This is a genomic window from Amaricoccus solimangrovi, from assembly GCF_006385685.1.
GTDB classification, from domain to species: domain Bacteria; phylum Pseudomonadota; class Alphaproteobacteria; order Rhodobacterales; family Rhodobacteraceae; genus Amaricoccus; species Amaricoccus solimangrovi.
Genome location: NZ_VFRP01000024.1, coordinates 1 through 56,387, shown reverse-complemented (window position 1 = coordinate 56,387; position 56,387 = coordinate 1). Strand labels below are relative to the sequence as shown.

50 protein-coding genes and 1 pseudogene (1 of these 51 running past the window's edge) are annotated in these 56,387 nt (G+C 70.4%); 34 read left to right on the top strand and 17 right to left on the bottom strand.

The window, feature by feature from the left end:
- From FJM51_RS18540 to FJM51_RS18525, 4 genes are all read right to left on the bottom strand, one after another.
- Positions 1-687, bottom strand: the 5' portion of a protein-coding gene (locus FJM51_RS18540; RefSeq protein ID WP_140455622.1) for an amidohydrolase family protein. It extends 186 nt beyond the left edge of the window; only the first 687 of its 873 coding nucleotides appear in the window; it begins with the start codon at positions 685-687; its stop codon lies off the left edge, out of view.
- Positions 688-738: 51 nt separating this feature from the next.
- A complete protein-coding gene (locus tag FJM51_RS18535) occupies positions 739-1,734 on the bottom strand; it encodes an MBL fold metallo-hydrolase (protein ID WP_210240339.1) in 996 nt (331 codons plus the stop codon).
- A gap of 62 nt (positions 1,735-1,796) precedes the next feature.
- Positions 1,797-3,002, bottom strand: a complete 1,206-nt coding sequence (gene mhpT / locus FJM51_RS18530; RefSeq protein WP_140455621.1) for a 3-(3-hydroxy-phenyl)propionate transporter MhpT — start codon at positions 3,000-3,002, stop codon at positions 1,797-1,799.
- A gap of 83 nt (positions 3,003-3,085) precedes the next feature.
- Entirely contained in the window at positions 3,086-3,559 is a 474-nt protein-coding gene (locus FJM51_RS18525) for a MarR family winged helix-turn-helix transcriptional regulator (protein ID WP_140455620.1), read from the bottom strand.
- Positions 3,560-3,702: 143 nt separating this feature from the next.
- On the opposite strand from FJM51_RS18525, the gene FJM51_RS18520 reads away from it, so the two are divergent.
- The 6 genes from FJM51_RS18520 (at position 3,703) to FJM51_RS18495 (ending at position 10,786) form a co-directional block, all read left to right on the top strand.
- Positions 3,703-5,115, top strand: a complete 1,413-nt coding sequence (locus FJM51_RS18520) for an aldehyde dehydrogenase (RefSeq protein ID WP_267901455.1) — start codon at positions 3,703-3,705, stop codon at positions 5,113-5,115.
- A gap of 86 nt (positions 5,116-5,201) precedes the next feature.
- Complete coding sequence (locus FJM51_RS18515) at positions 5,202-6,047, top strand: p-hydroxycinnamoyl CoA hydratase/lyase (RefSeq protein WP_140455619.1); 846 nt, start codon at positions 5,202-5,204, stop codon at positions 6,045-6,047.
- Between the two features lie 22 nt (positions 6,048-6,069).
- Complete coding sequence (locus FJM51_RS18510; protein WP_140455618.1) at positions 6,070-7,572, top strand: AMP-binding protein; 1,503 nt, start codon at positions 6,070-6,072, stop codon at positions 7,570-7,572.
- 37 nt (positions 7,573-7,609) lie between these two features.
- Complete coding sequence (gene pobA, locus FJM51_RS18505) at positions 7,610-8,782, top strand: 4-hydroxybenzoate 3-monooxygenase (RefSeq protein ID WP_140455617.1); 1,173 nt, start codon at positions 7,610-7,612, stop codon at positions 8,780-8,782.
- A 99-nt stretch (positions 8,783-8,881) separates the two neighbouring features.
- On the top strand, positions 8,882-9,307 hold the full coding sequence (locus FJM51_RS18500) for a VOC family protein (RefSeq protein ID WP_140455616.1): 426 nt from the start codon (positions 8,882-8,884) through the stop codon (positions 9,305-9,307).
- Positions 9,308-9,367: 60 nt separating this feature from the next.
- The gene (locus tag FJM51_RS18495; RefSeq protein WP_140455615.1) at positions 9,368-10,786 is read left to right on the top strand and encodes an FAD-binding oxidoreductase; all 1,419 of its coding nucleotides are present in this window, start codon (positions 9,368-9,370) and stop codon (positions 10,784-10,786) included.
- On the opposite strand, the gene FJM51_RS18490 is transcribed toward FJM51_RS18495, so the two are convergent.
- From FJM51_RS18490 to FJM51_RS18480, 3 genes are read right to left on the bottom strand one after another with little or no spacing between them, the layout of a single operon-like run.
- The gene (locus FJM51_RS18490) at positions 10,783-12,027 is read right to left on the bottom strand and encodes an MFS transporter (RefSeq protein ID WP_233713180.1); all 1,245 of its coding nucleotides are present in this window, start codon (positions 12,025-12,027) and stop codon (positions 10,783-10,785) included. The two genes, FJM51_RS18495 and FJM51_RS18490, sit on opposite strands and share 4 nt — an antisense overlap.
- Before the next feature lie 49 nt (positions 12,028-12,076).
- Positions 12,077-12,484, bottom strand: a complete 408-nt coding sequence (locus tag FJM51_RS18485; protein WP_140455614.1) for a type II toxin-antitoxin system VapC family toxin — start codon at positions 12,482-12,484, stop codon at positions 12,077-12,079.
- Positions 12,481-12,735: an antitoxin gene (locus FJM51_RS18480; protein WP_140455613.1), complete on the bottom strand. Its 255-nt coding sequence runs from the start codon at positions 12,733-12,735 to the stop codon at positions 12,481-12,483. The genes FJM51_RS18485 and FJM51_RS18480 overlap by 4 nt, the downstream gene beginning before the upstream one ends.
- Positions 12,736-12,900: 165 nt before the next feature.
- Between FJM51_RS18480 and FJM51_RS18475 the strand changes: the two genes are divergently transcribed.
- From FJM51_RS18475 to FJM51_RS18455, 5 genes are all read left to right on the top strand, one after another.
- A complete protein-coding gene (locus FJM51_RS18475; RefSeq protein WP_140455612.1) occupies positions 12,901-14,355 on the top strand; it encodes a DUF3300 domain-containing protein in 1,455 nt (484 codons plus the stop codon).
- A gap of 10 nt (positions 14,356-14,365) precedes the next feature.
- On the top strand, positions 14,366-15,292 hold the full coding sequence (locus FJM51_RS18470; protein ID WP_181164628.1) for a DUF2950 domain-containing protein: 927 nt from the start codon (positions 14,366-14,368) through the stop codon (positions 15,290-15,292).
- A 189-nt stretch (positions 15,293-15,481) separates the two neighbouring features.
- A complete protein-coding gene (locus FJM51_RS18465; RefSeq protein WP_210240337.1) occupies positions 15,482-16,036 on the top strand; it encodes a sigma-70 family RNA polymerase sigma factor in 555 nt (184 codons plus the stop codon).
- Positions 16,033-16,662: an NrsF family protein gene (locus FJM51_RS18460; RefSeq protein WP_140455610.1), complete on the top strand. Its 630-nt coding sequence runs from the start codon at positions 16,033-16,035 to the stop codon at positions 16,660-16,662. Before FJM51_RS18465 ends, FJM51_RS18460 begins: the two co-directional genes overlap by 4 nt.
- A 73-nt stretch (positions 16,663-16,735) precedes the next feature.
- The gene (locus FJM51_RS18455) at positions 16,736-17,365 is read left to right on the top strand and encodes an NrsF family protein (protein ID WP_140455609.1); all 630 of its coding nucleotides are present in this window, start codon (positions 16,736-16,738) and stop codon (positions 17,363-17,365) included.
- Here the strand turns inward: FJM51_RS18455 and FJM51_RS18450 are convergent.
- Positions 17,337-18,509 (bottom strand): OpgC family protein, encoded by a 1,173-nt coding sequence (locus FJM51_RS18450; protein ID WP_140455608.1) that lies wholly within the window; start codon positions 18,507-18,509, stop codon positions 17,337-17,339. The two genes, FJM51_RS18455 and FJM51_RS18450, sit on opposite strands and share 29 nt — an antisense overlap.
- Positions 18,487-20,181, bottom strand: a complete 1,695-nt coding sequence (locus FJM51_RS18445; protein WP_140455607.1) for a thiamine pyrophosphate-binding protein — start codon at positions 20,179-20,181, stop codon at positions 18,487-18,489. The genes FJM51_RS18450 and FJM51_RS18445 overlap by 23 nt, the downstream gene beginning before the upstream one ends.
- On the opposite strand from FJM51_RS18445, the gene FJM51_RS18440 reads away from it, so the two are divergent.
- Complete coding sequence (locus FJM51_RS18440) at positions 20,170-20,946, top strand: CE1 family esterase (protein WP_140455606.1); 777 nt, start codon at positions 20,170-20,172, stop codon at positions 20,944-20,946. The two genes, FJM51_RS18445 and FJM51_RS18440, sit on opposite strands and share 12 nt — an antisense overlap.
- A 5-nt stretch (positions 20,947-20,951) precedes the next feature.
- Here FJM51_RS18440 and FJM51_RS18435 read toward each other — a convergent pair whose 3' ends face one another.
- Positions 20,952-21,455, bottom strand: coding sequence for a hypothetical protein (locus FJM51_RS18435; protein WP_233713179.1), 504 nt, complete (start codon positions 21,453-21,455; stop codon positions 20,952-20,954).
- A gap of 69 nt (positions 21,456-21,524) precedes the next feature.
- A complete protein-coding gene (locus FJM51_RS18430) occupies positions 21,525-22,841 on the bottom strand; it encodes a tetratricopeptide repeat protein (RefSeq protein WP_140455605.1) in 1,317 nt (438 codons plus the stop codon).
- 399 nt (positions 22,842-23,240) lie between these two features.
- On the opposite strand from FJM51_RS18430, the gene FJM51_RS18425 reads away from it, so the two are divergent.
- The 11 genes from FJM51_RS18425 to FJM51_RS18380 all read left to right on the top strand — a co-directional run bounded on the left by FJM51_RS18425 (position 23,241) and on the right by FJM51_RS18380 (position 37,354).
- Positions 23,241-24,101, top strand: a complete 861-nt coding sequence (locus FJM51_RS18425; RefSeq protein ID WP_181164627.1) for a sulfotransferase domain-containing protein — start codon at positions 23,241-23,243, stop codon at positions 24,099-24,101.
- A 302-nt stretch (positions 24,102-24,403) separates the two neighbouring features.
- Positions 24,404-25,444: a glycosyltransferase family 47 protein gene (locus FJM51_RS18420; protein WP_140455603.1), complete on the top strand. Its 1,041-nt coding sequence runs from the start codon at positions 24,404-24,406 to the stop codon at positions 25,442-25,444.
- A gap of 333 nt (positions 25,445-25,777) precedes the next feature.
- A complete protein-coding gene (locus FJM51_RS18415) occupies positions 25,778-26,950 on the top strand; it encodes a DUF1972 domain-containing protein (protein ID WP_140455602.1) in 1,173 nt (390 codons plus the stop codon).
- 29 nt (positions 26,951-26,979) lie between these two features.
- Positions 26,980-28,290 (top strand): lipopolysaccharide biosynthesis protein, encoded by a 1,311-nt coding sequence (locus FJM51_RS23860; RefSeq protein ID WP_181164626.1) that lies wholly within the window; start codon positions 26,980-26,982, stop codon positions 28,288-28,290.
- The gene (locus FJM51_RS18410) at positions 28,287-29,513 is read left to right on the top strand and encodes a glycoside hydrolase family 5 protein (protein ID WP_181164625.1); all 1,227 of its coding nucleotides are present in this window, start codon (positions 28,287-28,289) and stop codon (positions 29,511-29,513) included. The genes FJM51_RS23860 and FJM51_RS18410 overlap by 4 nt, the downstream gene beginning before the upstream one ends.
- Positions 29,510-30,652 (top strand): glycosyltransferase family 4 protein, encoded by a 1,143-nt coding sequence (locus tag FJM51_RS18405; RefSeq protein WP_140455600.1) that lies wholly within the window; start codon positions 29,510-29,512, stop codon positions 30,650-30,652. Before FJM51_RS18410 ends, FJM51_RS18405 begins: the two co-directional genes overlap by 4 nt.
- Positions 30,652-32,952 carry a GumC family protein gene (locus FJM51_RS18400; protein ID WP_140455599.1) on the top strand — a complete coding sequence of 767 codons (2,301 nt, stop codon included), beginning with the start codon at positions 30,652-30,654 and terminating at the stop codon, positions 32,950-32,952. Before FJM51_RS18405 ends, FJM51_RS18400 begins: the two co-directional genes overlap by 1 nt.
- Before the next feature lie 10 nt (positions 32,953-32,962).
- Positions 32,963-34,120, top strand: a complete 1,158-nt coding sequence (locus tag FJM51_RS18395) for a glycosyltransferase family 4 protein (protein WP_140455598.1) — start codon at positions 32,963-32,965, stop codon at positions 34,118-34,120.
- Positions 34,117-35,205, top strand: a complete 1,089-nt coding sequence (locus FJM51_RS18390) for an acyltransferase family protein (RefSeq protein ID WP_140455597.1) — start codon at positions 34,117-34,119, stop codon at positions 35,203-35,205. Before FJM51_RS18395 ends, FJM51_RS18390 begins: the two co-directional genes overlap by 4 nt.
- Before the next feature lie 2 nt (positions 35,206-35,207).
- Positions 35,208-36,119 (top strand): glycosyltransferase family 2 protein, encoded by a 912-nt coding sequence (locus FJM51_RS18385; protein ID WP_181164624.1) that lies wholly within the window; start codon positions 35,208-35,210, stop codon positions 36,117-36,119.
- Between the two features lie 11 nt (positions 36,120-36,130).
- A complete protein-coding gene (locus FJM51_RS18380; RefSeq protein WP_140455595.1) occupies positions 36,131-37,354 on the top strand; it encodes a hypothetical protein in 1,224 nt (407 codons plus the stop codon).
- 21 nt (positions 37,355-37,375) lie between these two features.
- Here FJM51_RS18380 and glgB read toward each other — a convergent pair whose 3' ends face one another.
- From glgB to FJM51_RS18360, 4 genes are all read right to left on the bottom strand, one after another.
- Entirely contained in the window at positions 37,376-39,562 is a 2,187-nt protein-coding gene (glgB, locus tag FJM51_RS18375; RefSeq protein WP_140455628.1) for a 1,4-alpha-glucan branching protein GlgB, read from the bottom strand.
- 77 nt (positions 39,563-39,639) lie between these two features.
- Positions 39,640-42,936 carry a maltose alpha-D-glucosyltransferase gene (gene treS / locus FJM51_RS18370; RefSeq protein ID WP_140455594.1) on the bottom strand — a complete coding sequence of 1,099 codons (3,297 nt, stop codon included), beginning with the start codon at positions 42,934-42,936 and terminating at the stop codon, positions 39,640-39,642.
- Positions 42,933-44,903: an alpha-1,4-glucan--maltose-1-phosphate maltosyltransferase gene (locus FJM51_RS18365; RefSeq protein WP_140455593.1), complete on the bottom strand. Its 1,971-nt coding sequence runs from the start codon at positions 44,901-44,903 to the stop codon at positions 42,933-42,935. The genes treS and FJM51_RS18365 overlap by 4 nt, the downstream gene beginning before the upstream one ends.
- A 134-nt stretch (positions 44,904-45,037) precedes the next feature.
- A complete protein-coding gene (locus tag FJM51_RS18360) occupies positions 45,038-45,664 on the bottom strand; it encodes a TetR/AcrR family transcriptional regulator (RefSeq protein WP_181164623.1) in 627 nt (208 codons plus the stop codon).
- Positions 45,665-45,718: 54 nt separating this feature from the next.
- Between FJM51_RS18360 and FJM51_RS18355 the strand changes: the two genes are divergently transcribed.
- Positions 45,719-46,711, top strand: a complete 993-nt coding sequence (locus FJM51_RS18355; protein ID WP_140455591.1) for an alpha/beta hydrolase — start codon at positions 45,719-45,721, stop codon at positions 46,709-46,711.
- Positions 46,712-46,758: 47 nt separating this feature from the next.
- Here FJM51_RS18355 and FJM51_RS18350 read toward each other — a convergent pair whose 3' ends face one another.
- Positions 46,759-47,706, bottom strand: a complete 948-nt coding sequence (locus tag FJM51_RS18350; RefSeq protein ID WP_140455590.1) for a GlxA family transcriptional regulator — start codon at positions 47,704-47,706, stop codon at positions 46,759-46,761.
- 116 nt (positions 47,707-47,822) lie between these two features.
- On the opposite strand from FJM51_RS18350, the gene FJM51_RS18345 reads away from it, so the two are divergent.
- The 7 genes from FJM51_RS18345 to FJM51_RS18315 all read left to right on the top strand — a co-directional run bounded on the left by FJM51_RS18345 (position 47,823) and on the right by FJM51_RS18315 (position 52,966).
- Positions 47,823-48,971, top strand: coding sequence for a DJ-1/PfpI family protein (locus FJM51_RS18345; protein ID WP_140455589.1), 1,149 nt, complete (start codon positions 47,823-47,825; stop codon positions 48,969-48,971).
- A 282-nt stretch (positions 48,972-49,253) separates the two neighbouring features.
- On the top strand, positions 49,254-49,736 hold the full coding sequence (locus tag FJM51_RS18340) for a VOC family protein (RefSeq protein WP_140455588.1): 483 nt from the start codon (positions 49,254-49,256) through the stop codon (positions 49,734-49,736).
- Positions 49,737-49,772: 36 nt separating this feature from the next.
- Positions 49,773-50,432 carry a glutathione S-transferase family protein gene (locus FJM51_RS18335; protein ID WP_140455587.1) on the top strand — a complete coding sequence of 220 codons (660 nt, stop codon included), beginning with the start codon at positions 49,773-49,775 and terminating at the stop codon, positions 50,430-50,432.
- 46 nt (positions 50,433-50,478) lie between these two features.
- A complete protein-coding gene (locus FJM51_RS18330) occupies positions 50,479-51,192 on the top strand; it encodes a glutathione S-transferase family protein (RefSeq protein WP_140455586.1) in 714 nt (237 codons plus the stop codon).
- An 87-nt stretch (positions 51,193-51,279) separates the two neighbouring features.
- Positions 51,280-51,621, top strand: a complete 342-nt coding sequence (locus FJM51_RS18325) for an ArsR/SmtB family transcription factor (protein WP_140455585.1) — start codon at positions 51,280-51,282, stop codon at positions 51,619-51,621.
- Positions 51,622-51,623: 2 nt separating this feature from the next.
- Positions 51,624-52,094 (top strand): SRPBCC family protein, encoded by a 471-nt coding sequence (locus FJM51_RS18320; RefSeq protein ID WP_181164629.1) that lies wholly within the window; start codon positions 51,624-51,626, stop codon positions 52,092-52,094.
- The gene (locus tag FJM51_RS18315) at positions 52,091-52,966 is read left to right on the top strand and encodes an SRPBCC domain-containing protein (RefSeq protein WP_140455583.1); all 876 of its coding nucleotides are present in this window, start codon (positions 52,091-52,093) and stop codon (positions 52,964-52,966) included. The genes FJM51_RS18320 and FJM51_RS18315 overlap by 4 nt, the downstream gene beginning before the upstream one ends.
- 152 nt (positions 52,967-53,118) lie before the next feature.
- Here the strand turns inward: FJM51_RS18315 and FJM51_RS18310 are convergent, their stop codons facing one another.
- Positions 53,119-53,343, bottom strand: a complete 225-nt coding sequence (locus FJM51_RS18310; protein WP_140455582.1) for a hypothetical protein — start codon at positions 53,341-53,343, stop codon at positions 53,119-53,121.
- A 125-nt stretch (positions 53,344-53,468) separates the two neighbouring features.
- Between FJM51_RS18310 and FJM51_RS25345 the strand changes: the two are divergent.
- The 3 genes and pseudogenes from FJM51_RS25345 to FJM51_RS18295 form a co-directional block, all read left to right on the top strand.
- Positions 53,469-54,104, top strand: a pseudogene (locus tag FJM51_RS25345) (hypothetical protein); the annotation flags it as partial.
- Between the two features lie 110 nt (positions 54,105-54,214).
- Positions 54,215-54,505 carry an ATPase, T2SS/T4P/T4SS family gene (locus FJM51_RS24175; RefSeq protein ID WP_210240336.1) on the top strand — a complete coding sequence of 97 codons (291 nt, stop codon included), beginning with the start codon at positions 54,215-54,217 and terminating at the stop codon, positions 54,503-54,505.
- A 490-nt stretch (positions 54,506-54,995) separates the two neighbouring features.
- Positions 54,996-56,114, top strand: coding sequence for a calcium-binding protein (locus FJM51_RS18295; RefSeq protein ID WP_140455581.1), 1,119 nt, complete (start codon positions 54,996-54,998; stop codon positions 56,112-56,114).
- Positions 56,115-56,387 lie beyond the last annotated feature (273 nt).

Genomic DNA, 56,387 nt, shown 5'->3' with positions numbered 1-56,387 from the left:
CTTCGGCCGCCAGCCCGAGAGATCGATCCAGACGTTGGGCTTGTGCACGGCGACGGCGAGCGCTTCCTCCTGCCAGGGGAAGGAGGGATGCGCCGCGATGATCGGCATGTCGGGGAAATCCGCCGCCACGTCGTCGAGATGCATCGGGTTCGAGTATTTGAGCCGCATCCCCATCCCGCCGCGCATGCCCGAGCCGACGCCGGTCTGGCCGGTGTGGAAGAGCGCGGGCTTGCCGGTCTCCGCGATCGCCTCGTAGAGCGGATAGGCGGCGCGGTCGTTCGGGTAGAAGCCCTGCATCGTCGGGTGGAACTTGAACCCCTGGATCCCGTGCTCCGCCACGAGCCGCCGCGCCTCCCGCGCGCCCGCGCGGCCCCTCGCGGGGTCGATCGAGGCGAAGGGGATCAGGATGTCCGAATGCTCGGCGGCGAGATCGGCCATCTCGAAATTGTCGTAGCGCCGGAAACCCGTCTCGCGCTCGGCGTCCACCGGAAAGATCACGGCGGCGATCCCCTGCGTGCGGTAATGCGCCGCCGTTCGCGGAAGCGTCGGCGGATGGTCCCACGGCGCGTGGAAATACTCCGCCATCGCCGCCTGGAGATCGTCGTAGCCGTCGTCGGCGTGACAGCCGCAGGGCTCCTCTGCGTGGGTGTGGAAATCTATCGCGCGGATCTTCGCGAGGTCGATCATCGGCTCCTCCCTTCGCGGCGTCCGGCCGGAGGACCGGCCGGAGCGCCCGGCTCAGTTCGCGGCGGTGGCGGGAACCGTGAGCACGGTCTCGCCCTCGGGATCGGTCACGGTGATGGCGCCGTCGATGGTGAAGGACATCAGGTCCGCGCCCATCACGATCGGCCCGTCCCAGGTGCCATGCGCCTCGGCGAGGATCGCGTCGAGCACCTCGGGCTGGGTCATCCCCGGCGCGCCGCGCGAGACGATGTGCGAGAAGGCCGCGAGACGCGGCTCCGCCTCGGCGAAGGTCTCGCCCGCCTCCGAGGGCCTGGTGTGATGATCGAGAATTTCCTGATAGCTCGGAAATTTCTCCATCATCGAATGGTCGATATAGGCGACCTCGTGGATCAGCAGATCGGCGCCCTTCGCCGCCTCCGCGATCCGCTCGTCCTTCTTCGTGTCGCCGGAGATCACCACCGCCTTGCCGTCGTAGTCGACGCGGTAGCCATAGGCGGGCTTGATCAGCGGCCCGTGGTTCACCTCGAAGGCGGTGACGGTGACGCCGTTCCTCTCGTAGACCTTGCCCGGCGGCGCGTCATGCGCGTCGAAGGCGATGCCCGCGGGATCGAGATGCTCGTCCGCCTCGCGCACCCGCGCATCCTCGGAGAAGGCCTCCGTGAGATGTCCGGTCAGCGCCTCGGTGCCTTCCGGGCCGTAGACCACCATCGGGGTCTCGCGGCCTCCGAACGGGGTCGCGATCCAGCCGGTCATCCAGACATCGGGCAGGCCGCCGACGTGATCGGAATGGAAATGGGTGATGAAATGCGCGGTGAGCGATCCGATCGGCACGCCGAGCTGCGTCAGCCGGATCGGCGCGCCGCGTCCGAAGTCGAACAGCAGCTTCTCCTGGCCGGCCTCGACGAGCGTCGACTGGCTGAACCGTTCCGGGCTCGGAAGCGGACTGCCGGTGCCGAGCAGCGTCACCTTGAGCGCGTCGGCGGCGGCGGGCATCGCGCAGGCGAACGAGAGGGCGAGCGCGGCGAGCGAATGCGAGAACATGGGTCGCATGGGTGTTCCTCCGGTTCCTGGTTTGGTGGGTCCCGCCCCGACGGGGCGGGACCGGCGGCGTTCTACGCCAGCGCGGGCGCCGTCTGGCGGCGGCGCAGGATCAGCGCGACGGTGGTCAGGCCGCAGATCGCGGCGATCGGCAGGATCGAGTAGAGCACCTGCGTCGGACCCCAGCCGCTCGCGAGCAGCGCGCCGGCGAAGAGCGGGCCGACGATCGAGCCGAGCCGGCCGACCGCCACCGCGAGGCCGACGCCGGTGCCCCGCACCTCGGCCGGGTAGCACTGCGGCGCGATTCCGTAGAGCAGCGCCTGGGCGCTCAGGAGCGTCGCCCCGACCACCGCGCCGGTGAGGATCGCCATGCCGACATTGCCGCCCGGGACGGCGCTCATCGCGATCAGCGAGACGATCAGCGCGGCGAAGACCCCGGCGGAGGCGAGCGCCGGTCGCTCGCCGTCGAGCAGGCGTCCGCCGACGATGCTGCCCGCCGCGCCGCCGACGTTGAACAGGATCTGCACCATCGAGGCCTGGCTCCGCTCGAAGCCGAGCGAGACGAGCAGTTGCGGCAGCCAGTTCAGCAGCATGTAGACGACGACCAGCCCGAAGAAGAAGGCGGACCAGAGCAGCAGGGTGCCCGCGACCGTGCCGGGGGCGAAGAGCGCGCGCAGGCGGCTTTCCGGAACCGCCGCGTCGTGGCTGACGCGGAACGGCGCCATCAGCAGGAAGAGCGGCGCGACGAGCAGGAGGGGCAGGATACCGCCGATGAGGAAGATCGACTGCCAGTCGTCGTGCAGGCCCATCATCGCGACCACGCTCGCGATCGCGCCGCCGAGCGGAACGCCCGCGTACATGAGCGCGACCGCGCGGCCGCGCCGGTCGGGGGAAGTGGATTCGGCGGCGATGGCCACGAGATTGGGCAGCGCGCCGCCGAGGCCGACGCCGGTCAGGAAGCGCATCATCACCAGATGCTCGAAGCTACCCGCGAAGGCGGTCAGGATCGAGAAGACGCCGAAGGCGACGAGCGCGAAGCTGAGGCCGGCGCGCCGGCCCCAGCGGTCGGCGATCACCCCGCCGGCGAGCGAGCCGAAGATGAGGCCGAAGGTCGCCGAGGAGAAGAAGAGGCCCATCTGGTTCGGCGCCAGTCCGAACGCGGGTCCGAGCTTCGGGGCGGCGACGCCGGCCGCCTGCAGGTCGAAGCCCTCGATCATCGCCGCGAGGAAGACGAGCAAAAGCGCCCGCGTCTCCGCACCGGCGTGCGTGGTCGTGTTCATGGGGTTAGCCTCCCGCTGGGCCGCGTTCGCGGCCGATTATGTGGTTTGTCTGTCCGGGCGGCGCCGCCGCCCGGCCTCTTCGATCAGTCCGTCTGCCAGACCCGCGCGAGCAGCCGGCGCAGCGCGCCGCGCTCCTCGGCGTTCAGCGCGCCGAAGGTCTGTTCCTCCTGGGCGGTGACCCGCGCGTACCAGGCCGCGGCCGCCTCCGCGCCCTCCGGCGTCAGATGGAGGCGCTGCACCCGGTGATCCTCGCGATCGGGCAGCCGCGCGATGAGGCCCCGCGCGTCGAGATCCGCCAGCATCGGCGCGAGATTGGCCCGCTGCAGCTTCGCGCGGCGGCCGATCTCGGCCGCGGTGATCCCCGGACAGTCCCTGATCATGCAGAGCACGGTGAAGGGCACCGTCTTGATCTCGTCCCCCAGCGCCTGGGCGAAGCCCGCGAGATCGACGATCGAAGCGCGGCGGAGGTGATAGCCGAGAAGGTTCTCGAGCCCGGGCGGCGAGTCGGACGCCGGAGCGTCGCCCGTCGCCGATTGTTCCGACCCCTTTGGTCCCATGCGCGCTTTCCCTTATCATGCGTCCGACGCAAATCAGACCCTTGCCAGATGCATACTGCTATGTCATATAACAGTCAATCGCTATCTTGCATAGCAATCAGCCGACCGCCCCTCGAGGGTGGCAAAAGGGGAGGGCAACTCCGGTGAACACCATCGACCGCCGCTTCAAGCGGATGAACCCGATCAGCGGCGAGGTGGCGAGCGAGGCGCCCGCCGCGCGGCCCGCCGACGCGATCGCCGCCGCGGACGCCGCCGCCGCCGCCTTTCCCCCCTGGGCCGCGCTCGGGCCGAACGCGCGCCGCGCCGCGCTCCTGAAGGCCGCCGACGCGCTGGCCGCGAAGGGCGACGACTTCGTCGCCGCGATGATGGCCGAGATCGGCGCGACCGAGGCCTGGGCGCGGTTCAACGTGATGCTCGCCGCCTCGATGCTGCGCGAGGCGGCTGCGCTCACGACCCAGGTCGCGGGCGAGGTCATCCCCTCCGACAAGCCGGGCTGCCTCGCCATGGCGGTGCGCGAGCCCGCGGGCGTCGTTCTCGGCATCGCACCCTGGAACGCGCCGGTGATCCTCGGCGTGCGCGCGATCGCGACCCCGCTCGCCTGCGGCAACGCGGTCGTCTTCAAGGCCTCCGAACTCTGCCCGCGCACGCACGGGCTGATCGTCGAGGCGCTCGCCGAGGCCGGGCTGCCCGAGGGGCTCGTCTCCGTCGTCACCAACGCGCCCGAGGACGCGGCCGAGGTGGTTGGCGCGCTGATCGACCATTCGGCGGTGCGGCGGATCAACTTCACCGGCTCGACCGCCGTCGGCCGGATCATCGCCGTCCGCGCCGCCCAGAACCTCAAACCCTGCGTGCTCGAGCTCGGCGGCAAGGCGCCCTTCGTGGTGCTCGAGGACGCCGATCTCGACGAGGCGGTGAAGGCCGCCGCCTTCGGCGCCTTCTTCAACCAGGGCCAGATCTGCATGTCGACCGAGCGGATCATCGTCGTCGACGCGGTCCACGACGCCTTCCTCGAGAAATTCGCCGCGAAGGCGAAGACCCTCGTCGCGGGCGACCCGCGCGAGGGCAAGTGCCCGCTCGGCGCCGTGGTGGACGCCAGGACCACCGAGAAGCTCGCGGGCCTCGTCGAGGACGCCACCTCGAAGGGCGCGACCGTGATTTCGGCGGGCGAGCCCGAGGGCGTGCTGGTTCCTGCCCGGATCGTCGCGGGCGTGACGCCCGGGATGCGGCTCTACTCCGAGGAGAGCTTCGGCCCGGTCGTCGCCGTCATCCGCGCGAAGGACGAGGCCGACGCGATCCGGATCGCGAACGACAGCGAATACGGCCTCTCCGCCTCGGTCTTCACCGGCGACGCGGCGCGCGGGCTCCGGGTCGCGCGGCAAATCCGCTCGGGCATCTGCCATGTGAACGGCGCCACCGTCCATGACGAGGCGCAGATGCCCTTCGGCGGCGTCGGCGCCTCGGGCTACGGCCGCTTCGGCGGCAAGGCCGGGATCGCCGAATTCACCGATCTGCGCTGGATCACGGTCGAGACCGAGCCCGGCCACTTCCCGATCTGACTTCCCGGCGCCGGACGTCCGGCGCCGCTCCTCAACCTTTTCGCTGCTCGCGGGCCAGGCTGGCGCCGCGCCGATGGAGACATGCCATGACCACCACGACCACCGCCCCGACCACCGACGTCGTCGCCTATACCGTCGAGGACGGGATCGCCTGGGTGAAATTCAACCGCCCCGAAAAGCGCAATGCGATGAGCCCGACACTCAACCGCCGCATGATGGAAGTGCTCGACGAGCTCGAATTCCGCGACGACGTGGGCGTCCTCGTGCTGACCGGCGAGGGCACCGCCTGGACCGCCGGAATGGACCTGAAGGAATACTTCCGCGAGACCGAGAAGGACGGGCTCAAGGGCGTCCGCAAGTCCCAGCGCGAGAGCTATGGCTGGTGGCGGCGGCTGCGCTGGTACCAGAAGGCGACGATCGCGATGGTCAACGGCTGGTGCTTCGGCGGCGGCTACGGGCCGCTCTTCGCCTGCGACCTTGCCTTCTGCGCCGACGAGGCGAAGTTCGGCCTTTCCGAGATCAACTGGGGCATCCTGCCCGGCGGCGGCGCGACCAAGGTCGCCGTGGAGCTGATGCCCTTCCGCCAGGCGATGTATCACGCGATGCTGGGCGAGCCGATCGACGGCCGGAAGGCCGCCGCCTGGGGCCTGGTCAACGAGAGCCTGCCGCTCGCGGATCTCAAGGGGCGCGTGACCGAGGTGGCGAAAATCCTGCTCGAGAAGAACCCGGTGACGCTCAAGGCCACGAAGGACGCGGTGCGCCGGGTCGGCGTCATGACCTATGACGAGGCGGAGGACTATCTCGTGCGCGCGCAGGAAGCGGCGAATTCCTACGACAACGACGGCCGCAAGGAAGGCATCCGCCAGTTCATCGACGAGAAGAGCTACAAGCCCGGGCTCGGCGCCTACGACAAGAGCAAGGCCCGCGCCTGAGCCGAGGGAAAGGAAGCCGCCCATGGATGACTGGATCGCTCCCGATCCGGTGGCCCTGCACGCGCTCGGCCGCCCGGAGAAACGCGCGCTGGCCGATCTCGCCAGCGGCCGCGAATGGACCTATGGCGCGCTCGACCGCGCCATCGACAAGGCCTCCGCCGCGCTCGCCGAACTCGGCCTCGCGCCGGGGGAGCGTCTGGCGGTGCTCGCGAGGAACTCCGCCGATCTCGTGATCGCCCAGCAGGCGGCGATGCGGATGGGCGCGATCTTCACGCCGCTGAACTGGCGGCTGGCGCCGGCCGAACTCGCGCCGATCCTCGCGGATTGCGCGCCGAAGCTCCTGCTGGGGGATGGCACGGTATCGGTCGAGGCGCCCGAGGGTTGCCGCGCGGTGAGCCTGGCCGATTTCGTCGCGGCGAGCGAGGCGACGGCGCCGGTTTCGCGCCGGCCGGAGCGCAAGGCGGGCGATCCCTGCGTGATCCTCTACACCTCCGGTACCTCCGGGGTCTCGAAGGGCGTGATCCTGACGCCCCGGACGCTCTTCTTCACCGGGGTCAACTTCGGCGTGCTCGGCGGCGTCTCGCATTCCTCGGTCTTCCTCTGCGAATCGCCGATGTTCCATGTGATCGGCCTCGTCACCTCGATCTGGCCGCCCTTCCTGCAGGGTGGGACCGTGCTCGTCTCTCCCGGCTTCGATCCGGCGGCGACGAACCGGCGGCTCGCCGATCCCGCGCTCGGGATCACGCATTACTTCTGCGTGCCGCAGATGGCCGAGGCACTGCGCCACGCCGAGGATTTCCGTCCCGACCGCTGGTCGCTCACCGCGCTCTTCACCGGCGGCGCGCCCAATCCGCCGGCCAACATCCGCTGGTGGATCGACCAGGGCGTGGCGATGGTCGACGGGTTCGGCATGACCGAGGCGGGAACGATCCTCGGCATGCCGCTCGAACCCGACCTGATCGCGACACATGCCGGGGGCGTCGGCTTCGCCGGGCCCGCGACGGCGGTCCGCATCGTCGATCTCCACGACCGCGACGTCCCCGACGGCACGGCGGGGGAGATCCTCGTGAAGGGGCCGAATGTCACGCCGGGCTACTGGAACCGGCCGGAGGAGCGGGCGCGCGCCTTCACTGAGGACGGCTGGCTCCGGACCGGCGACATCGCGCGGCGCGACGCGGACGGCTACATCGCGATCGTCGACCGGCGGAAGGACATGTTCATCTCCGGCGGCGAGAACGTCTATCCGGTCGAGATCGAGGCGGTTCTGGTCGAGCATCCGGGCGTGATGGAGGTCGCGGTGATCGGCGTGCCGGATGCGCGCTGGGGCGAGGTCGGCTGCGCCTTCGTCGTGCCGAAGCCCGGCGCCGGTCTGACGGAAGAGGAGCTCGCGCGCCATTGCGAGGCGCGGCTCGCCCGCTACAAGGTGCCGAAGGTCTTCCGGATCGAGGACCAGCTGCCCCGCACCGGAACCGGCAAGGTCCAGAAGCACCGGCTGCGCGAGGCGGTGCTGACGCCGACCGACTGACGCCGGACAACCACAAAGACTGCCAGGGAGGAACATCATGCGTACCCAGGTCGCGATCATCGGCTCGGGCCCCTCGGGGCTCCTGCTCGGGCGGCTTCTGACGCTCGCGGGGATCGACAACGTCATCCTCGACCGCGTCGGCCGCGACTACATCCTCGGCCGGGTGCGCGCGGGCGTGCTCGAACAGGGCATGGTCGAGATGATGCGCGAGGCGAAGGCGGCTGAGAAGCTCGACGCGGAGGGCCTGCCGCACGACGGGTTCGACATCGCGCTCAACGGCGCGCTCCACCACATCGACCTCGCCGGGCTCACCGGGGGCAAGCGGGTCACGATCTACGGCCAGACCGAGGTCACGCGCGACCTGATGGACAAGCGCGAGGCCGACGGGGCGCCGACGATCTACGACGCGGGCCACGTCATCCCGCGCGACTTCGGCGGCGCGCATCCGTGGATCTCCTACGAGAAGGACGGGCGCTCGCACCGGATCGACGCCGATTTCATCATCGGCTGCGACGGCTTCCACGGCGCCTCGCGCAAGGCGGTGCCGCCGAAGGCGATCGAGACCTTCGAGCGGGTCTATCCCTTCGGCTGGCTCGGGCTGCTGGCCGAGGTGCCGCCCGTCCGCCACGAGCTCGTCTACGGCAAGCATGCGCGGGGCTTCTCGCTCTGCTCGATGCGCTCGCCGACGCGCAGCCGCTACTACCTCCAGGTGCCGCTGACCGACCATGTCGAGAACTGGTCCGACGCCGCCTTCTGGGACGAGTTGCGCCGGCGGCTGCCCGACGAGGTGGCGGAGGCGGTGGTGACCGGCCCCTCGTTCGAGAAGTCGATCGCGCCCTTGCGCTCCTTCGTCGCCGAGCCGATGCGCTTCGGCCGGCTCTTCCTCGCCGGTGACGCCGCGCATATCGTGCCGCCGACCGGCGCGAAGGGGCTGAACCTCGCCGCCTCCGACATCCGCTACCTCTTCGACGGGCTGCGCGAGCACTACCTCGACCGCTCCCCCGCCGGGCTCGACGCCTATTCGGAACGGGCGCTGGCGCGGATCTGGAAGGCGGAGCGGTTCTCGTGGTGGATGACGACGATGCTGCACACCTTCGCCGAGGACGACGCCTTCGGCCGGCGCATCCACGACGCGGAACTGAGCTACACCCTCTCCTCCACCGCCGCCCGCGCCGCGCTCGCGGAAAACTACGTCGGCCTGCCGTACTGAGGATCCGCCCGAGCCGAGCCCGCGGCCGCCCGCATACAAGCGCGGCGCGCGGGTGTATGCTCGCGCCTCGAAGGGCGAGTCCGGAACGCGGAGGGGCTCATGGAACTGTCCGACTGCCAGGTCACCGTCCTGCTCCCGGTGAAGGACATTCACCGCGCGCGGGGCTTCTACGAGGGACAGCTCGGGTTCCCGCCCGGCGTGGAAAAGCCGGACGGAAAGGTCGTCTATCGTGGCGGCGGCGCCGAGATCGCCCTCTTCCCGCGGGAGGGCGGGACCAAAGCCGAGCACACGGCCCTCAGCTTCCGGGTCGGGGACATTCTCGCGGCGATCGCCGCGCTCGAGGCGCGCGGCGTCGTCTTCGCCGATTACGACCTGCCGGGTCTCAGGACCGTGGACCATGTCTGCGTCCTGGGGTCCGAGAAGGCCGCGTGGTTCTCCGACCCCGAGGGCAACATCCTCTGCCTGCACGAGGATCTCTCCGAGGAGCCCGGACAGGCCGGCATCCCGGAGCCTCGGGGGCTCTGACGGTTGCGTCGCGAACGCCGCGGGGGCGACCATGACCACAGGGAACAGGGAGCCGAAGACATGACCGACGTCCTTCTCACGGACCTCCGGGGCGCGCTCGGGGGCAGGCTGATCAGCCGCGACGACGAACAGGCCTTCGCGGCCGCGCGCGAACGCGGATGGAACCACGACCTCGCCCGGCGGGTGAACCCGCTCGGCTTCGTCGTCGTCGACGGCGTCTCCGACATCGTGGACGCCGTGAACTACTGCCGGGAGAACGGTCTCAGGGTGGCCGTGCGCGGCAAGGGGGCGCATTCGCCCTGGGGCATGATCGAGGACGCGATCGTCATCGACCTGATGAGGATGACCGCCGTGCGCGTCGATCCGGAGAGGAAGCTCGCCCATATCCAGGCGGGCGCCGACGGGGGCGACGTGGACCGCGAGACCGCGCGCCACGACCTCGTCTGCGTCACGGGCTCGGTCTCGCATACCGGTTTCGCGGGGGTCGCGCTCGGCGGCGGCATCGGCCATCTCAGCCGGTGGCTGGGGCCGGTGGTCGACAGCATCGTCGGCTACGAGATGGTGACCGCGCGGGGCGAGGTGGTCCGGATCGACGCCGCGAGCGATCCCGAACTCTTCTGGGGCATGCGCGGGAACGGCGCCAGCTTCGGCGTCGTCACCGAATTCGTCGTGAAGCTGCGCGAAATGCCGAATGGCGGGATCGTGCGAAGCGCGCCGATCCTCTGGCCCGAGGACAAGGCGCGGGAGGTCATGGCAGCCTGGATGAAGCGCGTCGCCGCCCCCGGCCGGCCGGATACCGAGACGCTCCAGCTCGTCCGGATGCACGCGCCCGATGGCGCCCCGGTCTGCGCCGTCGTGCCGCTGATCGTGGGCGCGGGCGGGGACGCGGCCCGGGACATCTGCGACGAGATCGCGGCCTATGCCGGCGGCGCGGTGGCGCGCCAGGATACCGAGATGCCCTATACCGCCCTCCAGACCGCGCTCGACGGGTTTTTCCCCTATGGCCGGAACTACTGGGACAAGGGCGTCTTCATCGACTGGGATCCGGGCGACGAGGGCGCGGTGGGGCGGATCATCGACACCATGGCCGAGGCCTGGGCCGCCAGACCCGCCTTCGCCCTGAAGGACTCGACCTTCCTGCTGATGATGGAGGTCGGCGGAGCGATCGGGCGCGCCGACCCGGCCTCGACCTCCTTCGCCGCGCGCGCCGGACGCCTGTGGGCGACGGCGCTCATCGCCTGGCCCGACGACGACGACGCCCAGAGAGCGGCGAGCAAGCGGTGGTGCGACGACATGGTGGCCGCGCTCGCGCCCTTCCACGCCTCGGCCTATGTGAACAACGCGATGCCCGCCAGCGACGCGGAGATGCGCGCCGTCTTTCCCGATGCGACGATCGCGCGCCTGCGGAGGCTGAAGGAGAAACACGACCCGGAGGGCCTGTTCAGGTCCGGCGCCTGGGACTACGCGGCGAACGTCTAGCCGGTTGGGCCGGGCGCCGGCCGCGCCGCCGCCTGGCGCCGGGCCAGGGGCGGAAGCCCGGCCGCGGCCACCGTCGCGAAGACGGCGCCGGCGAGGAAGGTTCCCTCCGCGCCGAAGGCCTCCCAGAGCGCCCCGGCGATCACGCTGGCGAGCAGCAGCGCGACGCCGGTGACGAGGTTGAACATCCCGAAGGCGGTGCCGCGCAGCTCCGCCGGGACGGCCTCGGCGACGAGGGCGGAGAGCAGGCCCTGCGTGAGGCCCATGTGCAGGCCCCAGATCAGGACCCCGAGCGCGAGGCCGCCGAGCCCGCCCGCGAAGGCGAGCACGAGATCCGCCGCGACCAGGAGGCAGAGCCCGAGGGCGAGCAGGCCGATCCGCCCGCCCCTGTCGGACAGGGCGCCGGCGGGCCAGGCCGAGAGCGCGTAGACCGCGTTCATGCCGACGAGGACGAGCGGGACCAGCATGAGCGGCAGCCCGCCCGCCTGGGCGCGCAGGATCAGGAAGGCCTCGCTGAAGCGCGCCAGCGTGAAGAGCGTGGCGACCGCGACGACCCACCAGTAGGTCGGGCCGAGAAGGCCGAGCTCCGCCCGCGACAGCGGCGCGCGCACGCGGCGCAGCCCCTCGGGCCGCGCGGGTTCGCGCACCGCGAAGAGAACGAGCGCGAGAGCGAGAAAGGCGGGAATGACGGCCACCCAGAACACGCTCCGGAAATCGTCGGAGAAGGCCCACATCAGCCCGATCGCCCCGAGCGGCCCCAGGAAGGCGCCGAAGGTATCGAGCGACTGGCGCAGCCCGAAGGCCGCCCCGCGCAGCCCCTCGGGTGCCAGATCGGCCACCAGCGCGTCGCGCGGCGCGCCGCGGATGCCCTTGCCCACCCGGTCGACGAACCGCGCGGCGATCAGCCAGCCGAGGGAGGGCGCCAGCGGAAAGACCGGCTTCGTGACCGCGGCGAGGCCGTAGCCGAGCGCCGCGAGCTCCTTCCGCCGCCCGATCCGGTCCGAAAGCGCGCCGGAAAACACCTTGGTGATCGCCGCCGTCGCCTCGGCGATGCCTTCGATCACCCCCACGGCCAGCGCCGTCGCGCCGAGGCCGACGGTGAGGTAGACGGGAAGCAGCGCGTGGATCATCTCGGAGGAGATGTCCATCAGCATCGACACGAAACCGAGCGCCCAGATCCCGGCGGGGAGGCGGCGCCAGGACGTCCGCGGGCGATCGGCGGCTCCGGTGTCTTCCTTCGTCAATCCGATCCCTCCGCGTTTCGCCCCGGCGCGGCCGCGCGGGGGGTTGCCCTCAGTCGGCCGACCAGTCCTCGACGTCCAGACCGGCGACCCGGGCGAACTCGCCGATGTTGTTCGTGATGAGCGTGAGCCCCCGCGCCTTCGCCTGACCGGCGATCAGCAGGTCGTAGGGACCGATCGGCGTGCCCCGCCGGGCCAGCTCCGCCCTGATTTCGCCGGCGACCCGCGCATCCTCGCGGTCGAGATCGAGGATGGCGAGGTCCGAGAAGAGAAGGCGGAGCGTTTCGAGATTGAACTCGACCTTCCGACTGCGATAGGCACCGTACCAGAGTTCATGCGCGACGACGGCCGAGACGGCGAGCGAGCCGGGCTCGGAGGCCTCGACGCGCCGGAGCAAGGCCGGGGACCGGCGCGTCAGCAGGGCGATGACGGCGTTGGTATCGAGCAGCCGGAGGCTCATCCGAACGCCTGGTCGAGATCGGGGCGCGACTGCTCGGCGGGCTGGTCACGCCCCTCGGCCAGGAAGTCCCCCCCGCGGTCGACGGCGGCGCGCAGCGCGGACCAGGGCCGGGCGGCGTTGGCGCGCGGACGCAGGATCACGGCGTCGCCTTCGCGCGAGACCTCGACCTCCTCCACCTCGAAGCGGAAGTCCTTCGGGAGCCGGACCGCCTGGGAATTGCCGGAGCGGAAAATCTTCGCGATGCGGGCCATGATGACCTCCATGGATATACCATTCCGTATATACGCTCAACGCGCATCCTCTTCAACGCGCGCATCTTCCCGGCAAGGCCCTTTCCCATCCCGCCGGGAATGCTCGAATTTCGCGCCGGATCGGGTACACTCCCCCGTGAGGAACCCGGTCGGCGGGAGGGCGGCATGCCGCGATTCGATCTGTCGAGACCCGCGGCCCGCGCCGCTTTCGCGCGCCCGCCGCTCTGGCTCGTCCTCGCGGCGGCGCTGCTGCCCGGCACCGGATCCGCCCAGGACGAGGCGCCCGCGCCCGATCAGCCGGCCGCCGCCGAAATCGCCGCCGGAATCGCCGTCGAGGCCGCCGACACGGGCGAGGCTCCGCCCGAGACGGATGTCGCGGATCTGCTGACCGACGACGAGCTCGACGATCTGGCGGCGCCGATCGCGCTCTATCCCGACGCGCTGCTCGCGCAGGTTCTGGTGGCGGCGACCTATCCGCTCGACGTCATGAAGGCCGACCGCTTCCTCGACGACCACGGGCAGGCGGACCAGAAGGAACGCGCCCGGCTGGTGGAGGCCGAGGACTGGGACGAGAGCGTGCGGACGCTCGCGGCGGGTTTCCCGGACGTCGTCGGCCGCATGGCGGACGAGGTCGAATGGACCGAGGATCTCGGCGATGCGATGCTCGCCCAGCCCGACGACCTCTTCGATTCCGTGCAGCGGCTCCGCGCCCAGGCCCGGGCGGTCGGCAATCTCGCCTCGAACGAGGCGCAGACCGTGGAGGCCGCGGACGAGCACATCACGATCGCCCCCGCCGACCCCGACGTGGTCTACGTGCCCTCCTACGATCCGGCGATGGCGTTCACGACGCCCACGACCCAGCCGACGGCCGTCTACGATCCCGGGATCTCCTTCACCAGCGTACTGACCACCGGCGCGATCGCCTTCGGCAGCGCGATGCTCATCGACGAGATCTTCGACGACGATGACGACTGGGACGACTACTGGCGCGGCCCGCCCCGGATCGACTGGGACGAGGACGCGGTCTTTCCGCGGCGCTCGGTCAATGTGAACGGCGACGTGAACATCGACGTCGACCGGGGCGGGCACCGTCTCGGCGACCGCGATGGCGATCAGCGGCGGCGCGCGGAGCAATGGAAACCCGACGCCGCGCGGCGCGACGCGGCGCGCGACCGGCTCGATGCGAAGGCGAAGGCGCCGGGTGGACCCGGCCGGCCCGCGCCCCGTGGCGGCGCCGACCGGGCGGCGGCGCGCGACAAGGCCGAGGCCAGGCTCAAGGCGCGGTCCGGCGGCAAGGCGCCTGCCCCGGCCAAGGACCGCCCCGCCCTCTCCAAGGCAAAGGCCAAGGCGGGCGCCAGGGGGAGTGATCACGCCCGGGCCGCCTCCGCGCTCAAGCCGGGCGGCGCGGGCGACGGCGTGGCCAGGGCGAAGAGCCGCGCCGGGACGAGCCTGAAGCAATCGCCGCGGAGGGAGCCGAAGGCGATCGCGAAGGCGCCGGCCGCGAAGAAGAAGGTTCCGCCGAAAAAGCCGCCGAAAAAGACCTCGGCGCTGAGGAAGCCCGATGTCAGCGCCGCGCGCTCCAGGGCCTCGATCAAGCGCGGCGGCAAGCACAGGCACTGAGGAGGGGATGATGCGAGCGATCAGGAGATGCGGTTCCGGAGCCCTGGCGCTCTGCCTCCTGGCCGGGCCGGGCGCCGCGGATCCGGCGGTCTTCGGCGCGCCGGAGGCCGCGGTCGAGTCCGTGATCGCGGCGCTGGAGGCGCGCGACGAAGCCGCGCTGATCGCGGTCTTCGGCCCCGAGAACGGCGATGTCGTGCTCACCGGCGACGCGGTGGAGGACCACCAGACCTGGAGCGAGTTCCTGCGCCAGTACCGCGCGCTGCGCCGGATCGACCGGGAGGGCGAGACCGCGACGCTGGTGATCGGCCGCGATCTCTGGCCCGTGCCGATCCCGCTCCGGCACACGGCCGCCGGCTGGTCCTTCGACGCGGGCGCGGCGCGGGAGGAGACGCGGCTGCGCCGGATCGGCCGCAACGAGCTCGACGTCATCGACCTGATGCGCGGCTACGACGCGGCGCAGGCCGCCTACCGGGCGATGGATCCGGACGGGGACGGCCTGCCCGGCTTCGCGCCGCGGCTGATCTCGAGCGCCGGGGCCCGGGACGGGCTCTACTGGCCGGACGCGCCCGGCGCGCCGGAAAGTCCGATCGGCGATTTCATGGCACGCGCGGCCTCCGACGGCTATTCCATCGACGGCGGCGCGGACGCGGAGCCCGATCCCTATCTCGGCTACTATTTCCACGTCCTGACCCGCCAGGGCCCGCACGCGCCGGGCGGGGCGATGGACTACATGGTCGGGGGCCACATGGTCGCCGGCCACGCGCTGATCGCCTTTCCCGCCGATTATGGCGAGAGCGGGGTGATGAGCTTCATGGTCGGCGAGCGCGGGGTTGTCTACGAGGCCGATCTCGGCCCCGATACGCTCGCGGTCGCCTCCGGCATCGACGCGTTCGATCCCGGCCCGGGCTGGACGCCCGTGCCGCCGGACGAGGAATAGGCCGCGCCGCCGGCCGACCGAGGGGCGCGCGGACTTGGCTTTCGACAATGGCGGACACATGTGCGAAGGAAGCGGAGAGGCGCCTTTCCGCCCCGGGTGGGCCGGGCGGGCGGCGCGGTTTCGCGAGGGGTCCCACGCGTCCGGCATGACCAGCACACCGCCGCCACGGCCCGATGGTCCCGCGCTCCGGTGATCGACGGACGCGAACGGGAATGGGCCGACTGGATGCGGCGCGCCATCGACGGGGACGCGGACGCGTACCGGCGGCTGCTGACGGCGATCACGCCGCGGCTGCGCGCCATGGCACGGCGGCGATGCGACCAGTTCGGCGCGCCGCCGAGCGAAGCGGAGGACGTGGTTCAGGAAGTGCTGCTCGCCATACATCTCAAGCGCGGGACCTGGGATCCGGCGCGCCCGCTCGGCCCGTGGCTCTCGGCCATCACGCGCAACAAGCTCATCGACAGCCTCCGCCGCCGCGGGCGCGTCGTGAACGCGCCGGTCGAGGATCTGATCGAGACGCTCGAGGCCGAGGAGACGGGTGCGATCACCGACCGGCTCGACGTCGAACGCGTGCTCGGCGGCCTGCGCGACCCGCAACGCGACATCGTGCGGTCGATCTCGCTCGAGGGCCGGGGGGTGCGGGAGACGGCGGAGCGGCTCGGCATGAGCGACGGCGCGGTGCGGGTCGCGCTGCACCGCGCGCTGAAGGCGCTGGCGGCGATCTACGGCAGGGAATCGCGATGAAGACCGACGACCTCATAGACCTGCTCGTCACCGACACCGGCGGCGCGACCCCGCTCGCCGGACGGATCCGCGCCGCCTTCGCCATCGGCGTCGCCTTCTCCGTCCTCCTGCTTCTCGCGACGATCGGCGCGCGGCCGGATCTCGTGGCCGCGCTCGCCACGCCGCGGGTGCAGTTCAAGATCGGCTTCACCCTGCTGCTCGCCCTCTCGGCCGGAGCGGTCGCCGCGCGGGCGGGCGTGCCGGGCGCGCGGCTCCGGGCATGGCCGCTGGCGCTCCCGGCGCTGGTGCTCGCGCTCGGCGTGGGGGCCGAACTGGTGGTCAGCCCGCCCGGGACATGGGGAACGCGGCTCGTCGGCGCGCACGCCGCCTTCTGCGTCTTCTTCATCCCGGTCCTCTCGATCGCGCCGCTCGCCGCGCTGATCCGGGCGCTGCGCGAGGGCGCGCCGGACAATCCGGGGCGCGCGGGCGCCTTCGCCGGTCTCGCGGCGGGCAGCCTCGCCGCGGCGATCTACGCCTGGCATTGCCCGGACGACAGCCCGCTCTTCGTGGCCAGCTGGTACGTGATCGGAATGGCGATCGTCACGGCCGCGGGCGGGATCATCGGCCGGCGCGCGCTGCGCTGGTGACGCGCTGGTCACGGGGCGTAATGCCGGGGGCCTTCGCGCCGTATGAGTCCCGGGGGCTTGTCCGCGGGATGCCATGGAGACCTCGGCGCTCATACGATTGCTGGCGGGGGACGCGAAGGTCCGGGAGCCGTTCGCCCGGGGCCTCCTCGGCGCCGCCGCGCTCTCCGTCGCGCTGACGGCGGGACTGTTCGCGCTGGCGCTCGGGCCCCGGCCGGATATCGCCGCCGCGATGGAGACGGCGCGCTTTCCCTTCAAGTTCGTGGTGACGGGCGCGCTCGCCGTGACGGCGTTTCACGCCCTGCTGCTGGCGGGGCGGCCGGAGGCGCGCTTCCACCTGGCACCCCTCCTCGCCGCGCCGCTGCTGCTCGCCGGCGCGGCGCTGGCCGAACTCGCGGTCACGCCGATGGCAAGCTGGCCCGCGCTCATGATCGGGGAGAACGCGGCGCTCTGCCTGACGCTGATCCCGCTTTTCTCCGCCGGGCCGCTCGCCTGCCTCATCCGGGTCTCGCGGCGCGGGGCGCCAGCCCGGCCGGGGCGCGCCGGCGCGCTCGCCGGACTCGCGGCGGGCGGCGTCGCGGCGTTCTTCTACGCGGCGAACTGCGTGGACGACAGCCCGCTCTTCGTCCTCGCCTGGTATCCGGTTGCCATCGGGATGGTCGCGCTCGCGGGGTATCTCATCGGCCGGCGCGCGCTCCGCTGGTAGCATGGCGCCACGGTTCGCTCCGGAACCAGCGCGTGGCATAGGCGACCGCGATCAGCACCGCGAAACCCGCGAGATTGGCCGCCGCCATCGCGCCCGCCCCCGTGGCGCCGCCGAGCCAGATGCCGAGCGCCTGCGCCGTCACCATGCCGGCCGCGAAGACAGCGAGCGACTGTTGTCCGACGACCGAGACGACGCGCACCACCGGCCCGCGCAGCGCCGCGCCGCCGGGGCCGACGGCATGGGCGGCGAGATAGGCGAGGGCGAGGAAATGCGCGTAGCGCAGCGGGCCGAAATCCGTCTTGTCGGTCAGCGGCGCAAGGGCGCGGGCGGCCTCGGCGAAGAGGGGATGCGCCTCGTACCAGCGCACCAGCGCGAAGGGCACGCTCGCCGCGAGGAAGATCCCGGCCGCCCAGGCGATGGCGGGACGGAAGCGCGGCGCGGGGATCCGGCCCCGCGCCAGGAAGAAGCCGGTGAAGAACAGGAGCTGCCATCCGAACGGGTTGAAGAACCAGCGCCGGTCCGAGAAGGGCTCGGCCGGGAGCGCGAGCCCGTGGCCCGCCGCGAGCCAGAGCCCCGCCATCAGCGCGAAGGCGAGGCCGATGTGGATCCGCGCGAGGAGAAGCATCGGCGGCACCAGCGTCAGGATCACCAGATACATCGGCAGGATGTCGAAATAGTTCGGCACATAGGTGAGCGTGAGCAACCCTCCGGCGAGCCGGCCGGGATCGGCGAGGAAGGGGCCGAGGTTCAGCGCATCGAGGTAGATCGTCCCGTCGGGCCGCGTCCCCGCGGCGGCGAGGAGCGCGAGGATCGCCACGAAGACGCAGACATGCGTCCAGTAGATCTGCCAGATCCGCCGGGCGACGCGCCCGACCAGCATCGCTGCGCCGGCCCGGTCGAAGGTCGCGCCATAGGCCAGCGCCGAGGCCATGCCGGACTGGAAGACGAACATTTCGGTCGCATCCGAGAAGCCGAAGCGCGCCGGGATCCAGAGCGTCCAGCTGTTGCCCGGGACATGCGCGATCAGGATGATGAACATGCCGAGCCCCCGGAAGAAGTCGAGCCGCGGATCGCGGATCCGCCGCGCGGGGAGCGCGGCGGGTTCGAGCGGGCGGGCGAGGTCAGAAGGCGCGTTCATAAGCATCGGCGTCGATCCCGCAGGCGATGAGCGTGAAGCCCGCGCGCGCCTCCGCCTCGCGAAGCGCGCGGGCGAGGGTCGGCGCGTCGTGCGCGGCGATGCCATGGCCGCCAAAGGCGCGGGCGACGGCGGGGAAATCGGTAGGCCCGAGCGCGACGCCGCGCGGCCCGAGGCCCGCCGCCGCCTGTTTCAGCGCGATGAGCGAGAGGGCGCGGTCCTGAAGCACGACGATGGTCACGGGCAGGCCGAGGTCGCGCAGGGTCGCGAGTTCCCCGATTCCCATTTCGAGCCCGCCGTCGCCCATTACCGCGATCACCCGCCGGCCCGGCGCCGCGACCGCCGCGCCGATCGCGAGCGGCAGCGCCGCCGCCATGGTGCAGAACCCCGCCGACTGGAGGAGCGTGAGCGGCCGGCGCGCGGTCCATTTCTGCGACATCAGGATCCGGTGCGCCCCGCTGTCGACGGTGACGAGCGCGTCGCCCGCCAGCGCGTTCAGCGTCTCGAACACCGCGTGGGGTCCCCAACCCTCCGGGCCCGCGAAGATCGCGGCGAGGCGGGAGCGGACCCGCGCGGGCCCGCCATCGGTCCAGAACGGCTTCGCCGTGACGCGGGGCGTCAGCGCGGAGGCGAGCGCGCCAAGATCCGCCGTCACTGCGAGTCCGACGGTGTGCATCCCGTGGTCCGCCGGCGCGGCGCTGACCGCGACGATCCGGCCGGGATCGCCGAGCGCGTCGAGCCAGCCCGCGCGCATCTCGATCGGATCGTAGCCGAGCAGGAGCATGAGATCGGCCCGGTCCACCAGTTCCCGCAGCGCCGCGTCGGCGCGGGGCGAGAGGCCCGCCGCGCCGAGCGCGGGCGCGCGGTCCTCGGGCAGGAGGCCCTTGGCCTTGTAGGTGGTGATGACCGGCGCGCCGAGTGTCTCGAGGAAGGCGCGCACGCATCCCGCCTCCGGATGCCGCGCCGCCTCGAAACCCGCGATCACCAGCGGCCGCTCGGCCCGGTCGATCCGGTCCGCGAGTTCGAGGATCACCGGATCGTCCGGCGCGATGCGAGGCGCCGCGGCTCTCGCCAAGGCCACCGGCCCCGGTTCCGGGGAGGCCGCCGCGGCGACTTCGGGGGAGAGGTCGAGATGCACCGGCCCCATCGGCGCGGCGGTGGCGAGCCGGATCGCACGGGCCACGACCGCCGCCGCGCCCTCCGGGCCGAGCTCGAAGGAGCCCTTCACCAGCGGCGCCAGCAGGCGGGCATGGTCGATCACCTGATGCGTGTAGCGGCCGCGCGTCGCGCGATCCACCACGCCGGAGAGCACGATGAGCGGCACGCGCTCCTGCGCCGCGTCCGCGATTCCGTTGACCGCGTTCGCGAGCCCGGGGCCAAGCGTCGTCACGAGAAGCCCCGGCCCGCCGGAGACGGTGCTCTCACCCGCCGCCATCAGCGCCGCCTGGGTCTCGTGCCGCGCGAGATGGAACGGGATGCCCGCGCGATCGAGCGCGTCGACGAGCGTCACCACCTCGCCGCCCGGCATTCCGAAGGCGGCGCGCACGCCATGGAGCGCCAGCGTCGCCGCCACCCGGTCGGCCACACGGCCCGGGTCGCGGGAAAGTGAGTTGTCGCGGCGGCCCGCCGCCCCGGATCCTGCGGCGCCCCCGCCCGGCGGATTGTCCCGATGCTCAAGCATGTTCTCGCCGCCTTTCTCCTCACGGCCCCGCCCGGCGTCGCCGAGGACGCCGTCCATCTTTCGCATGGAGACTACCGCATCGTCCTGCCCGATGGCCCCGCGCGCGGCGCCTATGTCTTCTTCCACGGCTACCAGGGGTCGGCCGCGCTGACCCTGCGCGACCAGCGGCCGCTCGTCGAGGTGGCGCGCGCCCATGGCCTCGCCTTCGTCGCCGTCGACGGGCGGGAGGGGCGGTGGTCGATGCCCCATGTCCCCGCCCCGGACCGCGACGATCAGGCCTTCATCGGCGAGGTTCTGGATGACCTCGCGCTGCGTCATGGCTTCAACCCGGGCGATACCGTGCTGGGCGGCTTCTCGCTCGGCGCCTCCCTCGCCTGGTACGCCGCCTGTTTCCAGGGGCAACGCTTCGCGGGAATGGTGACCTTCTCCGGCGTGTTCTGGTCGCCCCCGCCCGCCCCCGGCGACTGCGTCGCGGCGGTGCCGCCGACCGTGCATTTCCACGGCATCGCCGACCGGACCTTCCCGCTCGCCGGGCGCGCCATCGACGCGGCCCATCGTCAGGGCGATACGTTCGGGAGCATCGCCGTCCTGCGGAGCGCCGCCGGCTGCGACGTGGCGGGCACCCGGCCCGTCACGCTCGCCGGCCTGGTCTGCGAGACCATGGCGCCCTGCCGGCGCGGCCCGATCACCCTCTGCCTGCACCCCGGCGGGCACGGGACCGACGCCCGCCAGCTCGACGCGGGCCTGAGCGCGCTCGGCTTCTGAAGGGCTCACGCCCGCCGCCACGCGACCACATGGGCGGTGACGAGGCCGAAGAGCAGATGCCCGGCGAGCGAGGCCCAGGCGAGCGGCCCGAAGCCGAGGAAGGCCGGCAGACCCGCGAGGAGATGCGCCATCACGTAGAGCGCGAAGATCCAGAGGCCGACGCCGAAGCCCAGTCCGGTGAGGCTCACCGGCAGCCCGGGCAGCAGCCGGCGCTGCAGGGGCCGCGCGATGAAGAGGTAGCCGATCGGATAGAAGATCACGCCCACGCTCGCGTGGATGAGCTCGGCGAGCGGCCAGTTCTGGAAGCCGAACACCGACTGGACCAGCGCGGCCGGCTGCAGTGGGCCGCCGACGAGCAGCGGTGTGACGAAGCGGGCCCAGATCTCCCAGGCGACATCCGCCGCGGCGCCGGCGAGCAGGATGGTCTTGACGAGTTCGGCGTCGATCCTCGGAAACAGTGCCGGATCGTTCGGCAGTCCCGCGGGCGTTCCGGTTTCGGTCATCGGCATCGCAGGGATCCTTTCAAGCGCGGGCGAGCATCGGAGGCTCGCGGGTTGAGGAAGGCGCGTCGCCCGGCTTCACGCCCGGGCGCCGCGCTCGATCGACCGGATCAGCCGGTCCTCGGCCTTCAGGTGCCGCCGGATCCGGCCGATCCGCGTCAGCGCGGCGGCGTCGCCCCGGCGGCCCGCCGCCTCGGCGATGGCGAGCACGAAGACGTCGCGCTGCGCGTTGCTGCCGCCGATCCCGGGCAGCCGGGTCGCGATCGCGTCGAGCGCCTGACGGTCGGCGAAGGATCCCCGGCCGAGCAGCACATGGGCGAGCGGCACGCCGATCCCGGCCGCGACCCGCGCCTGATCGCCCGTGCCCCGCGCCCGCGCCTCGAGCGCCGCGACCAGCTCCCGCGCGGCCGCCCATTCACCGAGGGCGACGAGCGCGGTCAGCGTGTGCAGCGCGCCGAAGACGAGCGTCGCATCCGCGCGGCGGCGCAACGCGATCTCCGCGAGGTCGCGCCAGCGGTGCCCGACCGGCGCGCCGCGCCGCTCGAGCCGCCAGAGCAGCGAGACGGCGTTCGCCATGTCGCGGAAGTCGTCGGTCGGCGCCGGCCGGACCTCCGCGTCGTAGAGCCGGAGCACCCGCTCGGTATCGCCACGCTCGAGATGGAACAGCGCGAGATGCCAGGCCATGTGGAAGGAGAAGTTGTTGCAGCGGGACCAGGAGGCGCGGCTCGCCTCGATCCAGGCGATCCCCGCCCCGGTGTCGCCGCGCATCTCGTGCACATGGCCGACGGCGTGAAGGCCCCAGGCATCGTCGGGCTGGAGCGCCACCGCGCTCTCGCCCGCCGCGCGCGCCGCGTCGTAGAAGCCGTGTTCCTCCAGCGCGAAGGCGTGGCAGCCGAGCAGGAAGCCGGCGCCGGGCATCTCCGGATCCCAGATCGCCATCGCCCGCCCGCTCGCGGCGAGCATCCCCTTCGCGTCGCCCAGCATGAAGCGGAGGGCGTGGGCGAGCTTGAACGGCAGGAGCACCGCCGGGCGGTCCGCGAAACCCGCGTCGAGCCGATCGGCCGCGCCGGAGAAGGAGCCGGCGACGGCCGCGCCGAGCGCCCCGACCAGCGCGCGTTCGTCCGCCGTGCCGCCGTCGCGCGCGGCGAGCGCGGCCCGCGCCCGGCCGAGCGCCTGGCCCGCGGGTTCGACGAGTTCGCTCCGCGCGAGGATGAGATTGGCGAAGCCGGTGAGCGCGTGGGCCGCGACATGGTCCGGATCCGCCCGGAGCGCGGTCGCCAGCGCCCCGGCGGTGGTCGGCCGATGGGCGGCGAGGCCGTGAACCGCCTCGTCGAACGCCTTTCGCGCCGCGCCGCTTTCCGTGCTGGTCTCGAAGTGAGGGGATTCTGGTCGCATCGATCTCGCTCCACGAGCGCCGGAGCCTCCCTCCGGCGGGCCGCGGAGTCCGCCGGCGAGGCGGACCCACGATCCCGGTACGCGCGAGGGCCTCCGCCCGTTACAGCGCGGGGAGCGGCGCGGAGGGGGGCCGCGCCGCTCGCCGCGGCACGGCCGGATTTGATCGCCGCCGCGTCGAAAGGGGTTGCATTCCGATTTGCCCACCGCCTTTTCCACAGATTCTGTGGACGAGTGGGCGACGCCGCCCGCCGGCCCCGCGCCGATGCCCGATCCCTCTCGCCTGCTTCGAGTTGATCGCCGCGCCCGCCGGGGGCACGGTCATCGGGAGCAAGACGGAGGAGAGCGACCCGGAATCCGGGACCGGGGTCTTCACCGTCCCGGAGAAACATGAGGAAGCGGATGCCGAATGTAGCATTCTTCATCACGACCGCCCGGTCGGGAACGCAGTGGACCGCCTCGACGCTGAGCCGGATCTATCCGGACGAGGTCGTCGTCGAGCACGAACCGCTCGGCTATCGCTACGCGCCGCGGCGCAACCTGCGCGACATCGAGCGCCTGCGCGAGCTCCTCTCCGACGACGTCATCCGCCAGCATTTCGACCGGATCCACGAGACGATCGAGCACCGGACCTATGTCGAGGTCGGATTTCCGGCCTTCGCCCTGGCGCCCCTGCTGCGCGAGGAATTCGGGGACCGGCTGCGCCTCGCGCAGCTGACGCGGAACCCGGTCCAGGTCGCGGCCTCGACGGTGACCCACGACTGGTTCAAGGAGGGAGAGCGCCAGGAGATCAAGGATCTGATCCTGCTGGCCCCCGGCGAGCCCGGCGCCGCGCTGCCGCATTATGCCGATCGCTGGCCCGGGATGAGCGGCTTCGAGCGCGGCCTCTACTACTGGTATCAGGTCCACGGCTTCGGGCTGGAGCAGGAGGCACTCTCACCCCCGGGGACGTTCGCCCGGTTCCGGTTCGAGGATCTCATGGGCGATCCCGAGGTCCAGCGCTCCCTCGCCGCCTTCCTCGGACTTCCGGAGCGCGACGGCTGGGAGGAAGCCACGAAGACGCGCGTCGACGTTCACCAGCGCAGAACCCCGCAGAGGTTCGACGTGGAAGCCATTGCCCGGCATCCCGAGATCGGCGCCCTCGCGCACCGGCTGGGATACGATCCGGGTGGTATCGACGGCAAGGCGCTCGACCGGCGCTACCGGATAAGCCGCTACAGGCTCATGGCCCGGGAACTGCGGCGCAAGTACCTGTCGCGATGAAACTCTCGGATCGCCGCGGCGCCGGATCCCGGTGAATTCGTCTGCCAAGGCGCGCGGGCAAGGACGAAATCACCGGAAAATAATGTGTTGCCACAAGCGTCTCCTCCGGCTTAGCATCAAGAACGGAATCTCCGCCAAGGTACAATTCCTGTCCCGGGGAGATCACCTCATAGTTGCAAGTTGGAGAGTGGCCCCGCGAAATCATCCAGGATGGAATCGATAATTCCGCTCAATTCTGGTTGACGAGTTTTTTGGGATGCCATTACCATTTCGAGACGCGTATTCGGGGGGAATGCATTCTCATGCTGGATGGATCCGACACGATCGACATCACATGGCATGCCGGGGACCTCTGGGAGAGGGACTGGATACGTTTCCTGGTGAACGACTTTTCACTGAACGAAACATTCGATCTGGATTATTCGAAGCCGCGGCCGGGAATTCACGTCACGAAATATGTCGGGGAGGAAACCGACAGATACTTCGAGGCATGCCGGAAGCTGGGAGGCGCGCTGCTCCTGGTCCATGTCGGAGACGAATGGTTCACCAGCAACTACCGCTCCTACCGGCATTTCGACGGGGTGATCCGGAATTTCCCCACCCTGCTGGCGAAAGGCCCCGGGATACGCTCCGTCCCGCTCGGATACTACGTCGGGACCGGAACGCCCAGGGCGCCGCGGCCCGCGGGCGAGAGGACCTACGTCTGGTCGTTCCTGGGCGAGATCAAGGCCAGCCGCCAGAGCATGGTGAACGCCCTCTCCTCGATAGGGCCGCATTTCATCAACAGGAACCGCGCGGCGCCGCAGGACGGGAAGCGCTCCACCGACACATTCGACGAGGTCATGTCCGATACCGTGTTCGCCCCCTCTCCGATGGGAACCGTCATCGTGGAGACGGGGCGGGTTTACGAGGCGCTTGAACTCGGCTGCGTCCCGATCGTGGAGAAGCGGTTTCTCCTGGACTACTACCGCGAAATCCTGGGCGATCACCCGATCCCGACCTTCATGACCTGGCGGCAGGCGGCGGAATACGTCTCGAGGATGACCCGGGACAGGGCGCGCCTGGAGGACGAGCAGGCGCGCATGCGCGAATGGTGGCTCTCCAAACGCGAGGCGATCCGGCGCGACGTGGTGTCCTTCCTGCTGGACTCGTCGCACCGGAAGGATCTGGAGAGTTTCGCGGATCGGCCGTCGAACCGGTCGCGGGCGGTCTATCACGCGCTTCGCATCTTCGATCTGGCGCGGCACCAGAGTCTCACCGCGCCCTGGCCGATGAAGCGCGTCCTGGTCCAGAGCCTCGGGCTGGAGGCGCCCGCGCGACCCGCGGTCCTCGCTCTCCCCTGAGGGCTGCGCGCTGCCCGCGCCCGGCAACGAAGGGCTGCGCGCTGCCCACGCCCGGCAACGAAGGGCCGCGCGCGGCGGGCCGTGCGATGGCCCTTGAAGAACTGGATCAACTACAACGCGAGTGGACTTGCAAGGGGCAGGTTTCATACACCAGAATCACGCGTTTTGTCAATATAAAATAAAAATAAACTCCATGATTTCTTTTTCAAATACGCTTGACCTCTCGATCATTAGGGCGAACTATCTGTATAAAGACATATTTTTGATAGAACATATCCGCTTTACGTGAAGTGGTGGATTTTCTGGTTGCTCGGGTGTGGGGGCGCTGGCGACATGTATCGGGGAAAGACCGAGCGATATCTGAACATTATCGGAACTCGTGGCATACCTGCGAACCACGGGGGATTCGAGACTTTCGCGGAGCGCCTCGCCCTCCATCTGACCGAGATCGGCTGGGGCGTGACCGTCTACTGCCAGGACAGTTCGGATCCGGCCACGAAGGTGGATACCTGGAACGGCGTCCGGCGCGTGACGATCCACGGGCCGAACAATCCGCTCGGCACGATAACCTTCGACGTGAAATGCGTGCTGGATTGCGTGGATCGCCCGGGCATCGACCTCGTCCTGGGCTACAACACGGCGTTTCTCGCGATCTACCAGCGCCTGAAGGGGCGTTACGTCGTCATCAACATGGACGGCATCGAGTGGAAGCGGAGCAAATGGTCGCTGCCCGCGAAGCTCTGGTTCCTGATGAACGAGCTCATCGGCGCCAATGTCGCGAACCGGGTGATCGCCGACCATCCTCGCATCCGCTCGCATCTTCAGGGCCGGACGCGCACCGATCCGATCGTGATCCCCTATGGCGCCGACGCGCTCAGGGACGTGCCCTGGACCCCGCTTCCGGGGTTCGAGATCGCGCCGGACCGCTACTTCCTCTCCGTCGCGCGGCTGGAGCCCGAGAACTCGATCCTGGAGATCATCCGCGGCTTCGTCCAGGCGGCGCCGCCTGGGTTCCATCTGGTCGTTCTGGGCCAGGTCGATCCCGAGAACGCCTATCATCGCGCGCTTCTCGCGGAGGCGAACGATTACGTGCATTTCCCCGGCGGCATCTACGACAAGCCGATGCTGGGGAGTCTGCGCTACCATGCCCGGGCCTATGTCCACGGCCATCAGGTGGGCGGAACCAATCCCTCGCTCGTCGAGGCCCTCGGCGCCGGCAGCGCGGTTCTCGCGCATGACAACCGGTTCAACCGCTGGACCACCGGCCGCCGGCAGTTCTACTTCCGCTCGGAGGAGGACTGCGCGGAGATGATCGCGCGGCTCGCCCGGGACGACGCGGCCATCGCCGAGGCGCGGGACGCGGCGCGGGAGCGTTTCGAGACCCATTTCCAGTGGGGCCGGATTCTGAGATCATACGAGATGCTGCTCGAGCGGGCCCTCGTAATATCGCAGGAGAAGCCCGCGGTGCGCTTTCGCCGAAGGGTCGGGCGCTTCTTCGTACGTTGAGATCTCCCAGTAGTGAGTACCGACCTTCGATGAGTAGCGGTTCCCTCTCTCGACTTCGGACCAGGGCCTCCGGCCTCCTCCTCAGCCGGGGCAGCCTCGTCGCGCTGTCCACGGTGTCGAAGATGGTCACCCGCGCGGGGATCTTCATCATCATCGCGCCGATCCTCGGGCCCACCAATCAGGGCATGCTCGTCATGCTCTCCTCCTACGCGGCGGTCATCGGGCTGATCGTCGCCTACGGCTTCCAGACCAAGGCGCTGCGCGACCTCGCCCTCGCCCCCCAGGCGGCGCACGGCATCCTGCGCGGCGATCTCACCGCGATGGCGGTGCTCTGCCTGCCCGCCATCCTCGTCGCCGGGCTGGTGGGCGCCTTCTGGGTGACCGCCTCCTGGCTGGTCTACGGTCTGATCTTCGCCGCGGTGATCGCCACCATCGTCACCGACTACCTGGCGGCGGCGCTGCGCGCGCTCGACTGCTACCGGACGGAGACCGGGGTCTCGGCCGCCTCGGCGCTTCTGCAATTCGCCCTGGTCGTGCCGGCGGGGCTGCTCCACCAGGGCCTTCTTCCGGTCGCGCTCGCGATGCTCGTTGCCCGCGCGCTGGCCCTCGCCCTCGCGCTCTTCGCCCTCCTCAGCCGGCCCGTCGTGCGCGACTCGCTCGAACGCGCGGCCTCGCCCGTGATCGGAACGCTCCGGCGCGGCTGGTCCTACTGCGTCGACGCCTCGCTTTCGGTCGCGGCCTCCCAGGCGGATATCCTGATCCTGAGCGCGCTCGCCACGGCCGCGACGGTCGGCATCTACTCGGCCGGGGCGCGGCTCGTCATCCTGGTGATGAGCTACGCCTGGATCACGATCAACGTGATGGTGCCGAAGATCGTGCGGCAGTCCGAGGAGACCGCGCGGGCGCGCGAGGAAACGGCGCTCGCGCGCATCATGGCGCTCGGCTCGCTCTCGGGCATGGCCATCCTGCTGATCGGCGGCCCCTTCTTCGTGACGCATGTCCTCGGCGAAGCCTTCATGCCGCTGAACGACCTCTGGCCCGCCTTCGCGATCCTGTTCATCTGCCGCTCCTACGAGAGCTATTTCGCGATCCTGATGCTCGCCGGGGGCCGGATGTCCGAACGGGCGGCGGCGCAGACGGTGGCCTTGGGCGCGACCGTCCTGTTCGGGGTGTCCGGCGCATGGGCCTTCGGCGCGCAGGGCATGATCCTCGCCCTCTCGGCGGTCGCCTTCGGCAAGGGGATCTGGTTCTCCACCCGCCTCGCGCATGGCCACCGCCCGACCTACGCGCTCGCCATGGCCCTCGCCGCGACCGTGCTGATCGGCGGGGTCCGGCCATGATCGCGCGGGGTCTTCTGCTGGCGATCGCGATCGCGCTCGGCGCCGGCGGAGCGGCGGAGGCGTTCGAGCGCGGCATCAACGTCAATCCCTGGTTCACGAAGCCGAGGGCGCAGAAACCGGGCAGCAAGCCGGTCGTCTTCGCCGATCCCGCCTATCCGGCCTATACCGCCGAATCCTATCGGGCGGATCTGGAGAAGATCGCCGCCGCCGGGTTCGACTTCATCCGCGTGCCGATCTCGCCCGGCCCCTTCCTGCCGATGGACCCCGACAAGCGCCGCGCCGCCTTCGCCAATATCCGGACCGTGCTCGAGACCGCCCGCGCGCAGGGCCTCGACATCATGCTGAACATCCATGCCGGCTCCACGGTGTCCTACGCCGCGATCGCCGCCGACGAGGGACTGCGCGAGCAATACATCGCCTCGCTCCTCGATCTCATCGCGGTGATGGGCGATCTCGGCTTCGAACACGTCCTGTTCGAGACGATCAACGAACCCTCGAGCGTCTGCGACGATCCCGTCTGGCCGATCTTCCAGCGCCAGATCCTGGAAGCGGTCGCGGCGGCCTCGGACGAGGCGAGAATGGTGGTCACGGGCTCCTGCTGGAGCGCGATCGACGGCTTCGTGCTGCTCGACCCCGCCGAACTCCCCCTCGATCCGGAGCGGCTCTATTACACCTTCCACTACTACTCCCCCTATGTCTTCACCCATCAGGGCAACAGCTGGTCCGGCGATCCCGGCAACCGGGTGGTCACGGGACTCGCCTGGCCCGCGGCGCGGGGCGATCTGGAGAGCGCGCGGGCGCGGATTCTCGAAGTGGCACCCAAGACCGAGGGCTATGCCCGCTTCGGCGAGGCGGCGACGCGTCAGGCGCTCGATCTCGCCGACAGGTACTACGCGTCGAATGCCGGCCCGGACTTCATCGCCACGGATTTCGACCGGGTGGCGGACTGGGCGCGCGCGCACGACATTCCGGCGGACCGGATCATCCTCTCCGAATTCGGCGTGCTGAAGCGGGAGCGCAAATGGCAGGGCGCCGATATCGACAGCGCCGCGCGCTGGGTCGGCGCGGTGCGCCAGGCGGCCGAGGCGCGGGGGATGCCCTGGGCGATGTGGAGCTATGACGAGGGCATGGCGCTGACCGTGGCCGACCGCGACATCCGCTGGCACGGCGAACTCGTCGAGGCGCTGGGGCTGAAGTCGCCCGAGGCGGAGCCGATCCCGTGAGCCGCGCCCGGAATTCCCGCGGGGTGGAAGGGCTCAGGGTCCGCTGCTTCCCGCGCCGCATGTCCGAGAACACCTTCCTCTCGCTGCTTTACGATCCGCTCGAGGCACGGGGCGCGGAACTCGGGGCCTACGACTGGTTCGCGTCCAATTTCCGCGGCGCCGACATCTTCCACGTCCACTGGCCCGACGCGGTGGTGATGGGCCATTCGCCGCGGCGGACGCTGGCGAAACTCGCCGCCTTCCTGCTCTCGGTCGCGATCTACCGCGCGCGGGGGGTGCCCATCGTCTACCACGTCCACAACATCCGCTCGCATGACGGCGCGTTCCCGCGGGCGGAGGCCATCCTCTGGCGGTTCTTCCTGCCGCGCGTCCGGCTCTTCATCCACATGAACGCGGACTCGATCGCGGAGTTTTCCGCGCGGTGGCCGGGCATCCCCCGGGATCGCCACCGGATCCTGCCGCCGCCGCGCTATCCGCTCAGGGCGGCGTCGCCGGCGGATCGCGCCGCCGCCCGGGCGGAACTCGGGCTGCCGCCCGCGGGGCCGGTGTTTCTGACCTTCGGGCTGCTCCGGCCTTACAAGGGGATCGAGGATCTCGTCGCGGCCTTCCGCGCGCTCGACCGGCCCGAGGCCACGCTCGTCGTGGCCGGACGCCCCTTCGACCCGGCCTATGGCGCGCGGCTCGCCGAACTCTGCGCGGGGGATCCGCGCATCCGCTTCCTGCCGCGCTTTCTCTCCGACGAGGAACTCGACCGCCTGATCGACGCCTGCGACATCGTCGTCATGGCGCATCGCCGGGTGAACAATTCCGGTGTCGCGCTGCGCGCGCTGTCGGGGGGCCGCCGGCTGCTCGCGCCCGCGCGCGGCGCGCTGCCCGAACTCGGCGCCATGGTGGGCGAGGGCTGGATCACCCTCTTCGACGAGCTCGACGCCCCCGCCCTCGCCTCGGCCCTCGCCTCGGAACCCGCCGCGCGGGCGCCGGACCTGAGCGCGCTCGATCCGGAGGTCGTCTCGGCGGGGCTCGGCGAGATCTTCCTGGCGCTCCTGGATCCGGAGGCGGAGGGAGAGGCCGCGCGGTCCCGCCCGGGGCCGGCCGGCCCGGGCGATCCCGTGGCGCAGGGCGCGGGGGGTGAGGGATAATGGCGCATGTGATACATCACGGCTCACAACGGCCGGAACTCTCGACCATCGAGCCGGACGAATACCACAGCCCCGCGAGCCGCGCCCCGGACGGTTTCATGGATCTGCGCTGGGTGCTGGACCAGCTTCGCCAGGGATGGCGGACGCTCGCGCTCTGCCTCGCGCTGGCCGTCGGCCTCGCGATCCTCGCCACCTCCTTCGGCCCGCCGCTCTACCGGGCGACGACCAAGGTGCTCTTCGACAATTCCGGGCAGACGACCGACATCAACGAGCTCTTCACCCGGCGCTACAGCGACCTGCCCCCGGTCCAGAACGAGATCGAGGTCCTGACCTCCCGCGACCTCGCGGAGCGGGTGGTCGACAGCCTCCACCTGACCGGGAATCCGGAGTTCAACCCGGCGCTCCGCCCCGAGGAGGCGGAGGAGGTCTCGCCGCGCGCCCGGATCGCCGCGCTCGTCGACCGGGTGAAATCCGGGATCCGGACCCGGCTCGGCCGCGAGGCCGAGGTCGCCCCGGACCCCGCCGAGCTGGCCGGGATGAGCCCGGAGGAGCGCCTGCGCTCCGAGGTGGTGGACACGGTGATGAAGATGCTGGCGATCCGGACGATCCCGAACTCCCGCGTCGTGGAGATCGACATCACGGCCGAGACTCCGGAAACCGCCGCCGCCATCGCCCAGGCCTTCACCGAGCAGTACCGGATCGGCGAGCTCGAGTTCCAGATCGCGCAGTCGCAGCGCGCCGCGAACCTCCTGACCTCGCGCGCCGAGGCCCTGGCCATGGAGGCGAGCGGCGCCGAGGAGGCCGCGCAGCGCAAGCGGGTCGAGATCGCGCGGAGCACCGGGCAGTCCCCCGAAGTCACCCAGCAGGAGATTTCCGCCACCACGGCGGAGATGACGCGGGTGCAGAACACCGTGGTGGAGTTCGAGACCCGCGAGAACCAGCTCGAACACTTCCTGAAGGAGGGGGGCGATCCGTCCGGCATTCCGGAACTCCTGCGGTCGCAGGCCGCCTCGGGGGCGATCACCAACCGGTCGAACCTGATGTCGGAGCGCCGGCAGCTGCTCGCGGTCTTCTCTCCGACCCACGACGCCGTGCGCCGGATCGACGCGCAGATCGCGGCGGCGGAGGAGGTCATCGACTCGGAGGCCCGCAACCTGCTGACGAGCGTCACCCTCTCGCTCGAGTCGAGCCGGTCGCAGGTGGAATCGCTGCGCCGGAACCTCACGGCGCTGGAGGCGCTCGCCCGGGAGCAGGAGGCGCAGCAGGTCGAGCTGCGGCAGCTCGAATACATGGCCGATGCCACGCATTCCGTCTACGAGGGCGTGCTGGAGCGGCTGCACCAGATCTCCGACGCGAAGGGCCTCGGCCAGGGCTCGATGCGCGTGCTCGCGAAGGCCGACCCGCCGCTGCGGCCCGTATCCAGCCGGCGCAAGCTCGCGGTGCTCGCGGCCACCCTGCTCGGCCTCGGCCTCGGCGCGGGCATCATCTGCCTGCGCGCCGTTCTCGGCCGCTCGGCGCTCACGCCCAGGAGCGTGCAGGCGGCGCTCGGCCTGCCGGTCATCGCCTCGGTGCCCGAGGAGAGGCACATCCGGCGGGTGTCGCCGCTGCGCCTGACCGACGCGCCGCGCTCGCGCATCATCCGCGAGACCTTCCGGATGATCCGCTCCGCCATCCCCGGCCCCGCCTCGCAGCGCCGGATCGTCATGGTCGCCTCCTCGGTGCCCGGGGAGGGCAAGACCACCGTCTCCACGATGCTCGCCACCTCCTACTGGGAGGCGGGCCTGACCGTCGCGCTCGTCGACTGCGACCTGCGCAAGCCGACGCTGCTGCGCGCGCTCGGCATCGATCCGGCGGAGGCGACGCCGGCGGGGCTGACCGGGCCCAAGGGCGTCGAGACGCTCTGCTATCGCGACCCCGCGGCCTTCGGCCTCGAACTCTTCACCTTCCGCGCCGCCAGCGGGTCCAAGGTCTCGCCCGACATGCTCGGCACCGAGGCCTTCGCCGATCTCATCCGCGCGATCGCCGCCGCGAAGGACATCGTGATCATCGACCTGCCGCCGACGATGGTCTTCGCCGACGCGCGCGGCATCGTGCCGCTCGCGGACCGCATCCTCTACGTGGTGCGCTGGCGCAGCACATCGCTCGAGACCGCGGCGGAGGGCGTATCGAGCCTGCGCGCCAGGCGGTCGCAATTCGCCGGCGTGGTGCTGAGCCGCGTGGGCAAGCGCGCGGCGGCGCGGATCAGCCGCGACACCGCGCTTTCGGCGCAGCTGAAATATTCCACCTACTACGATCGATAGCGGGCCCGACATGCGGATAGTTTGCATCCACCAGGGATACGAGCTCTACGGCTCCGATCGCAGCTTTCTCATGAACGTCCTGCTGCTGCGCGAGGAATTCGCCCCGGCGGAACTCACCGTCGTCCTGCCCCGGGGCGGGGAGCTGGCCGCGGCCTTCGCGGCGGAGGGTGTTCCGGTGGAGTTCGAGGACATCTGGGTGCCGCGCCGCTCCCGGGGGGCGCTCTGGCTCCTCGGCCGGTGCCTCGTCTTCCCCGCCGCCGTGCTCCGCGCCGGGCGGCGGATCCGGCGAAGCGATTTCGTCTACGTCAACACCTCGGTCGTCTTCGACTACATGGTGGCGCTGCGCGCGCTGTCCGTCCCGGCGCTGATCCATATCCGCGAGATCCCCTCCGGCCCCTTCGCCCGGCTGGTGCGGGGGCTCGCGATCCTCTCCGGCGCCTCGGCCGTCTTCAATTCCCGCGCGACCCGCGCCGCCTTCGGGACGGCGCCCGCCGGACGGCTCTGGGCCGTGCTGCCCAATGCCGTGCCCGACGCCTTCGCCCCCGCGCCGCCCCCGGCGCCCGGCGGCGCGATCTTCAACCTCCTGATGCTCGGGCGGATCAACGCCTGGAAGGGGCAGGATTTCCTGCTGGAAGCCCTCGCGGCGGCGCCCGGGGAGCTTCGCCGGAGGATCCGGCTCCGGGTGGTGGGCGCGGGGTTCGAGGAAGAGGCCCGGCTCGACGCGCTGCGGCGCTTCGCCGCCGAGCATCTCGAAGGCATGGTCGAATTCGCGGGCTTCCAGCCCGATCCGGGGCGGAGCCTCGCCTGGGCGGACGCCCTCGTCGTCCCGTCCCTCCGGCCCGAGCCCTTCGGCCTCGTCGCGATCGAGGCGATGTCGGCCGGCCGGCCGGTCATCGCGGCGAACCATGGCGGGCTGGCCGAGATCGTCGTCGACGGCGAGACCGGGCGGCTGTTCGCACCCGGGGATCCCGAGGCCCTGCGCGCCGCGCTCGCCGATGTGATGGCCCGCGCCCCGGCCATGGGCGAGGCGGGCCGCCGCCGCTTCCTCGCCACCTATTCCCGGGAGCGCTACCGCGCCGGCTTCCGGGACATCGTCGCCGCCTGCCTCGCCGGTCCGAGGCGGCCCGCGGGCGCGCCCGCCCCCACACCCTTCGGAGCCTCGAGATGAGCGGCCAGCGTCTGGAGATCGAGTCGATCCAGTGCCTGCGCGCGCTCGCCGCCGGCACGGTGATCTGCGCCCATGCCTTCGCCCACCTGCTCTCCCAGCCGCCGCTCTGGCCCTGGACCGCCGGGCGGATCGGGGTGACGCTGTTCTTCGTGATCAGCGGCTTCATCATGACCGTGATCACGCCCGAGGGGCGCTTCGACCCCTGGGATTTCCTGGTCCGGCGCCTGCTGCGGATCTGTCCGCTCTACTGGTTCATCACCGTGCTCGTCGGCGCGATGGCCTGGCTCGGCCTGCCGTTCTTCCGGCACACGGTCTTCGACGCGGCGCATTTCATCGGCTCGCTGCTCTTCATCCCGATGGAGCGGCCGGGCAATCCCGGCCATATCGAACCCTTCGTGAAGCTCGGCTGGACGTTGAACTACGAGATGTTCTTCTACCTCTGCTTCACCGCGCTCTGCTTTCTCAACCGGACCCAGCGGACGATCGTCCTCTGCGCGCTGATGGTCGGGCTCGCGACCCTCGGACGGCTCGTCGACTTCGAGAACCCGATCGCGCGCTTCGTCACCGGCTACGACGTGCTGGGCTTCGCCGCCGGCGCGGTCGTGGGGCTCGTCTACTGCCTGCGGCCGGGCCTGGTGGCCGCGTCGTGGCGCGCGCTCGGCCTGCTCTGCCTCGCCTCGACCGCCGTGCTCGTCGCCGCGGCGGCGGGGCTCACGGACAATTATCCGAGCATGTGGCTCCAGGCGATCGTCGTGACCTTCTCCGCGACCACGCTGCTCGCCACCGTCGCGATGGAGCGGGCGGGCGCTTGGCCGCGCCTGCGCGCGCTCGAACGGTTCGGCTCGGCCTCCTACTCGGCCTATCTCTTCCACATGTTCCCGATCGGCGCGCTCGCGGTGATCGCCCCGAAACTGCTCGGCGCGGAACCCGCCGGCCTCGCCTATCTCGCCTTCGGCCTCGCCGGGCTCGCCTCGGGACTGGCGGCGGGCTGGATCACCTATGTCGTGATCGAGCGCCCGCTCCTCAGGATCGCGCGCCGCTTCACGCCGGTCCCGGTCGAACAGGCGGTTCCCAAGGGGGGATGAGGATGGACACCCCCTGCCCCGTCGCGGTGCTGATCCCGACCTTCCGCCGCCCGGAAGGCCTCGCCCTGGCGCTGGAGAGCCTCGCGGCGCAGACCGTCGCGGACTTCCCCATCGTCGTCGCGGACAACGACGCCGAGGCCGCCGCCGGGATCGCGGTGGCGCGGGCGTGGAAATCGGAGCGGCCCGGGTGCGAGATCTCCTGGATCTCCGTGCCCGCGCGCGGGCTCAGCCAAAACCGCAACGCGGGGCTCAGCCACGCCTTCGCACGCTATCCGGTCGAGGCGGTCGCGATGCTCGACGACGATTCCCATGCCGAACCGGAGTGGCTGGAGCGGCTGGCGGAGGCGGTGCGCGGGGGCGAGGCGGATCTGCTCGGCGGACCCACCCTCTACACCTTTCCCCCGGCGACCCCCGGGGAGATCCGCGGCCTCGAGATGTTCGGCGTTCCCTACGCGTCCTCCGGTCCCGTTCCCCGGCTTCGCAGCGCCAACAACCTCGCGGTGCGGCGCCGGTTTTTCGAAGCCCGGGGTCCGGAGCTCTTTCACCCCGATTTCGCCCGGAGCGGCGGGGAGGACACCTACCTTTTCCGGAGCGCGCTCGCGCGTGGGGAGCGGATGGAATGGGTCGCGGGCGCCCGCGTGGTGGAGCCCGTACCGGAGCACCGCTGCGCCGAGGCCTGGATCCTGTCGCGCCACAGGACCTCCGCCGCCAATTCCGCGCGGATCTCGCGGATGCTCGACGGGGAACTGGCCGCCTGGCGGCGGGAGGTCGGCTCGGCGCTGAAGGAGGTGGGCGGCGGGCTGCTGCGGTTCGCAACGAACCGGCGGCCGCGCATCGTCATGCGCCAGCGTTTCGCCGGCGCCGCGGGCCGGATCGCCGGGCTGACCGGGGCGCTTCCGTCGTGTTACGGCTAGGGAGCGGAGAAATGATCGCCCCGCGCGCGATGGGCCGCGCGTCCCCCTTCGCCCTGTTCAACCCACTCGCGGCGGCCTCCGCCGGGCTCTTCCTGCTGACCCTGGTCCAGTATTCGCGGCTGATGCTCTTCGTCCTGCCGCCCGTCGCCTCCCTGGGACTGCTCCTCGTCATCGCGAGCGGCACCATCGGGCTTCTGGTGCTCGCGGAAGGGGTCTACTCCATCTTTCCCTTCGTCTTCTTCCTCAACGTGGTGATCCTCGTCCTCGTGTCGCTGATGGTCTTCTCGATGCGCTCGGACTCGCCCAACGACTACCGCGCGCTCGGCGCGATCAGCGGCGCGCTGCTGTATTTCCCGGTGTTCTGCCTCTGCCGGCGGCTCGGCGTCGAGGAGGGATTGCGGATCATCGCGCTGATCCTGCTCGGCTACGCCACGCTCTACGTGCTTCTCGCCTCCGTCGTCGTCTTCGCCGACGGGTTCCAGAACGCCCCGGACGTCTCGCTGATCCTCAACGACCCGTTCCGGAGCCGCCGGGTCTACTTTCTCGCCTCGGCGGGGGCGCTCCTGCTCTTCCTCTCGGGCGGGCGGACGGGCGTGCTGCCGGGCCCGCTCGCCTGGCTCGCACTCGCCGCCGCGCTGGCCGCCTTCCTTCTCGCGCAATCGCGGGTGCCGAGCGCCATCCTGCTCCTGCTGCTGGTCGCGTGGTTCCTGCGCGCGGACCGCCTGCTCGCCTGGATGCTGCCCGCCGTCCCCGTCGGGCTTCTCGTGATCGGCCTCGTCGGCTCCATGATGGCGCCGGAACTGTCGCGCGCGCTGCTCGCGCAGGACATGCCGACGCTCCGGCTCCGCGCCGAAACGCTCTCCGTCGCCGCCGATCTCTTCGAGGCCCATACGCTGATCGGCTTCGGCATGGCGGCGGATTTCAGCAAGGCGCAGGAGATGCTGCGCGTCAGCCTCTATTTCGAGGATCTCGGCCCCATCGGCATCGCGGGGATCGGCGGTCTCGCCTGGCTCGCCTGGCTCGTGACCACGGCGGCGATCTGCGCCGTGGTATCGCACCGCTGCCTGATGGCGCGCCGCCCGCTCGAACGGGCACTCGGCTTCGCGGGCGCCTTCGCGCTGCTGATGAGCACCACCTCGGCCAACCTCCTGACCGGAGACGGCGGCATCGTCTTCGCCACGATCTGGGCCGCGAGCAACGCCCTGCGCGAGCGGGAGGCCGCCCTCCCCCGCTGAAGCTTCCCTGCCGGCCGCGCGCTATTCGACGGTGAGGAAGAGCGTCGCCAGAGGCGGCAGGGTCAGCGTCGCATGCGCGGGCAGTCCGTGGCTCTCGCCCTCCGACGCAGTGACCGCTCCGCCGTTGCCGACCCCGGAACCGCCGTATTCCCCGGCGTCGGTATTCAGCACTTCGATCCATCCGCCGGCGCGGGGCAAGCCGACCCGGTAATTCTCGCGCACGACGGGAGACATGTTCGAGATCACCACGACCGGCTTCGACCCCTCCTCGCCGTGGCGAACGAAGGAGAAGACATTGCTCTCATTGTCGCTCACGTCGATCCACTGGAAGCCGCGCGGATCGCAGTCGCGCGCATGAAGGCCGGGTTGGGCGCGGTAGAGAGCGTTGAGGTCGCGCACGAGCAGGCGGACGCCCTCGTGCATCGGATCCTCGAGGAGGTGCCAGTCGAGCGACTGGTCATGGTTCCACTCGCGCTCCTGCGCGAATTCCCCGCCCATGAACAGGAGCTTCTTGCCCGGATGCCCCCACATGAAGCCGTAATAGGCGCGCAGGTTCGCGAACTTCCGCCAGCGGTCGCCGGGCATCTTGCCGAGCATCGAGCCCTTGCCGTGGACGACCTCGTCATGGCTGAGCGGCAGGACGAAGTTTTCCGAAAAGGCATAGACCAGGCCGAAGGTCATCCTGTCGTGGTGGTACCTGCGGTAGATCGGATCCTGGCTCATGTAGTCCAGGGTGTCGTGCATCCAGCCCATGTTCCACTTGAAATCGAACCCGAGCCCCCCCTCCGGCACGGGGCGCGAGACGCCGGGCCAAGCGGTGCTTTCCTCGGCCAGCGTCATCGCGCCGGGGGCATAGGCATGGGCGACCTCGTTGGTGCCCTTGAGGAAGTCGATCGCGTCGAGATTCTCGCGGCCGCCGTAGCGGTTCGGGATCCATTCGCCCTCGCTTCGGGAGTAGTCGAGGTAGAGCATGGAGGCGACCGCGTCGACGCGCAGCGCGTCCACGTGCAGTTCCCTCAACCAGAAGGTGCCTGAGGCGCGCAGGAAATTCGCGACCTCGCGGCGGCCGAAATTGTAGATCAGCGTGTTCCAGTCCTGGTGGAAGCCCTGCCGGGGATCGGCGTGTTCATAGAGCGCGGTGCCGTCGAACTGGCCGAGGCCGTGCGCGTCGGTCGGGAAATGCGCCGGCACCCAGTCCACGATGACCCCGATGCCGGCGTTGTGCAGCCGGTCCACCAGATCCGCGAAGTCCTCGGGCGTGCCGAAACGCGCGGTCGGCGCGAAGAGGCCGATGGGCTGGTAGCCCCAGCTTCCCGAGAACGGGTGCTCGGAGACGGGAAGGAACTCGACATGGGTGAAGCCCATCTCCGTCACGTAGTCGATCAGCTGCCCCGCCATGTCGGCGTAGGACATCAGCGTGTTCCCGTCGCCGCGGCGCCAGCTCGCGGGATGAACCTCGTAGATCGAGACCGGCTCGGCGCGATGGTCCTTCGCCCGCGCCTCCATCCAGCCGGCGTCGGTCCATTCGTGGCGGACGAGGCCGTGGACGCGCGAGGCGGTGCCGGGGGGCACCTCGGCCCAGGTGCCGACGGGATCGGCCTTGAGCGGCAGGGTCTGGCCGTAGGCGCCGACGATCTCGTACTTGTAGATCTCGCCGCGCGCGAGGCCGGGAACGAAGATCTCCCAGACGCCGGTGAAGCCGCGGCGGCGCATCGCATGCCGGCGGCCGTCCCAGGCGTTGAAGGGACCGACGACCGAGACGCGGCGGGCATTCGGCGCCCAGACGGCGAAGGCTGTGCCCTCGACGCCGCCATGGGTCATCGGATGCGCGCCGAGGCGGCGGTAGAGCTCCTCATGCCGGCCCTCGCCGAGCAGATATTCGTCCATGTCGCCCAGCACCGGGCCGAAGCCGTAGGGGTCGGCGACCTCCCGGACGTGGCCGGTGGCATCGGAGAGGCGCAGCCGGTATTCGAAGCGGTCGCTCCGGCCGAGGGGGCCGTGGAAGAAGCCCTCGTTGCCGACCGGCGCGAGGCGCGCGACAACCGCGCCGGACATGTCCAGGACCGAGACCTCGGAGGCGTCGGGGGCGAAGACGTTGGCGACCAGCTGGCCGCCCGCCTCCTGCACGCCGAGCCAGCGGAAAGGATCGCCCTGGCGGCCGCGCAGGATCGCCTCGATCTCCTCGGCGGGCGGGGCGGTGTCCGGCAGGCCGGGGCGGGCAGAGAGGCGCGCCTGAAGGGCGCCCTCGGCGGACAGGCGGTCGATGGTTCGGGTGCCGTCTTCGCTCACGTGGAAGCTCCCGTATCTTGTTCGGCGAGGGCCAGCAGCCCGCGCAGTGGAATGTCGATCCAGTCGGGCCGCATGGCCATCTCGTAGCCGACCTCGTAGGCCGCCTTCTGGATCAGGAAGAGGTCGAGCAATCGCTGCTCGAACCCGGGCTCCGGGAGCAGATCGGATCCGGCCATCGTGCTCCGGTAGGCGTCGAGGAAGGCGCGCCGCGTGCTCTCGCGCCAGCCTTCGGTGGCGACCAGCGTCCGATCGGGATCGGAGCCGAGTTCGATCCGCCGGCGCGCGGTGGACCAGAGCGCGTAGTCGAAGCTGCGCAGCATGCCGGCGACATCGCGAAGGGGCGAGGCCTTGGCGGTCCGCTCCGCGAGGGAGCGCGCCGGTTCGCCCTCGAAGTCGATGATCATCACGTCGGTCTGCACCACGAGCACCTGCCCGAGGTGATAGTCGCCATGGATCCGCGACCGGCCCCCGGAGGGTTCGGCCCGCGACAGGGCCTCGATCCTCGCCTCGAGCGCGGGACGCGCGGCGAGGACGGCCTCGGCCAGCGGGCGTGTCCGCTCGGGCAGATCCGGAACCGCCGAGCCGAGCCGGTCCATCACCTGGCCAAGCTCGGCCTTCACCTCCGCGATCGCCTCCGACACATGCCCGGCCGTCAGCGGCTCCGGCGCGAAGTCGGTGCCGGGCGCGCCGCTCCCGAGGGCGCGATGAAGCTCGGCCGTGCGCCGGCCGAGCACCGCGCCGAGATCGAGCGGGCCGCCCATGACCGGCTCGCTCTCCTCCGTCTCGGTGCCGGATTCGCGGATGAGCTGGGTCTCCATGTCGCGGTCGAGCGCCTCGGTGACATAGGTCCAGGCGTCGCCCTGGTTGCGGACGAAGGCCGAGGCCGCTGCCAGCGTGGTGACGGTGCCGTCGGCGTCGATCCAGTCCACGGTGCCCAGCAGGGCGGGCGTCGCCTCGAAATCGGTCTCCTCGGTGAGAAAGCGCGCGACCTCGATATCCGGCTGGATGCCGGGCTGGAGGCGGCGGTAGAGCTTCAGGATCACGCTGTCGCCGAAGGCGATGGAGGCGTTCGACTGCTCGGCCGACAGAAGCCGCGGAGCGCCCACGTCCTCCGGAACCTGGGCCATGAGCGGGCTCGGGTGGAGCCGGATCCCGCCGTTCCGCGCGGGAAGGTCGATCCCGGCGCGGATCGCGTCGAGAAGGGCGCGGGCCGTGTCGTCGTCGGAGGCGCCATCGACCAGCGCGCCGACCTTGTTGGCACGGCGCAGTTTCGCGAGCGTCGCGGGAAGGCGCGGCGACAGCGACAGCGCCTCCTCGTCCCAGACGGCGGCGAGCGGCATGAAGTAGCGCTGCTCCTGCCCCCCGGCCCGGACGTCGGTCACCGCGAGCAGGCTGCCGTTCGGCAGGGAGGCGAGCGGCTTCACCTGCGCGCTCTCGATCCGCGCCTCCTTCATCGCGAACCAGCGCTGCAGCTTCAGGTAGTCGCGGAGCGAGGTCTGCTGGAACTGCTGGGCGGAGCGGTCCGCGAGCGCCGTGGCGAGCGTCCCGTCGCGCGTCGTCAGCGTCAGGAAATCAGGGAGCATCTGGGGATAGGGGGTGTGCCAGGACGGGCCCCCGGTCTCGTCGGCGAGGTGGAACCAGTAGAAGCCGAAGGGCGGCAGCGTCAGCAGATAGGGCAGTTCCCCGATCGGCGGGAACGGCGACTGGTCGGTCAGCTCGATCGGCACGCGGCCGGCATAGGCCGAGAGGTCGATCTCGGCCGCCTGCGCCGCGCGCGAGACATTGGCGACGCAGAGGATGTCCTCGCCCTCGCCATGCCGCAGGAAGGCGAGCACCTTGCGGTTGCGCGGGTAGAGGAGCTCGATCTCGCCCCGGCCGAGGACCGGGTGGCGCTGGCGCACGCCGATCATCCGCTTCATCCAGTTGAGGAGCGAGGCGGGCGCGGTCTGCTGCGCCTCGACATTCACCGCCTCGTAGCCGTGGACCGGGTCCTGGATCGTCGGCAGGTAGAGCGCCTGCGGATTGGCGCGGCTGAAGCCGGCGTTGCGGTCGGCAGACCACTGCATCGGCGTGCGCACGCCGTCGCGGTCGCCGAGATAGTAGTTGTCGCCCATGCCGATCTCGTCGCCGTAATAGACGATCGGCGTGCCGGGCATCGAGAACAGGAGCGAGTTCAGGAGTTCGATCTTGCGCCGGTCGTTCTGCAAGAGCGGCGCGAGCCGGCGGCGGATGCCCATGTTGATCCGCGCCCGCTTGTCGCTGGCGTAGAAGCTCCAGAGATAGTCGCGCTCGCGGTCCGTCACCATCTCGAGCGTCAGTTCGTCATGGTTGCGAAGGAATATGCCCCACTGGCAGCCCTCGGGGATCTCGGGCGTCTGCCGGATGATGTCGGTGATCGGGTAGCGGTCCTCCTGCGCCACCGCCATGTACATCCTAGGCATCAGCGGGAAGTGGAAACCCATGTGGCACTCGTCGCCCTCGCCGAAATAGGGGCGGGTGTCCTCGGGCCACTGGTTCGCCTCCGCGAGCAGCATCTTGCCGTCGTAATGCCTGTCGAGATCGGCGCGGATCGCCTTCAGCACGTCGTGCGTCTCGGGCAGGTTCTCGTTGTTGGTGCCGTCGCGTTCGACGAGATACGGGATCGCGTCGAGCCTGAGCCCGTCCACGCCCTTGTCGAGCCAGAAGTGCATCACGTCGAGCACCTGCGCCAGCACCTCGGGATTGTCGAAGTTCAGGTCCGGCTGGTGGCTGAAGAAGCGGTGCCAGTAGAACTGCTCGGCCAGCGGATCCCAGGTCCAGTTGGAGAGTTCGGTATCGGTGAAGATAATCCGGGTCTCGGGCCATTTCTGGTCGTCGTCGGACCAGACATAGAAGTCGCGCTCGGGACTGCCCTTGGGGGCCTGCCGCGCGCGCTGGAACCACGGATGCTGGTCGGAGGTGTGGTTGATGACGAGTTCGGTGATGACCTTCAGCCCGCGCCGGTGCGCCTCCTCGACGAAACCCTCGAAATCCTCCATCGAGCCGTATTGCGGGTTGATCGCCTTGTATTCGGCGATGTCGTAGCCGTCGTCGCGCAGCGGCGAGGGGTAGAACGGCAGCAGCCAGATCGCCGTCGCGCCCAGTTCCTGGACATGGTCCAGACGGCGCATCAGCCCGGCGAAGTCGCCCATCCCGTCGCCGTCGGAATCCTGGAAGGCCTTGACGTGGATCTGGTAGATGATCGCGTCCTTGTACCAGTCCGGTCTTGTGAGAGAGGGATCGGGAGCCAGAAGGCTTTTCTCGACCACGTTCATCGCGCTCCTCCCGGCGGGAACAGTTTCCAGATGGCGTAGGGCCTGTCGTAGGGGTTCAGCGACAGCCAATGCGTCTTGCCGTGCCAGGTGAAGCGGTTGCCGTGGATCGCATCCTCGACCTCCAGCGAGCCGTCATCGGGCAGCCCGAACTCCCAGAGCGGCAGTTCGAAATGGAAATCCGCGCCGGCATGCGGATCGAGCAGGACATGGAACAGCAGATAGTTCCGCGCCGCCCTGTCGAAGCGTGAATAGCAGAGCACCTGCTCGTGCCAGGCATTCCGGAACGTGAGGTTCAGGTAGTCGCGCATCGCCGGATTCTCGCGGCGGATCCGGTTGATCAGCCGCACGTCGTCCTTGATGTTGCCCGGCGCGTCGAGGTCGCGATGCTTGATCTCGTATTTTTCCGAGTTCAGGTATTCATCCTTCGGCGGCAGCCAGTCCGCCTCGCAGAATTCGAAGCCCTGGTACATCCCCCAGTTCCCGACGAGCGACCCGGCGAGGATCGCCCGCGTCCTGAATCCCGGGCGTCCCGACGTGTGGTGGAAGTAGGGATTGATGTCGGGCGTGTTGACGAAGAAGTTCGGCCGCATGTAGTGGCGGCATTCCTCGGTCGTGAGCTCGGTCAGGTATTCGGTCAGCTCCGCCTTCGTCTCGCGCCAGGTGTAGTAGGTGTAGCTCTGGTTGAAGCCGACCTTCGCGAGCCGCTTCATCAGCTTCGGCCGGGTGAAGGCCTCCGAGAGGAAGATCGCCTCCGGGCAGGTCTCGCGGACCTGGGCGATGATCCATTCCCAGAACGGGAACGGCTTGGTGTGCGGGTTGTCGACGCGGAAGATCGTGACGCCGTGCCCGATCCAGAACAGGAAGGTGTCGCGGATCGCCGCCCAGAACGGCTCGTTCGCCGTGCCGTCGTCGCGGTAGTAGCGGAAGTTGACGATGTCCTCGTATTTCTTCGGCGGGTTCTCGGCGTATTTGATCGTGCCGTCGGGCCGGCGCTCGAACCAGTCGGGGTGCTCCTCGATCCAGGGATGATCGGGCGACGAGTTGAGCGCGATGTCGAGCGCGATCTCGAGCCCGTGTTCGTGCGCCGCGGCGACGAGGGCGTCGAAATCCTCGAGCGTGCCAAGCTCGGGATGCACCGCGTCCATCCCGCCCTCCCGCGAGCCGATGGCGTAGGGCGAGCCGACGTCGCCCTCCCCGGCGCGGAGCGAATTGTTCCTTCCCTTGCGGTTCGTCGTCCCGATCGGGTGGATCGGCGGGAAGTAGAGCACGTCGAAGCCGAGGTCATGCACATAGGCCAGCTTCCCGATCACGTCGCGGAAGGTGCCATGCCGTCCCTCCGCCCCGGCCGAGCGGGGGAAGAGTTCGTACCAGGCCGAGAAGGCCGCGCGCTCGCGGTCGACCCAGACGGGGATGTCGCGCTTGTAGCGGGTGAGATTCGCGCGGGGGCCGAGCCGGTCCATGAGATGGTCGGTCTCGGGCGAGAGCAGCAGATCGGCGTTCCTGGCCGCCGCCGCGGATTTCAGCGCGTCGATCCGGGGCCGGTCCGCGCCCTCGGCCTCCACCTTGTCGAGGATGAGCGCCGCCTCCTGCATCTCGACGCTCAGGTCGAGCCCGGCGGCCAGCTTCTTCCTCGTGTCCCGCGACCAGTGCCCCCAGCTGTCGCGCCAGCCGAGGATGGTGAACCAGGTGGCCCCGATCTCGGGAAATGTCACCTCGGCCGTCCAGAGATCGTTCGCGACATGCTTCATCGAAACCTCGCGCCCGTCCGGCAGAAGGACGGCGGCGCCGAAGACGTCGTGCCCGTCGCCGAACACGTCCGCCTCCACGACGACGGGGCGCCCGGCCACGGCCTTCGCCGCGAACCTGCCCCCGTCGATTTCCAGACTGATTCCCTCGATCGCTATGCGCCGCGCCGCGAGACCTCTCAATGTCCCCGAAACGAGTTCTTCGCTCGCGTGATCATCCATCTTGCCTCCACTCTCAGCGAGTCCGCCCGGGCGACCTCTCCCTCCGAGGTTAGATCAACCGCCACCCGAGAGCCAACGCGGCTCTCGCGGCGGGGGTTCCGCGCGCGGGAAGATCCGGGCCGCCATCGCCGCTCTCACGCGCGCGGCGAAGGATCGGAAAGTCCCAGGAAGGCCAGCGCCGCGCGCGATGCCTGCGCCGCGATGCCGGGGCTGACATGTCCGTCGCGGAAATAGCCGTAGCGCAGGCAGGCGAAGGCGATCTCGACCGTCAGCGCCACGGTCTCCGCCGAGGTCCCGGGGGGCAGCCGCGGGAGAAGCGTTTCGACGATGAGCCGGGATTTCCGGTGGTGGGACTGGCGGTCGTCGACGCCGAAAGGCCCGTTGAACAGCAGGATGCCCGTGACCGGATCCTCGTCGCAGAACCGCGCGGACTCGGCGATGGCCCGCTCGACCAGCCGGCCGGGCGGCGCGTCGTCCGCCTCCAGCGCCTCGCGGATGACCGCCCCGAGCCGCTCCATGCTCGTCCCGGCCATCGCGGAGAGAAGCGCCGCCCGGTCCGGGAAGTAGCGGTAGATCGCGGCGCGCGGCACGTCCGATGCCTTGGCCACTTCCGGGATCGAGCACAGTTCCAGCCCCCCTTCGCGCAGGAGCCGCCCGGCCGCCTCGAGCGCCCGCCGCAGCCGGTCCCGGGACCGGCGCTGCCGAGGGCTGTCCTCCAGCCGCGCGAGAACAAGATCCGACAGATGTTGATTATCGTTCATATCCGACATATGTCTGTTTTAATCCCGCCAATGACGCCGTCAAGGAGAACCCCCATGCAGACATACCCGAGCTATCGCGATCAGGCCGCCTGGAGCCGGATCCAGAGCCATCTTCCGGAAGGCTACCGGCTGGCGGAAGCGGACCTGCCGGTCGAGGAGATCTGGTCCTGGCGCGGCCACCGGATCCATCTCGACCGTTATCTCCGTCCGGAGGCCCCGGCGCGGGTCATCCTGTTTCACGGAGTGGGCACCAACGGGCGGCAGATGACGACCATCCTGGGCCATCCGCTGGCGCGTTCGGGGATCGAGACGGTCGCCATCGACATGCCCGGCTATGGCGTGACCGCGGTCGCGCCGGGCGCCACCGTGACCTATGACGACTGGGTCCAGGCCGGGGTGGATTTCGTGGAGGCCGAGATGGCGCGCGATCCGCGTCCCGTCTATCTCTACGGCCTCAGCGCGGGCGGCATGCTGACCTACCATGTCGCCTGCCGAGCCCGCGCGCGCGTGGCGGGGATCATCGGCATGACCTTCCTCGACCTGCGGAACCGCGAGGTCGCGCTCGGCGCCACCCTGACGCCGCTGCTCGGGCGTCTCTCGCTGCCGATGCTCCCCCTCGGCAAGCTCTCCGGCCTGCGCCGGCTGAGGCTGCCGATGCGGCTGGTCGGCAAGATGCACGCGCTCGTCAATGACCGGGCGGCGATGCGCGACCTGCTGGCCGATGGCAGTTCGGCCGGCAACTGGGTGAGCATGGCCTTCCTGGAAAGCTTCATGCGCCCGAAATTCGACGTCGAGCCCGAGGCATTCGACGTCTGCCCCGTGCTCCTGACCCAGCCCGCCGAGGACCGTTGGACGCCGCTCTGGATGAGCACCGCCTTCCTCGACCGGATCCGTCGGGTGCCTGTCCGGCGGGTGATGCTCGAGAACGCGAGCCACTACCCGATCGAGGAGCCCGGGCTGACGCGGATGCGTGATGCCATTCTGGACTTCATCCACGCGACCCGGGCGGAGTCCGGGATGCCCGCTCCGGAGCGGGCTGTGGCCTGATTTCCCCGCTGGCTCATGCGTTGGGCGCGGCGCATGGCCCTGGGGCCTCACCCCCTCGCCGCGCGCCGGAGCGCCAGCGGCGGCTGGCCGAGGGCGCGGAGGAAGGCGCGGCGCATGTGGCCGGCATCGGTGAAGCCGTGAACCCTCGCGATCTCCTCGAGCGGGCGCAGGCTCGTCTCGACGGCGGTGCGCGCCGCCTCGAGGCGCAGGCGTTCGACGGCCTTCGCCGGCGTGCTTCCGGTCTCGGCGCCGAAGGCGCGGGCGAAGTTGCGCGGACTCATCGCCGCCTCGGCGGCGAGCCGCTCGACCGTCAGCCGCTCGCCGAGATGAGCGCGGATCCAGTCGATGAGCGGGCCGAACCGCCCGGTGGCGCCGCCGATGTCGAGAAGCGCCGAGAACTGCGTCTGCCCCCCTGCCCGGCGCTGGTGGAGGACGAGTTGCCGCGCCACGCGTCTGGCGAGGGCGGCGCCCAGATCGTCCTCGACGAGCGCGAGGGCGAGGTCGATCCCGGCCGTGATCCCGGCGGAGGTCCAGGTGTCGCCATCCCGCACGAAGATCCGGTCCGGTTCCACGCGCACCTCCGGGTGGCGGCGGGCGAGATCCTCGGCGCTGTCCCAGTGCGTCGTCGCGCGCCGCCCGTCGAGGAGGCCGGCGGCGGCGAGCAGGAAGGCGCCGGAACAGACGCTGGCGATGCGCCGGGCGCGCGTCCGCCGGAGCCAGTCGACGATCTCCCCGGCGGCCGCGGGCACCCTGACGATCTCGCCGCCGGCGACGATCACCGTGTCCGGAGGCGCGCCCGGGAGCGGCCTTGCCACCATGTCCGCCCCGGCCGAGCTCGCGACGACGCCACCGGCGCGGCCCGCCGCCGGCGCGACCATCCGGAGCGCGTAGCTGCCCGGCGCGAAGCGCGCTGCGAGTTCGAAGGCCGCCATCGGCCCCGCCGCGTCGAGCAGCTGGAAGCCGGGATGGATGACGATGGCGACGGTTCGCCCCATGGCAGTTTTCGCCGGTTCTATGTCATTTCAGCCGTGAGGTAGCGCGGCTACCCTGCGGGGACAAATCCGCGGGCCCTCCCCTTCCGGACAGGTTCGCGGGCATGGGAGGTGCCTCGATGCGGCGCGTCGCCCTGACCCTCGCGATCCTGCTCCTTCTGGCGACCGGCGGCTTCGCCGCTTGGCTGCTGTCCCTCCCGCCCGCCCCGGCGCGCCCCGCGCCCGGGGCCATCGGTCCGGCGGAGGCCGAGGCGACGGTGGCCGCGCTCCGCCCGCCGAAGCGGGAGCGTCCCGTCGTCGCCATCCTCGCCCTCAACGACGCCACCGAGGTCACCGACTACCTGATGCCCCATGGCATCCTGAAGCGCGCCGACGTCGCCGAGGTGGTGGCGGTGGCGGCGGCCCCCGGACCGGCGCGGCTCTATCCGGCGCTGACCGTGGAGCCCGACATGGCAACGGCGACGTTCGACGCGACCTATCCGGAAGGGGCCGACTACGTCGTCGTGCCGGCGATGAGCCGCGACGACGATCCCGCGGTGATCGCCTGGATCCGGGCGCAGGCGGCGAAGGGGGCCATCGTCATCGGCGTCTGCGCCGGTGCCCGGGTCGTCGCCGCCGCCGGGCTGCTTGAAGGCCGGCGTGCGACGACGCACTGGTACCACCGGCGGAAGCTCGAACGGCTCGAACCCGCGCTCACCTGGGTGCCGGACAGGCGTTTCGTCATCGACGGCCGGGTGGCGACGACGACCGGCGTCACCGCCTCGGCGCCGATGACGCTGACCCTCGTCGAGGCGATCGCGGGACGGGAGAAGGCGGCGGAGGTCGCCCGCGACCTCGGCCTCGCGACCTGGGACGCCCGGCACGACAGCGCCGCCTTCGGCCTCACCCGCCCCTTCGCGGCGACGGCGCTCGCCAACCGCCTGGCCACCGGGCGCGGCGAGACGCTGGCGCTGCCGGTCTCCGAGGGCATCGACGAGGTATCGCTGGCGCTGGTCGCCGACGCCTGGTCCCGCGCCTGGCGCGCCCGCGTCGTGACCACCGCCGAGGGTCCGGTCACCACCCGCGGCGGACTCCGGCTCCTCCCGGACCGGCCGGCGGCCGACGGCGCGACCCTGCCCCCGCCGGGCGACGCCCCGGCGCTCTCGATCCTCGATGCGACGCTGGCGGCCATCGCGGCGCGCTACGGCGCGGCCACCGCCCGCTTCGTCGCGGCGCAGCTGGAATACGCGCCGGGCGAGACGCGGGTTTCGCAGGAGGATCGCCCGTGATCGCCATCGCGGAGGTCCGCCAGCCCGGCGCCGGGACGGCGCGCGGCCCCGGAGGCGCGCTTCGCGTGGAGCTTGACCTACATACCAACCGGTCGGTATTATCGATGCTCGCGCCCGGACCGTCACGCCGCCGGTCCATGCCTCTTCGCCAACGCCTGCGCGGCGGCGGCCAGGAAACTTCGGCGCGCGGATCCGAGGTGGGCAACGCCCTCGGCTCCGCGGGGACCGGATCCCGCGCCGCCACGGCGGCGTGAAAGAACAAAGACGCAAGGGAGAACGGAAATGACCAGCCTCGTCACCTGCCTGTGGTTCGACCACGGCGAAGCCAGCAAGGCGGCCGCGTTCTATGCCGCCACCTTTCCCGACAGCCGTGTCGAGCGGGTGAACGCCTCTCCGGCCGATTATCCCGGAGGCAGGGAAGGCAACGAACTGACCGTCGAATTCACCGTGCTCGGCCGGCCGTTCCTCGGCCTGAACGGGGGCCCGATGTTCACGCCGAACGAAGCCGTCAGCTTCATGGTGCTGACCGAAAGCCAGGAAGAGACCGACCGCTACTGGGATGCGATCGTCGGGAACGGCGGCGCGGAGAGCGAATGCGGCTGGTGCAAGGATCGCTGGGGCCATTCCTGGCAGATCACGCCGAAGCGGCTGATGGAACTGACCACCGATCCCGACCGCGCCAGGGCCAAGCGCGCGATGGGTGCGATGATGACGATGCGAAAGATCGATATCGCCCGGATCGAAGCGGCGGCGGAGGCCGGCTGAGGCATCCGGACACCAGGCCACGAGGGAGTCCTCACCATGCCGCCGCCCATGATCACGGCCTTCGCGCATTCCCCGGATGGCGGGCAGGGGATGGCGCGCGACATGCGGGTCCGCTGGGCCTTCGAGGAGGTCGGCCAGCCCTACCGGGCGCGGCCGGTATCCTTCGCCGCGATGAAGGCGCCAGCGCACCGGACGCTCCACCCGTTCGGGCAGATCCCCACCTGCGAGGACGGCGACCTGACCCTCTTCGAGTCGGGGGCGATCGTGCTTCACATCGCGAGCCGCCACGCCGGCCTGCTGCCGGTCGAGGCGAATGCCCGGGCGCGCGCGATCGGCTGGATGTTCGCGGCGCTCAGCACGGTGGAGCCGCCGATCCTGGACTGCGAGGCCGCCCGGTATCTGGAGAAGGACGAGCCCTGGTTCGCCCCGCGGCTGCGCGCCGCCGAGGACCGCGTCCGGGGCAGGCTCGGGGATCTCTCGCTCCGGCTTGGTCGCGCCGACTGGCTCGACGGCGGCTTCAGCGCGGGCGACCTGATGATGGCCGACGTGCTGCGCAGGCTCGGCGGCCCGGGCCTGCTGGACGAATATCCGAACCTTTCCGCCTATGTCGCCCGCGCCGAGGCGCGTCCGGCCTTTCGCCGCGCCTTCGCCGCGCAGCGCGCCTTCTTCGACGCGCATTCCGGGCGGCCCGGATGAGGCCCGGCGGGCCTCACGCGCGCCACCCCTTCACGAGGATGACCAGATGCCCGAGCATGGCAGGATCACGCTGACCGCCCTCAAATGGGTACCACCCTTCGCGGCGGGACAGGTGCGCGACCATCGCGTGCGCTGGATGCTGAACGAGATCGGCTGGGACTACGAGGTCGAGCTGATCGACCCGGCGACGCAGGCGAGCGGCGCCTATCTGGCCGAGCAGCCCTTCGGTCAGGTCCCCGTCCTGCGGGAGACCGGCCGCCCCGCCCTCTTCGAGACCGGGGCGATCGTGCTCGATCTCGCGGAGCGCTCGGGCAGGCTCTGGCCGGCGGACCGCGATGCGCGGGCGCTGGTCCGGAGCTGGGTCATCGCCGCGCTCAATTCGGTGGAGCCCTGGCTCTCGGCGGTCGCCGAGGTCGATTTCTTCACGCGCGACGAGACGCTGCGCGACCTGCGCCGCCCCGGCGCGGTGGCGGCGGCGCGGGCGCGGCTCGGCAAGCTCTCGGCCGCGCTCGGGGACCGCCCCTGCCTCGTCGCGGATGAATTCACCGCCGCCGACCTGATGATGGCTTCCGTCCTGCGCGTCGCCGGCCACGCGGATCTGCTTGGCGCCCATCCGAACCTCTCGGCCTATCGCGAGCGGTGCCTGGCGCGGCCGGCCTTCCGGAAGGCGGTCGCGGATCAATGCCGCGACATCGCCGCCCATGGTCCCGAGGACATGGGCTGGGACCCCGCGATCTTCGCGGGAACCGCGACTCGCTGAGCGGCCTTCAGGATCGCGCCGCTAGAAAGTTAGCCATTCGACGAAGTTTTCGCTGGACTCGGCGCGCGGGCGGGAATAGTTAGAGACATGGCTAAGCATGAACCCGATCTGTCGCCGCTGTTTCACGCGCTGGCGGATCCCACGCGCCGGTCGATCCTGACGCGACTCGCGGAGGGACCCGCGCCGGTGACGGAGCTGGCCCGGCCCACCGGGCTGCGGCTGCCGACGGTGATGCGGCATCTTTCGGTGCTGGAGGAAGCGGGTCTGATCGCCACGTCGAAGGACGGGCGTGTGCGCTCCTGCGCCATCGTGCCGGAGGCGCTGACACCGATCCGGACCTGGCTCGACGAGCAGCGGGCGATCTGGGAGGCCCGGCTCGACCGGCTGGACGACTATGTGACGCAACTCATGAAGGAGCGTGAGAGATGACACTGGATCTGGATCCGGAAACCGACCTCAGCTTCACCCGGACACTGGCCGCGCCCCGGTCGCTGATCTGGGAATGCTGGACCGACCCGAGGCACATCCCGCGGTTCTTCGTCCCGAAGCCGCACAGGGTGACGGCCGTGGACCTCGACCTGCGCGTCGGCGGGCGGTTCAACACCACCTTCGACGTCGAGGGCAACACGATGGAGAACACGGGCGTCTATCTCGAGGTGATCCCGGGCGAGAAGCTGGTCTTCACCGACGCCTATGCCGAGGGCTGGAAGCCCGCGCCCGACCCGTTCATGACCGCGATCCTCCTGCTCGGGGACGCCGAGGGCGGCGGCACGACCTACACGGCGATCGCCCGCCACCGGAACCCCACCACCCGCCGGCGCCACGAGGAAATGGGCTTCTTCGACGGCTGGGGCACCGTGGCCGACCAGCTCGAGGCCTATGCGAGGAGCCTGGCGCGATGAGCGGCCGCTTCGCAACCCTCGATTTCGAGCGGGAGGTCGAGGCGCCGGTCGAAACGCTGTGGCAGGCCTGGACGGCCCCCGCCGCGCGCGCGGTCTGGGCCGCGCCGACGCCGGCGGTCACGGTGGAATTCGTCGAGGCCGACACGGCGCCGGGCGGGCGCGAGATCTCGCTCTGCAAGGTGCCGGGGCGGCCCGACATCCGCTGCGAGGTCGGCTGGCTGGAACTTCGGCCAGCGGCCCGAAGCGTGAACTACGAGCTGGTCTCGTCCGAGGGCGTGACGAAGTCGGCGGCGCTGGTGACGGCCACCTTCGCCGGGACGGACAGCGGGAGCCGGGTGGCGTTCACGATCCAGCTTTCCTCCCCGGCCGAGGACATGGAGGCGGACTACCGGCAAGGCTTCGGCGCCGGGCTCGACAACCTCGCGGGGGTGGCGGCGCGGACCATGGTGCTGCGGCGCCTGATCCGGGCGCCCCGGCCGGTGGTCTGGGGCGCATGGGTCAACCCGGAGACCCTGCCCCTCTGGTGGGGGCCGGACGGGTTTTCGTGCCGGACGAAGCGGATCGACCTGCGGACGGGCGGCGAATGGGTCTTCGACATGATCGCCGCCGACGGCACGGTCTATCCGAACCACCATCTCTACCGCGAGATCCGCCCCGAGGACCGGATCGCCTACACCCTTCTCCGGGGCGAGAACGGGCCAAGGCACGCCGACGCCTGGGCTTCCTTCGAGGAGGCGGACGGGGCGACGACGGTGACGCTCGGCATGGTCTTCGCGACGGCGGCCGAATATCAGGACGCGAAGGGCTTCGGCGCCGAGGCGCTCGGCCTCCAGACCCTGGCAAAGCTGGCGCGTTTCATCGGCGCGGACTGAGAAGACGGCGGAATCCCCCCGGGCCCCTTGGCCGTCCCGAGCGGCTGGAACCGCGGATCTTCCACGCTCCGGGAGATCCTCCACCGGTCCCGCCAGGAGCCGTCATCGCGGATAATCGTGCCTCCACGGGTGCCCGCCCAAGAGATCGCCTCTCATCCCCGCCCACGGGCCTGCCCCTGCCAGTTCCGGACGTAGTACTGCTGGTTCCTCGCCGCCCGGGCGGCGCTGGAATTGAGCTTGTCGTCGCCGGCGCGGCGGTAGGTCAGCCGGGGCCCGCTGCTGTCCGAGCCGATCAGGCGGCCGGCGGCGTCGGCCTCGCGCCCCAGGTCATCATCGACGACAGGACCAATGGCGACGCCGCCGATGCGGTCGAGCACATCGGCGACGACCTGCGCGCCGCCTCGAGCGGCGCGCTCGACGCCTATCTCCGGATCGCCCCGACGATCAACGTCTCCTAGGGTGACCGGCTCACCATTTTCGTCGCGCGAGACCTGGTGTTCTGATGCTCGACAAGCCTCTCATCCCGCCCCGCTCCTTTGCCCCGACCCCGGCCGGTCTCGCCTCGGCGAGCCATGCCGAGCACGAGTTGCGCGAGCTCCGCGAGCTGCTGGTCTCCGACGCGGTCAACGAAGTCGTGGTGAACCCTGACGGCGCGGTCTGGATCGAGCGCGCCGAGGCCGAGCACATGGTGGCAACCGCTCCCCGCTTCGCGCCCGAGCGGCTGCGCCGGCTCGCCGATCATCTCGCCGGCGAGACCGGCAACCGGATCGGGCCGAGACATCCCCTGGTCTCGGGCAGCCTGCGCGCCTTCGGCCAGGCGCTCCGCGTCCAGGTCGTGGTGCCGCCGGCGGTCGAGGACGGCGCGGCGCTCTCGATCCGCAAATACGTCGCCCGCGTGCTCGATCTCGATGAGATCGGTTTCCTCGCCGGCCGCCAGGTCAGCGTCGAGGGCGAGCGCCGCGCCCGTCTCGCCGGCATCGCCCGGCTCGCGCGCGAGGGCCGCCTCGCCGAGCTCTTCGATCGCGCCATCGCCGAGCGGATGAACATCCTCGTCTCGGGCGGCACCTCCTCGGGCAAGACCACGGTCGCCCGCGCGCTCCTCGCCCGCGCCACTCCCGCCGAGCGGCTCGTCACCATCGAGGACGCGCGCGAGCTGCATCCGCCACACGAGAACGCCGTCGCGTCATCGCCGAGCGCCTCGGCGACTCCGAGCGCTCGCCGGCGCAGCTGCTGGTCTCAAGCTTGCGTATGCGGCCCGACCGGCTCATCCTCGGCGAGATGCGCGGGCCCGAGGCGCTCGTCTTCCTCGAGGCGATCAACACCGGACACCCGGGCTCGATCTCGACCATTCACGCCGACAGCCCGGTGCTCGCGCTCGAACGGCTTGCGCTCATGGTAATGCGCGCCGGCGCAGGCCAGACCCGCGCCGACGTCCTCGACTACGCCACCCGTACCCTCGATCTCATCGTCCAGGTCGGACGCCGCGAGGGACGGCGCGGTGTGCTCGAGGTGTTCCTGCCGGCGCTCGAGGGCGCATGATCGTCGCGAGCGGAGTTCATTCGACGCCCGCGTCGATCGCGGATATCTCGCCGCGCGCGCCGGGAGGATCAGACGAATCCCGCCTTGATCCGACAGCTGTCGCCGCCCAAGCGGTCAGCCGGGTGCGAAGTCATCCCGGAAGCGGTCGATCTGGTGCATGCGCTCGTGGAGGACGGTCGCGATACCGAGGTCGCCATTCGAAAGATACCGCCAGTAGATGAAATGGCGCTCGTATCGGAAGAAGAATCCATCGACGCCGAACTCCGCCCGGATGGGCCTCGAGGCGACGCCATGGCCTCCTCCTCTCGAAGGCCGCGCATAGGTTGGAGGCGTAGGTCTCGGCCTGATACGACGGACCCCGAAGCTTACGCTCAAGCTCGTAACCTCAAGTGTCTGCGTGGTAATTTCGGACCACTCCGATGGAAGGATCATTGAAAATCTGCGGCGCGGGAGGTCTACCTCGCCCCCTGATTGATGAAGGCTGAGTTTCATGACGACGTATTTCGGTTCCGAGGACGCGGATGTCTTCAATCTGGACGACCGCCGTACCGGAGCCTCGACCGTCATCGCCAACGGTGGGGGAGGCGACGATACATTTCTGATCCAGGAGAATACCGAAGAAAATTACACGGCCCTGGTCCTCATGGATGGCGGGGCCGGAAACGACGATCTGACCGGCTGGGCCGAAACGGAGGGCAATGGGACTTCGGCGGTCTATGTCTATGGCGACGATGGCGATGATGCGCTGACCCTCTACGCCGGCAGCTTCGGGAACGCCGCGGACGGGCTCACTGTCGGGCGCGGCGGCGATGGCGACGACACGATTGCCGGAGATGTGACGCATCTCGGAGACTCCTTCCCGGTACGGGCCGTCAACGACCTGGCAGGCGGCAACGGTAACGACGAGATCACCGGTCATGTTCGTCTCCACGGGATACTGGATCCGGGCGATCAGGACATCCGGAACGTCATCTCAGGCGGCAATGGAGACGACCGCGTCTCGGCGACAATGTATTTCGCCTATGGAGCTTCAGTGGAGACGGCGACGTCTTTCGTGCGTGGCGGCAACGGAAACGACCGCTTGTCCTCGGTCATCGACACCGACGGAAGCCGCGTCGAGACGAACCTTCATTCCGAACTTTACGGCGGTGTGGGCAACGACCGGCTGAGCGTCAAGGGCGGCGATGGCAACATCCTCGACGGCGGCTCGGGAGCTGACACCTTGTACGGTAGCGCTGGCGCGGACGAGATGGCCGGCGGTACCGGGGCGGACTATCTCAAGGGTCGAGGCGGCGAAGACCTGTTCATCTTCGAAAACGCCGACGACAGCCCAGTCGCCGGGCGAGACCGGATCTCCGATTTCACCATTGGCGAGGACACGATCGACTTGCACGCCCTCGACGCCAAGTCGTGGCGCGGCGGAAACCAGCGATTCACCTTCGACGACGGCGGTCACGGCGGCTCGGGCAAGGTTTGGGTCGAAGAGAACCCGCACAGCCACGGCAGCCTCCTTTACGCCGATACCGGGCGGGAGGTGCTGGTCGTCGCCCTGCTCGACGGGCGCGGGGTACACGCGGATGACTATTCGGCGGACGACTTCATTCTTTAAGCCAGGCTGACTTCCAAGCCCTCGTTCATGCGCGAACGACCATCTAGGGCTCACGCGCGGTGAGCGAGGCGCCGACATCCGCGCCGAGCGTGCCTGAAGGCGATTATCGTACCTGACGAGGCTCACCGTGCTGGGCGGCGAGAGCTTCACCGCGCTCGCCGAGAACCTTCGAGACACGCCCTCTGGAATCTCGGCGGCGTGTCGCGCGAGCACCGCGCCGACAGCTTCTCCGCCGCCTATCGCAACCTGGACGCCGAGGCGGCGGAGGATGTG

What these genes read in the sequence shown, in the direction of transcription:
- FJM51_RS18445 (WP_140455607.1), bottom strand. Translation starts at nt 20,181, where the DNA reads ATGCTTGAGCATCGGGACAATCCGCCGGGCGGGGGCGCCGCAGGATCC.
- FJM51_RS18485 (WP_140455614.1), bottom strand. Translation starts at nt 12,484, where the DNA reads ATGAGCCTCCGGCTGCTCGATACCAACGCCGTCATCGCCCTGCTGACG.
- FJM51_RS18415 (WP_140455602.1), top strand. Translation starts at nt 25,778, where the DNA reads ATGTATCGGGGAAAGACCGAGCGATATCTGAACATTATCGGAACTCGT.
- pobA (WP_140455617.1), top strand. Translation starts at nt 7,610, where the DNA reads ATGCGTACCCAGGTCGCGATCATCGGCTCGGGCCCCTCGGGGCTCCTG.
- FJM51_RS18365 (WP_140455593.1), bottom strand. Translation starts at nt 44,903, where the DNA reads ATGGATGATCACGCGAGCGAAGAACTCGTTTCGGGGACATTGAGAGGT.
- FJM51_RS18350 (WP_140455590.1), bottom strand. Translation starts at nt 47,706, where the DNA reads ATGGGGCGAACCGTCGCCATCGTCATCCATCCCGGCTTCCAGCTGCTC.
- mhpT (WP_140455621.1), bottom strand. Translation starts at nt 3,002, where the DNA reads ATGAACACGACCACGCACGCCGGTGCGGAGACGCGGGCGCTTTTGCTC.
- FJM51_RS18345 (WP_140455589.1), top strand. Translation starts at nt 47,823, where the DNA reads ATGCGGCGCGTCGCCCTGACCCTCGCGATCCTGCTCCTTCTGGCGACC.
- FJM51_RS24175 (WP_210240336.1), top strand. Translation starts at nt 54,215, where the DNA reads ATGCGGCCCGACCGGCTCATCCTCGGCGAGATGCGCGGGCCCGAGGCG.
- FJM51_RS18380 (WP_140455595.1), top strand. Translation starts at nt 36,131, where the DNA reads ATGATCGCCCCGCGCGCGATGGGCCGCGCGTCCCCCTTCGCCCTGTTC.
- FJM51_RS18535 (WP_210240339.1), bottom strand. Translation starts at nt 1,734, where the DNA reads ATGCGACCCATGTTCTCGCATTCGCTCGCCGCGCTCGCCCTCTCGTTC.
- FJM51_RS18335 (WP_140455587.1), top strand. Translation starts at nt 49,773, where the DNA reads ATGCCGCCGCCCATGATCACGGCCTTCGCGCATTCCCCGGATGGCGGG.
- FJM51_RS18455 (WP_140455609.1), top strand. Translation starts at nt 16,736, where the DNA reads ATGGAGACCTCGGCGCTCATACGATTGCTGGCGGGGGACGCGAAGGTC.
- FJM51_RS18495 (WP_140455615.1), top strand. Translation starts at nt 9,368, where the DNA reads ATGACCGACGTCCTTCTCACGGACCTCCGGGGCGCGCTCGGGGGCAGG.
- FJM51_RS18315 (WP_140455583.1), top strand. Translation starts at nt 52,091, where the DNA reads ATGAGCGGCCGCTTCGCAACCCTCGATTTCGAGCGGGAGGTCGAGGCG.
- FJM51_RS23860 (WP_181164626.1), top strand. Translation starts at nt 26,980, where the DNA reads ATGAGTAGCGGTTCCCTCTCTCGACTTCGGACCAGGGCCTCCGGCCTC.
- FJM51_RS18395 (WP_140455598.1), top strand. Translation starts at nt 32,963, where the DNA reads ATGCGGATAGTTTGCATCCACCAGGGATACGAGCTCTACGGCTCCGAT.
- treS (WP_140455594.1), bottom strand. Translation starts at nt 42,936, where the DNA reads ATGAACGTGGTCGAGAAAAGCCTTCTGGCTCCCGATCCCTCTCTCACA.
- FJM51_RS18440 (WP_140455606.1), top strand. Translation starts at nt 20,170, where the DNA reads ATGCTCAAGCATGTTCTCGCCGCCTTTCTCCTCACGGCCCCGCCCGGC.
- FJM51_RS18325 (WP_140455585.1), top strand. Translation starts at nt 51,280, where the DNA reads ATGGCTAAGCATGAACCCGATCTGTCGCCGCTGTTTCACGCGCTGGCG.
- FJM51_RS18470 (WP_181164628.1), top strand. Translation starts at nt 14,366, where the DNA reads ATGCGAGCGATCAGGAGATGCGGTTCCGGAGCCCTGGCGCTCTGCCTC.
- FJM51_RS18515 (WP_140455619.1), top strand. Translation starts at nt 5,202, where the DNA reads ATGACCACCACGACCACCGCCCCGACCACCGACGTCGTCGCCTATACC.
- FJM51_RS18295 (WP_140455581.1), top strand. Translation starts at nt 54,996, where the DNA reads ATGACGACGTATTTCGGTTCCGAGGACGCGGATGTCTTCAATCTGGAC.
- FJM51_RS18400 (WP_140455599.1), top strand. Translation starts at nt 30,652, where the DNA reads ATGGCGCATGTGATACATCACGGCTCACAACGGCCGGAACTCTCGACC.
- FJM51_RS18450 (WP_140455608.1), bottom strand. Translation starts at nt 18,509, where the DNA reads ATGCTTATGAACGCGCCTTCTGACCTCGCCCGCCCGCTCGAACCCGCC.
- FJM51_RS18390 (WP_140455597.1), top strand. Translation starts at nt 34,117, where the DNA reads ATGAGCGGCCAGCGTCTGGAGATCGAGTCGATCCAGTGCCTGCGCGCG.
- FJM51_RS18425 (WP_181164627.1), top strand. Translation starts at nt 23,241, where the DNA reads ATGCCGAATGTAGCATTCTTCATCACGACCGCCCGGTCGGGAACGCAG.
- FJM51_RS18460 (WP_140455610.1), top strand. Translation starts at nt 16,033, where the DNA reads ATGAAGACCGACGACCTCATAGACCTGCTCGTCACCGACACCGGCGGC.
- FJM51_RS18510 (WP_140455618.1), top strand. Translation starts at nt 6,070, where the DNA reads ATGGATGACTGGATCGCTCCCGATCCGGTGGCCCTGCACGCGCTCGGC.
- FJM51_RS18340 (WP_140455588.1), top strand. Translation starts at nt 49,254, where the DNA reads ATGACCAGCCTCGTCACCTGCCTGTGGTTCGACCACGGCGAAGCCAGC.
- FJM51_RS18475 (WP_140455612.1), top strand. Translation starts at nt 12,901, where the DNA reads ATGCCGCGATTCGATCTGTCGAGACCCGCGGCCCGCGCCGCTTTCGCG.
- FJM51_RS18385 (WP_181164624.1), top strand. Translation starts at nt 35,208, where the DNA reads ATGGACACCCCCTGCCCCGTCGCGGTGCTGATCCCGACCTTCCGCCGC.
- FJM51_RS18355 (WP_140455591.1), top strand. Translation starts at nt 45,719, where the DNA reads ATGCAGACATACCCGAGCTATCGCGATCAGGCCGCCTGGAGCCGGATC.
- FJM51_RS18480 (WP_140455613.1), bottom strand. Translation starts at nt 12,735, where the DNA reads ATGGCCCGCATCGCGAAGATTTTCCGCTCCGGCAATTCCCAGGCGGTC.
- FJM51_RS18500 (WP_140455616.1), top strand. Translation starts at nt 8,882, where the DNA reads ATGGAACTGTCCGACTGCCAGGTCACCGTCCTGCTCCCGGTGAAGGAC.
- FJM51_RS18330 (WP_140455586.1), top strand. Translation starts at nt 50,479, where the DNA reads ATGCCCGAGCATGGCAGGATCACGCTGACCGCCCTCAAATGGGTACCA.
- FJM51_RS18435 (WP_233713179.1), bottom strand. Translation starts at nt 21,455, where the DNA reads ATGCCGATGACCGAAACCGGAACGCCCGCGGGACTGCCGAACGATCCG.
- FJM51_RS18430 (WP_140455605.1), bottom strand. Translation starts at nt 22,841, where the DNA reads ATGCGACCAGAATCCCCTCACTTCGAGACCAGCACGGAAAGCGGCGCG.
- FJM51_RS18360 (WP_181164623.1), bottom strand. Translation starts at nt 45,664, where the DNA reads ATGAACGATAATCAACATCTGTCGGATCTTGTTCTCGCGCGGCTGGAG.
- FJM51_RS18525 (WP_140455620.1), bottom strand. Translation starts at nt 3,559, where the DNA reads ATGGGACCAAAGGGGTCGGAACAATCGGCGACGGGCGACGCTCCGGCG.
- FJM51_RS18410 (WP_181164625.1), top strand. Translation starts at nt 28,287, where the DNA reads ATGATCGCGCGGGGTCTTCTGCTGGCGATCGCGATCGCGCTCGGCGCC.
- FJM51_RS18420 (WP_140455603.1), top strand. Translation starts at nt 24,404, where the DNA reads ATGCTGGATGGATCCGACACGATCGACATCACATGGCATGCCGGGGAC.